Raw genomic sequence first — 56000 nt, forward strand, 5'->3', positions numbered from 1 at the left:
CATGAATCATTGAAAAATTGATTCGGGAATCCTATAAAACGAGACAAAATCAACAATCTGCCAAAGTAGTGCTAGGGCGCATCGTAGGGTTAGCCGAAGGCGTAACCCACTTCTTTAGTTTCCGGAGGCAAACAGTGGTGGATTACGCTAGCGGATCGGGCTTCGCGCAGCCGCGAGCTAATCCACCCTGCGAAGCCCCGCTCTCGTCATTCGTTCGAACGAGCTACCGCGTCTCCAGCATGGCGACGCGAATGCCGAGATAGATGAAGAGGCCGCCGAGCGCGCGGTTGACCCAGGCGATCACGCTCTCCGAGCGCCGCAGGCCGTGCGCCGCCTTTGCGGCGAACGCGGCCAGCACCAGGCACCACAGCGTCCCCGTGCCGATGAAGATCAGGCCGAGCGCCAGGAAGGCGAGCGGCTTGTGGGCTGAGTCGGCTGCGACGAATTGCGGCAGGAAGGCCAGAAAGAACAGCGCGACCTTGGGATTGAGCGCGTTGGTGAAGACGCCCTGGAGGAAAACCCGCCGCAGCGAGCTCCGCACCGGCTCGTCGACGGCGGACGCCAGCACCGGCCGCGACCACAGCATCTGAAGTCCGGTCACCACGAGATAGGCGGCGCCGACCAGCTTCAGGATCGCAAACGCGGTGGACGAGGCCATCAGCAGGGCCGAAAGGCCGATCGCAGCGCCCGCAACGTGGAAAAAACAGCCGCAACTGATGCCGAGCGCGGCCGCAGCGCCGCCCCGCCAGCCCATCTGCAGGCTGCGGCCGATCACATAGACCGTATCCGGCCCCGGTGTGACGTTGAGCAGCACGCCCGACAGGATGAAGAGCCAGATTTCGTGAATGCCCAGCATGTGTGAGGTGCCCCGCCGTCCGACCCTCGGTCTCAAGGGGGCTTAATCGGTTCACCCGCCTTCGTCCACCACCGCAACTGCGCAATTTACCTCGAATTTGCATTGCGGATCATACTTTCGCGCGGCTTCATCTGCTCTATAAAGGCAGGGTTCTTGAAATGCGGGATTCGAGGCGACTGCCACCGTGGCCGGTCCGCCCTCCGTTGGAGCTCCGGGGATATGGAAAGACGTCTGGCCGCCATCGTCTGCGCCGATGTCGCCGGCTATTCGCGCATGATGGGCAGCGACGAGGCCGGCACCCATGCCGCCTTCAAGGCCCATCGCAGCGCGATCCACCCCATCATCCTCAACCATGGCGGCCGCGTGATCAAGAACACCGGCGACGGCTTCCTGCTGGAGTTCCCCTCGATCGTGGGTGCCGCCGAGGCCGCGATCGCGATGCAGACATTGATGGCGGAGCGCAACCACCATCTGCCCGCCGACCGCGCCATGCAGTTCCGCCTCGGCATCCACATGGGCGACGTCATCGCCGACGAGGGCGAGGTGTTCGGTGACGACGTCAACATTGCCGTCCGCCTGGAATCGGTGGCGAGCCCCGGCGGCTTCGCGATCTCGGCCAAGGCCTACCGGGAGGCGGGCAAGCATCTCACCGTGCCGCTGACCGATGCCGGCAACCATCGCTTCAAGAACATCCGGGATGCCGTCGGGGTCTGGACCTGGAAGCCCGAGGGCGCGCCGGCGCTGGCTCCCGAGCTGCGGGAGGCGTCCACGCTTGCGCAGCAGTACCGCACCGCGATCGTCGGCGTGCTGCCCTTCGCCAATCTCAGCGACGCCCAGGACGAATATTTCTCCGACGGCCTCACCGAGGACCTGATCCACGCGCTGTCGCTGCAATCCTTCTACCGCGTACTGAGCCGCAACTCGACCTTCGCCTTCAAGGGCAAGAACACCAGCACCCGGCTGATCGCGCGCGAGATCGACGCCACCTATCTGATCCAGGGGTCGGTGCGGCGCGCCGGAGCCAAGATCCGCGTCACCGCCGAGCTGATCGCGCCGGAGACCGGCGAGCAGCTCTGGACCGGGCGCTACGACCGCGACATCGGCGACCTGTTCGCGATGCAGGACGAGATCACGACCAATTTGTCCGCCGCGATCGCCACCGAGATCGTCCGCGCGGAGGCCTCGGCGCCGGCGCGGCTCTCGACCGACGTGACCGCCTGGGACCGGTTCCTCAAGGGGCTGTCGCATTACTACCGGCAGACCAAGGAGGATCTCGCGGTCGCCGTCGACCTGTTCCGGGAGGCCATCAGGCTCGATCCCAAACTGTCGATCGCGCACGCCTATCTCGCCACGATCCAGATCCAGAGCATCCAGTTCGGCTGGGTCAAGGGCACGCGCGAGATGTGGGCCGAGGCGATGAACCTCGCCGAGATCAGCGTCCGGCTCGATCCGCGCTCCTCCTTTGCGTTCTCGATCCTGTCCTGGGCCCATGCCTTGGAGGGCCATTACGAGGCGGCGATGGACGCCGCCAAGCGCGCGGTCGCGCTCAATCCCTACGACAATGGTGCGCGCGGCGTGCTCGGCATCTGCCATTTCGTCATCGGCGAGCACCGCGAGGCGATCGAACTGTTCTCGATGGCCGCGCAGCGCGACAACAGCGACCCGCGCTACCAATGGTCCGCGCTGAACGCCTTCAGTCACTATCTGTTGCGCCAATACGACGCGACCCTGTCATGGGCCCGCGAGCAGCTCTACGTCAACCCGAACCACATGCAGGCACTGGCGATCCGCGCCGCGGCACTGGCGCAAATGGGACGGAGCGACGAGGCCAGCGAGGCTACCGGCGTGCTCATGAGCAACTACCCGACCCTGAATGTCGATCGTCACTTGCGCAATTTCCACTGGAAGCGGCCCGAGGACCTCGCCCATTACCGGGAGGGGCTTCTGAAGGCGGGCGTGCCGCTCGGCAAGCTGACCCTGGTCCAGAGCGACATCAAACGCGCCGCCGAGTCCTGAGGGCCAGCGGCAATTTCCCGTCCACCTTTATTGACACGACAGTGAATTCAGCCACACTTCGCTACACGCTGAAGTAGTATAATGTCTGTCGGTTTGTTAGGACTTTAACGCGCTTGATCGCCGCGTCTGTATTTCACGATTCGCTGTTTTCAGGATTTGGGCCATGAACGACCCCGCTTCGAAGCCTCCCTTCAATCCCTGCATCCAGGTCTCACCGAACAATCCCTGCCCCTTCCTGCGGGGCCTCGTCGGCGAAGGTTTCGTCGAGGGCGGGACCGTGCCGCTCCGAACTCTCTCACAGACCATCGCGAATGCGAGCGGCGAGACCGGGCTGAAGAAGATCTCGGCCCGCATTCAGGTCCGCGGCGTCGCGCTGATCGCCAACGGCGCCTGTCACATCCTGCAAAGCATCTTCTGGGGCGCGCAGCTCAATAGCTTGCGCGGCGGCCCGCTCGACAAGCTCGGTGCCGGCTCGCGCATCCTCGGCCTCGACGGTAGCGTCGACGAGGCCGAGTTGGCGCGACTCGCCAGTTTCGGCGGCACCTATACCGATCCCGATGGCGGCACCGAGACCGGGCTCAACGCCTCGCAAATCCAGACCTTCATGGACGACAATCTCAAGCGCGCCGGCAATCAAGCGCGCTGGTACTACTCGATCCTGATGAAGTTCGAATGGCCGATCCTGCTCAAGATCATGGGCAAGGGCCAGGGCGAGGACCGCTATCTCAGCGTGGCCGAGGTGAGGACATTGTTCAGCGAGAGGAAACTCCCTGACCGGATCACTCAGCGGGTCGTCAGCCAGCCGGTCACCCCGCCCTCGCTCATATTGCGCGCTGCAGGCGGACTCCTCGCCGCGCTCCTGGTCTTTGGCGTCGTGGCGCTACGCTTTCCCGATCAATTCCAGCCGATGCTGCCCGGCATCCTCGGGGACCTGGTGGCGCCGCCATTGCCCGAGCACGTCGAACCGCGGGCTGCGTACTGGCTCGAGCAAAACTGGGCGCTGGAGGACCGGCACTGGTTTCATCATGCCAGCCAGGGCACCGCGACCTTCCCGGTGCCCTATAACTGGTTCATGGCGCTTGAGCAGCCGCGGCTTCATTTCTTCGAAAAACCCGGGATGCTGCATGACAGCGACCATCTGCAGCGCTTCGGCTTCATCCCGAGCCCGCAGACGATCAACACCGACGACGCCACGCTGCGCCGGTTCGGCTATGCCAACGTCTACGACAAGACGAAGCCGGTGCCGGCGCGGCTTTGGAATCCGCCGGTCGACTGGGGTGCCCAGGCTGAAAACGTCGACGGCCTGCCCGTCGGCTTTGCACGCATGACCGGCGTGCCCGATCCCGCGACCGGCAAGACCGGCGAGGACCGGATCGGTCTGACCTGCGCCGCCTGCCACACCGGCCAGATCCGCTACAAAGGCATCGACATCCGCTTCGACGGCGGCCCGGCGATGACCGACCTCAGGAAGCTCGAGGTCACGACCGGCCTGTCGATTGCCTACACGCTCCTCGTGCCTGGCCGGTTCACGCGCTTCGCCGACCGTGTGCTCGGCCCCTCCGCCAGCGATTCGGATCGCGATGCGCTGAAGCAGAAGCTGCGTGCGATCGAAACATTCCTGGTCGATTGGGAGAAGACCTACAAGAAGACCATCGAGGGCAAGACGAGGTTCAACGAAAAGACGAAGCGGGAAGAGCAGCAGCAGGACACGGAGGAAGGATACGGCCGTCTCGACGCGCTCAACCGCATCGGCAACCAGGTCTTCTCCCAGGACATGGCGCTCAGTGGCCTCAGCGGCTTCGAGAAGAATCTGCATGCCAAGGACGCGCCGGTCAGCTTCCCGCCGATCTGGACCGTGCCCTGGCTCAAATTCGCGCAATATGACGCCTCGATCGAACAACCGCTGATCCGCAACGCCGGCGAAGCGCTGGGCGTGACCGCGCTGCTCAATCTGTCCGACAATACCCCCAAGGACACGCTGTTCCGCTCGTCGATGGACATCAAGAATCTGAACTGGATCGAGGATCTGCTGAAGGGGTCGGCGCCCTATCCGAAAAAGCAGCTCTCCGGACTGACCTCGCCGAAATGGCCGTCGGACATCTTCGGCGATGCGGCCTGGAAGATCGATGACGACCGCGTCAAGCGCGGCCGCAAGCTCTATGCGCAGATTTGCGCCGAATGCCATCTCGGCCCGGTCAACGATCCCAAGTTCGACACCGAATTTCCCGACCAGAGCATCTGGTCCTCGTCTCGGTGGGAGACCATCGGCGACGACAAATTCCTTAACGAGGTCCAGAAAAGCGTCAAAGGCATGGGGACCGACTCCGCCCAGGCCGGTGTGCTGGCGACGCGGACGGTTCAGGTCCCGGGCTTTCTCAAGCTCGATCCCACGCAAAATCTCAATGCCTGGTGGAGCTGCAATCTGCCGGATATTTCCTCGACCGACATGCCGTACTCGCTCGGCCTGATGGTGCTCGTCGACATCGTCAGCCGCAAGGCGATGGACGATGCGAAGATCGCCCCGAAGGTTCAGGAGGCCTGGTGGGGTAAGCGCAAGAACTGCCCCAATCCCGGCCCGCAACCGCCCGACAAGACCGAGCCGGGGCCCTGGTATCGCGCGCGCCCGCTCAACGGCGTCTGGGCCACCGCGCCTTACCTGCACAACGGATCGGTCCCCTCGCTCTACTGGATGCTGAGCCCCGCGGCCGAGCGCCCCAAATCGTTCTGCATGGGTGGCGATCGCGACTACGATCCGAAGCAGGTCGGCTTCGCGGTCATCGACGGCGAGAGCTGCAAGACCGGGCAGTCGCGCTTCTCGACGCGGGCATCTGATGGCACCGAGATGTTCGGCAACAGCAATGCCGGCCACTCGTTCGATGGCACGCCAGGCCCCGGCAAGGACGGCACCATCGGCCGCGTGCTCAAGGAGCAGGAGCGCTACGATCTGATCGAGTATCTGAAGACGCTGTAGTGCATCCCATGATCGTCATGGCCGGGCTTGCCCCGGCCATCCATGATCTTCATCGTGGCACCAAGAACGTGGATGCCCGGGACAAGCCCGGGCATGACGGAGATTGCGGAACGCTCAGCACTCCGGAAGTATCCGGACATTCACTCACTTGAACAGCGGCGTGCCCGGCACGAAGGCGTCGAAGGCGGCCCAGAACTGGGAGCGGTAACGGTCCTGCTCCTGCAGGATCTCGTGCTTCGAACCGGCGATCACGAGATGCGAGCCGGCACGCAAGTGATAGGCGAACTCCTCGATCGCCGCGGTCGACACCACGGTGTCGCTGGAGGCCGCCAGCATCAGGATCGGCTGGCGGATCTCGGAGGGGTAGTTTTTACCCTTGAAGGTGTTCATCGCGCGGAAGGCCGTGTCGGCCCAGGCGACCGTCGGTGACGCCAGCCCCAGCGTCGGATCCTCCTCCAGAATCGCGGCGTTGCGCGCATAACGCACGGGATCGCTGGTCAGGGGATTGTTGATGAAGGGTTCGAGACCGGTGATGCGGTCACCGCCGCCGGGGACATAGCGGCCGCCCATCCCCATCAAGCGCATCGTCTTCAGGAGCGCCCGCGCCGGCAACGAGGTGGCGCGGCCGGGCAGGTCGATCATTGGCGCCGACAGCACCATGCGGTCGAACCAGCGCTTGCCCGCATGCGCGAGGCGCAGCATCACGGTGCCGCCCATGGAGTGCGCGAGCGCGAAGAAGGGCGGCGGACAGTCCGGCAGCACTACCTGCTGCACGAAGGTCTCGACGTCGATCTCGAAATCGGAGAAGTCGCGCACGTAACCCTTGCGCGGATCGCGCAGGCGGCGCGAGGAATGGCCCTGCCCGCGCCAGTCGATCATCGCCACCGCGAAGCCGCGGTCGCGCAAATCGCGCACGGTCTCGAAATACTTCTCGATCTGCTCGCTGCGTCCGGTGAAGACGCAGACCGTACCCTTGCGGTTCGCCGGCGGCGCCCAGCGCGCAAAGCGAAGCTCGGCACCATCGGGCGTCTTGATGGTGCCGCTGACGACGTCTTCGGGGACGGGATTGGACGGAATCGAGACCAGCGTCATGGGCGGGAATGACTGAAAATCGAGGAGAGCGGGGGCGCCGAAAAGGCGCCGGTGCCGCCCTCTTGAACGCAGTTTCACTGAACCCATATCACCCCGGTGCAGGCCGCTACCAGTGTTTCGGAACCGGAACATCAGGCTGCACACAGACGAAAGCCCGGCCCGATCGGCGGGCGGGTTACCTCAACAGTCGCTCAATGGAGGACTTGACCATGCGTACCTACGATCTCACCCCCTTCTATCGGTCCACCGTCGGCTTCGACCGCCTCTTCAACCTGCTCGACCAGGCCGGTTCGGACGGCAGCCCCGGTTATCCCCCCTACAACATCGAGCGCACCGGCGAGAACGACTACCGCATCACCGTTGCGGTCTCGGGCTTTGCCAGGGATGAGCTCTCCATCGTCGCGAAGGAAAACACGCTGACGATCAAGGGCGAGAAAGTCGCCAATGAGAACTCGAAGTCCGAAGTGCTCTACCGCGGCATCGCCGCGCGTGCCTTCGAGCGCGCCTTCCAGCTTGCCGACTTCGTGCAGGTGAAGAACGCCTCGCTCGAGAACGGGCTGCTTCACGTCGACCTCGTCCGCGAGATTCCCGAGGCGAAGAAGCCGCGCCAGATCGCGATCAACACCGGTGCGCAGGGCGCGCAGGTGATCGAGAGCTCGGCCACGCAAGCCGCCGCGTAATCACGCACGCCACTTCCAGGTTGCGAAAACGCCCCGGTGCCCCGGGGCGTTTTTTATTTGGCTCTCCTCGTCCGGGCGAAGCCAAGAAATCCTACCGCGAGATCAATAATCGTGCGCGGAAGGAATACCGAACGACGGATCTGCCATACCCTCCCTGAGATGATGGTCTCGGCCTTCGCCGGGACGTCACCGATTGCTGAACTGCGTTGCTGGACTATTGCACTGCATCACAGAGCGGTGAATGGCGTAACGCCGCCGCCCTGCTCCTCGTCCTTTGGATATCGAACCAAAACAAGACGGAGAACGATCATGACTTTCTGGCGCAGCCTTTTCGTCGCCGCGAGCCTGCTGGCGGCCCCCCTCAGCCTCGCTCACGCACAGACCCCGCAGACGGTGAAGGCCAAGAACGTCGTGCTGGTGCACGGCGCCTGGGCCGACGGCTCGAGCTGGTCGGAGGTGATCCCGATCCTCCAGGCCGCCGGCCTGCACGTGACTGCCGTGCAGAATCCGCTGTCGTCGCTCGCGGACTCCGTCGAGGCCACCAAGCGCGCGCTGGCCGAGCAGGATGGACCGACCGTGCTGGTCGCGCATTCCTGGGGCGGCACCGTGATCAGCCAGGTCGGCACCGATCCGAAGGTCACCGGCCTCGTTTATATCGCCGCACGCGCGCCCGATGCGAACGAGGATTTCGTTGCACTGTCGAAGCAGTTTCCGACTGGCCCGGTGCGCGCCGGCATCGTCGAGCGCGACGGCTACACAAAGCTCTCGGAAGACGCCTTCCTGAAGTATTTCGCCAACGGCGTGAAGCCGGAGCAGGCCAGGGAGCTCTACGCGGTTCAATGGCCGACGGCAGCCTCGATCTTTGGCGGCCGCACCACCGAAGCCGCTTGGCATTCGAAGCCGAGCTGGTACGCGGTATCGAAGAATGACTACACCATCAATCCCAATCTCGAACGCTTCCTCGCCAAGCGCATGAACGCAACCACGGTCGAGCTCGACGCGGGCCATCTTTCGCTGGTGTCGCATCCGAAGGAAGTCGCGAATCTGATCCTGGAAGCGGCGGGGTATGGGCGGAGCTGAAAGCACTGTCGCTGCCATGCAAAAGCGCCCGAAGTTTTTCGGGCGCTTTTGTTTTGCTCTGCTCTCTCCCGATGTCGTCCCCGCGAAGGCGGGGCCCCATAGCCACAGGGAGCAGTTTTGGCGAAGACCGGTGGTCGGTACCCGCGCCTCCTCCCCGCCGATAGATCACGCGGTATGGGTCCCCGCCTTCGCGGGGACGACACCGAGGGTATGATGCGCGCTGTCGCGCCAAACGACGGCCACGCGCTAATCCAACCCCTGCGCCGCCGGCATGTCCTGCGTCGGCAGGATCGTCGGCGCGGGCTTGGCCTGCCCCACTGTTGGCGCAGCGGCAACTTGCGGTGCGGTCTCGGCCGGCTTGGGCTGTACGGCAGCGGTCTGCTGCGACGGCTGCGCAGGCTGAGCCTGTTGTGGCGCAGACTCGGCCGGCTTCGCCGCTGCGACCGGCGCCTCGCCGCGCGGCGGGGCGGCCTTGGGCAGCGGCACGGAGCGGCTGGCGACGTGCGGGATCGGGGCCGGCGGGCGCGGCGGGCCGCTGCGGACCATGGTGGGCGGCGGCAGCGCGCTCTGCGGGCGGTAAGGTGCAACCGCGGGTTCTTCATAGCTGGGCGCCATGCCGTAGGCATCGGCGGACGGCATGAAGCGCAAGATCCGTCCATCGCGGGCGTCGATCACCAGCCGGCCATCGTCGCCGCGGCGGTCGATCACCGCGATGGTGTAGACGCTGCCGCGCAGGCGCGGGATGCCGAGCGGCGAGAAGCCGTTTTCACGCAGCACCGCGTAGACCTCCGTCGACGGCAGCAGCGCCGGGGCCGCACCGCGTTCCTCGTAACCATAGCCATATCCGTAGCGCGGCGGCGGGGGCGGCGCGGCGTCCGGCTGCGCGTAGGGGCCGTCGAAATCCGACACCGCTATCACGGCTCCGCGCACTGGAACTTGCGCTTGAGCGGCAGTCGCAGTCAGCGCCAGCACGGCGGCGGCCAAACATCCTGTGAAAAACTTCATGGTCGAGACGCTCCTGTCAGGCCCCGAATGGCTCGCGCTCTTTCGCTTCTGGCGGCGTGACGCGACTTCCGAAGGGGCCATCCGAAGCTTCATTCGCGATTTCGGCGTCCACAGGGCCGGATCAGGGCGCGTTTGCTTCAAAACCGGGGCCGCGCAACTTTCGGAAAGCGATTGATTGACATATCGGGAATCGGGACTTTCCCACGCTTGTGTGATAGAGAAAAATTTGGCAAGGTGTGTGTTAGGACAGGAAGACTGTCTCAATTTTGTTGCGGTCCGGCATAGGGATTGCAACGAAAGTCGATGCTTTCGAGCATCAGGAAGGCAACAGGCAAAGCCGTTCTCGGGGACGAAGAGCGCCTTGGCCTGAATTTAAGAAAATGCGGCTCGCAGAGGACGAGCGGTGGCCCAGAACCGGGTGCCGCGGGACGCCCAAGGTGCGCCGAAGATGGCGGTGAGGCAGCTTGCCGCATGGAGAGGACGAGGACATGAACGGGTCGCAATTCGAGCGCGCAAGCATCGTGGCAGAAGAGCTGTCGGCGACGGTCGCCTCGAAAACGGCCGATCCGATTCAGGAACACAATTCGCGACCGCCGGCCGTAGGCCTCTACGATCCGAGCCTGGAAAAGGACTCCTGCGGCGTCGGCTTCATCGCCAACATCAAGGGCAAGAAGTCCCACGAGATCGTCTCGGACGCGCTGAGCATTCTCTGCAATCTCGAGCACCGCGGCGCCGTCGGCGCCGACCCGCGCGCCGGTGACGGCGCCGGCATCCTGGTGCAGATCCCGCACGCCTTCTTCGCCCGCAAGGCCGGGGAGCTCGGCTTCGCGCTGCCCAACCCGGGCGAATACGCCATCGGCGCGTTGTTCATGCCGCGCGACACCGCCTGGCGCAACGTCATCAAGAGCATCATCGCCGACCAGATCAAGGAAGAGGGCCTGACGCTGCTCGGCTGGCGCGACGTGCCGACCGACAATTCCTCGCTCGGCGTCACCGTGAAGCCGACCGAGCCCGCCTGCATGCAGGTGTTCATCGGCCGCAACGGCACCGCCAGGACCGAGGACGATTTCGAGCGCCGGCTCTACATCCTGCGCAAGTCGATCTCGCAGGCGATCTACCAGCGCCGCGACCGCGGGCTTGCGGGCTATTACCCGTGCTCGATGTCCTGCCGCACCGTGATCTACAAGGGCATGTTCCTCGCCGACCAGCTCGGCAAGTACTATCCCGATCTGCACGAGGCGGACTTCGAGAGCGCGCTGGCGCTGGTGCATCAGCGCTTCTCGACCAATACCTTCCCGGCGTGGTCGCTGGCGCATCCCTACCGCATGATCGCGCATAACGGCGAGATCAACACGCTGCGCGGCAACGTCAACTGGATGGCGGCGCGCCAGGCTTCGGTGAGCTCCGAGCTCTACGGCAAGGACATCAACCGGCTCTGGCCGATCTCGTACGAAGGCCAGTCCGACACCGCCTGCTTCGACAACGCGCTCGAATTTCTGGTGCAGGGCGGCTACTCGCTGCCGCATGCCGTCATGATGATGATTCCGGAGGCGTGGGCCGGCAATCCGCTGATGGATGAGAAGCGGCGCGCCTTCTACGAATACCATGCCGCGCTGATGGAGCCGTGGGACGGTCCCGCCGCGATCGCCTTCACCGACGGCCGCCAGATCGGCGCCACGCTCGACCGCAACGGTTTGCGGCCGGCGCGCTATCTCGTGACCAAGGACGACCGCATCGTGATGGCGTCCGAGATGGGCGTGCTGATGATCCCCGAGGACCAGATCATCACCAAGTGGCGCTTGCAGCCCGGCAAGATGCTGCTGGTCGACCTCGAACAGGGCCGCCTGATTCCGGACGACGAAATCAAGGCCGAGCTCGCCAAGAGCCATCCCTACGAGGAGTGGCTGGAGCGGACCCAGATCGTGCTGGAAGAGCTGCCGAAGGTTCCGACCACCGGCGTCCGCTCCAATTTGTCGCTGCTCGATCGCCAGCAGGCGTTCGGCTACAGCCAGGAAGACATCACCATCCTGATGACGCCGATGGCGGCCACGGGCGAGGAAGCTGCGGGCTCGATGGGCAACGATACGCCGATCTCGGCGCTGTCGGACAAGGCCAAGCCGCTGTTCACCTACTTCAAGCAGAATTTCGCGCAGGTCACCAACCCGCCAATCGACCCGATCCGCGAGGAGCTGGTGATGAGCCTCGTCTCCATCATCGGACCGCGGCCGAACCTGTTTGACCTGCAGGGCCTTGCCACTACCAAGCGTCTCGAAGCGCGCCAACCAATCCTGACCGACGCGGACCTGGAAAAGATCCGCTCGATCTCGGACGTGGCCGACACACACTTCAAGTCGCGCACGCTGGACACCACCTTCCACGCCGGTCTCGGCGCGGCCGGCATGGACCAGGTGCTCGACGAGCTCTGCGCACGCGCGGAAAGCGCGGTGCGCGAGGGCGTCAACATCATCATCCTGTCCGACCGCATGGTCGGCACCGACCGGGTTCCGATTCCGTCGCTGCTCGCCTGCGCCGCCGTGCATCACCACCTGATCCGCACTGGCCTCCGCACCTCGGTCGGCCTCGTCGTCGAATCCGGCGAGCCGCGCGAAGTGCATCACTTCGCCTGCCTTGCCGGCTACGGCGCCGAGGCGATCAATCCGTATCTGGCGTTCGAGACCATCATCGCGATGAAGGACCGCCTGCCCGGCTCGCTTGACGATTACGAGATCGTCAAGCGCTACATCAAGTCGATCGGCAAGGGCCTGCTCAAGGTGATGTCCAAGATGGGCATCTCGACCTACCAGTCCTATTGCGGCGCGCAGATCTTCGACGCGGTCGGCCTCAAGGCGGATTTCGTCGCAAAGTTCTTCGCCGGCACGCATACCCGCGTCGAGGGCGTCGGCCTTTCGGAGATCGCGGAAGAAGCCGTGCGCCGCCACGCCGACGCGTTCGGCGAGGCGCAGGTCTACAAGAGCGCGCTCGATGTCGGCGGCGAATATGCCTATCGCAGCCGCGGCGAGGACCATGCCTGGACCGCGGAGTCGGTCGGGCTGCTGCAGCACGCCGCACGCGGCAATTCGCTGGAGCGCTATCGCGCCTTCGCAAAGATACTCAACGAGCAGTCGGAGCGGCTGCTGACGCTGCGCGGCCTGTTCCGAATCAAGAATCCGGAGGAAGAGAAGCGCAAGCCGGTGCCGCTCGACCAGGTCGAGCCGGCCAAGGACATCGTCAAGCGTTTCGCCACCGGCGCGATGAGCTTCGGCTCGATCTCGCGCGAGGCCCATACCACCCTCGCGATCGCCATGAACCGGATCGGCGGCAAGTCGAACACCGGCGAAGGCGGCGAGGAAGCCGACCGCTTCAAGCCGATGCCGAACGGCGATTCCATGCGTTCGGCGATCAAGCAGGTCGCCTCGGGCCGTTTCGGCGTCACCACGGAGTATCTCGTCAACTCCGACATGATGCAGATCAAGATGGCGCAGGGTGCCAAGCCCGGCGAAGGCGGCCAGCTGCCCGGCCACAAGGTCGACGCCACCATCGCCAAGGTCCGGCACTCGACGCCGGGCGTCGGCCTGATCTCGCCGCCGCCGCACCACGACATCTACTCGATCGAGGATCTGGCGCAGCTCATCTACGATCTCAAGAACGTCAACCCGGACGGCGCGGTCTCGGTCAAGCTGGTCTCCGAGATCGGCGTCGGCACGGTGGCCGCGGGCGTCGCCAAGGCGCGTGCCGACCATGTCACCATCGCCGGCTTCGAGGGCGGCACCGGCGCTTCGCCGCTGACCTCGATCAAGCATGCCGGCAGCCCCTGGGAGATCGGCCTTGCCGAAACCCACCAGACGCTGGTGCGCGAGCGGCTGCGCAGCCGCATCGTGGTCCAGGTCGACGGCGGCTTCCGCACCGGACGTGACGTCGTGATCGGCGCGCTGCTCGGGGCCGACGAGTTCGGCTTCGCCACCGCGCCGCTGATCGCGGCCGGCTGCATCATGATGCGCAAGTGCCATCTCAACACCTGCCCGGTCGGCGTCGCGACGCAAGACCCCGTCCTGCGCAAGCGCTTCACCGGCCAGCCCGAGCACGTGATCAACTACTTCTTCTTCGTCGCGGAGGAAGTCCGCGAGATCATGGCTTCGCTCGGCTTCCGCAGCTTCAACGAAATGATCGGCCAGGTGCAGCTGCTCGACCAGACCAAGCTGGTCGCGCACTGGAAGGCCAAGGGGCTCGACTTCTCAAAGCTGTTCGTCAAGCAGAAGGAAGAGAAGGGCCAGAAGATCTATCACTCCGAGCGCCAGAACCATCATCTGGAGGCGGTGCTCGACCGCACGCTGATCGAGAAGGCGCAGCCTGCGCTCGACCGCGGCGCGCCGGTGAAGATCGAAGCCGCCATCAACAGCACCAACCGCTCCGCCGGTGCGATGCTGTCGGGCGCGGTCGCCAAGATCTACGGCCACGCCGGCCTGCCGCAGGACACCATCCAGGTCAGCCTCAAGGGCACCGCGGGCCAGGCGTTCGGCGCGTGGCTCGCCAATGGCGTCACCTTCGAACTCGAAGGCGAAGCCAACGACTATGTCGGCAAGGGGCTCTCCGGCGGCAAGATCATCGTCAAGCCGCCGAGGAACTCCGCCATCGTGCCGGAGGAGAGCATCATCGTCGGTAACACCGTGATGTACGGCGCGATCCAGGGCGAGTGCTACTTCCGCGGCATCGCCGGCGAACGCTTTGCCGTGCGTAACTCGGGTGCGGTCGCCGTGGTCGAAGGCGCGGGCGATCATTGCTGCGAATACATGACCGGCGGCATCGTGGTCGTGCTCGGCAAGACGGGGCGCAATTTTGCGGCCGGCATGTCGGGCGGCATTGCGTATGTGCTGGATGAAGCCGGCGACTTCGACAAGCTGTGCAACATGGCGATGGTCGAGCTCGAACCGGTGCTGTCGGAGGAGCTGATCAACGCCGGCACCTATCACCACTCCGGTGACCTCGAGGCGCACGGCCGGGTCGACGTGTTCAGGGACCTGCTCGACTCCGATGTCGAGCGCCTCCACGTCCTGATCACGCGCCATGCGAAGGCGACCGGCTCCAGGCGCGCCGCCGAGATCCTTGCCAACTGGAAGGACTGGCTGCCCAAATTCCGCAAGGTGATGCCGGTCGAGTACCGGCGCGCGCTGCGCGAAATGGCTGCCGCCAACGCGGACGCCGAGCCGAAAATCGCGATCGGGGCGTAAGGCATCACACCCCGTCATTGCGAGCGCAGTGAAGCAATCCAGACTTTCTACCTTGATGCAGACTGGATTGCTTCGTCGCTTCGCTCCTCGCAATGACGGTCGAGGAAACAACAGACGAATTAGCCGGCAGGGACTTCGGGTTTAATGGGCAAGATCACGGGTTTTCTCGAAATCGAACGGCACGACCGCAAGTACGCACCGGTCCCCGAGCGCGTGAAGCATTTTCACGAATTCGTCCTTCCCTTGAGCGAGAAGGAAACGCGCGACCAGGCCGCGCGCTGCATGAACTGCGGCATTCCCTATTGCCACGGCACCGGCTCGGTCGCGCCCGGCACGCCCGGCTGCCCGGTCAACAACCAGATCCCGGACTGGAACGACCTCGTCTATCAGGGCAATTGGGAAGAAGCCTCACGCAACCTGCACTCGACCAACAATTTCCCGGAGTTCACCGGCCGCATCTGCCCGGCGCCGTGCGAGGCGTCGTGCACGCTCAACATCGACGACAACCCCGTCACCATCAAGACCATCGAATGCGCGATCGTCGACCGTGCCTGGGACAATGGCTGGCTCAAGCCGGAAGTTGCCGCCGCCAAGACCGGCAAGAAGGTCGCGGTGATCGGCTCGGGGCCGGCCGGCATGGCCTGCGCGCAGCAGCTCGCGCGCGCCGGTCACGACGTGCATCTGTTCGAGAAGTTCGCCAAGGCCGGCGGCCTGCTGCGTTACGGCATTCCCGACTTCAAGATGGAGAAGAACATCATCGACCGCCGTGTCGCGCAGATGGAAGCCGAAGGCGTCACCTTCCACTACAACAGCCATGTCGGCGCTGACGGCAATGTCGATCCCCGCGAGATGCTCAACGAGTACGACGCCGTGGCGCTGACCGGCGGCGCGGAAGCCCCGCGCGACCTGCCGATCCCCGGCCGCGACCTCCAGGGCATCCACTACGCGATGGACTTCCTGCCGCAGCAGAACCGCCGCGTCTCCGAGGAGCCGCTCGGCGGCGTCCAGGAGATCCTGGCCGGCGGCAAGCACGTCGTCGTCATCGGCGGCGGCGACACCGGCTCCGACTGCATCGGCACCTCGCTGCGCCAGGGCGCGCTGTCGGTCACCCAGCTCGAGATCATGCCCGCCCCGCCCGAGCGCGAGAACAAGGGCCTGACCTGGCCGAACTGGCCGCTGAAGATGCGGACCTCCTCGAGTCAGGCCGAAGGCGCGATCCGCGAATACGCGGTGCTGACGCAGAAGTTTTCCGGCGAGAACGGACAGGTCAAGAAGCTGCACTGCGTGCGCGTCGACGACAAGTTCAAGCCGATTGCCGGCACCGAATTCGACCTCGACGCCGACCTCGTCCTGCTCGCGATGGGTTTCGTCCATCCCGTGCACGAGGGCCTGCTCAAGCTGCTCTCGGTCGAGCTCGACCCGCGCGGCAACGTCAAGGCCAACACGCTGGACTACCAGACCTCGCGCCCGAACGTGTTCACGGCCGGCGACATGCGCCGCGGCCAGTCGCTGGTGGTCTGGGCGATCCGCGAGGGCCGGCTGTGCGCGCGGTCGATCGATACGTTCCTGATGGGGAAGACGGATCTGCCGCGGTAGGGTCGGTCATTCCGGGGCGCGCCACTTGGCGCGAGCCCGGAATCCATCGGGCCTCACGGTTAGTAGATGAACGGATTCCGGGCTCGCGCTTCGCGCGCCCCGGAATGACGGCGGAAAGAGCGGTGCCTCTCGTCGCGGTCACACTGCATGCGCTCGGCCGCAGGCGCTGCTCAGTTCTGCAGCCTCACCCCGACCATCACGACCGTGCCCTGCGAGCTTGAGCCCGGCTGGTTCGAATCCAAGATGTCGTGGCGCAGCGTGCCCTTGACCCAGATGTTGCGGTTGAGCTTGTAGATCAGATTGCTCTCGAACGAGTAGGTCTTGTCGTTGCGGTTCTGGCCCTGGTAGTCGAGCGTGCCGTAGGTGAACTTGCCGACGGCGGTGAGCCAGCGGCGGAAGTCGTGGTCGACCTCGGCGGAGTAAGTGCGCACCAGCACGCCTGAGGAGCCGGGAACGGTGGTCTCGGCGATCTGCGTGTCGGTGAAGAATTTCACGGTGGTGAGGCCGCTCGCATTCCACACCAGCGAGCCCGAGGTGAGGAAGCCCGCGAGCTGGCTGAGGCGCGGGTCGGTATAGTTGCGCGCGGAATATCCGACCGAGATTTCGCCAGTCAGGATGCGCGAGAACTCGAAGGACGTACCGACCTTGCCGTAGCCGCCATTCGAATCGCGGAAGTAGCCGTTGCGGTCCGCGGCCAAGTCGTGGATTCGGGTGTCGCCCTGGATCTCGACGAACGGCTTCAGGCCGGGCTTGAGGTCGTAGGAGAAGCGCGCAACACCGCCATATTGGTTGAAGTCGCGGTCGGTATTGGCAAAGGTCGAGCCGTCGGTGAGTTTCGAATCCGTGTAGGCGGTGCGATCGACGGTGGCGCCGGCGGCGACCTGGAAGCGGTTGAAGGTCTGGTCGAAGCCGAGCGTGGTACCGTAAGTGGCGTAGACCGGATATTTCTGCAGGCCAGCCTGCACGTTCGGGCTGCCGGGATTGTCGGTGGCGAGCCGCAGGCGCAACTGCGAGGTCAGCTTGAGATCGCGGTCGACGTCGAGGCGGCCGTCAACATGGCCCGTGAAATCGGGGCGGTCGATCTCGACCGGCGACGGCGAGGCAAAGCCGTCGATCGTCGCCGGCATGTTGTTGGTGTAGCCCGAGAACGAGCCGCGCAGATCGGCGACCAGCGCGTGGCGCTCCCAGTCGGATGCTACGAGAAGATCGGGCGCAACGACATAGACCGGCGAGCCGACCGGCTTGTTGAGACGCGCGGGATTGGTGTCGTAGCCGGTAGAGAGCTCGAGCCCGCCCTTGATCAGGAAACTGCCGGCATAATCGCCGACGGCGCCGAACGCATCGTCATCGGCCTTGAGGCGGCGGCGCAGCGGCTGGCCCGGCACGGTTCCCGCCATCGCCGCCGGCACGGGCGCCTTGTTGGCGGAGGCGGACGGCGGCGGCGCGATCTTCGGCAGTCCGAGCGTGGACGGCGGCGGCGCTGTGGTCGGCGCGCGCGAGCCGGGACCGGCTGCGCGCTTCGGCTTGGGCTGACCCGGATAGAGCTTCGGCTGCTGCCGCTTGCGGTTCAGCGAGTCGTAGCCGGAGCTGCTCGCGCCGTTGGCGGCGGGCAGGCCGTAGGCCGGGACCTGGTTGGTGGGGTTCTGGCCGACGCGCGAGTTTGCCGGCGTCTGCTGGCGTTTGCGCGGATCGGCACCGGGATCAGGCAGCGCCGGCAATGCATCCAAGGGCGCCTGCGGCACGCCCGCCGTACGGCGCGTCGGCAAGGTGTCGGGCGCGGCAAAGCCGCCGCGGTTGGGATTGAACAGGTCCGGCGTAAGGCTCTGGGCCGACGCCGGAGCGCTTTGGAAGGCCGTCAGGGCAAGACACGGCAAAGCCGCGCGCAGGAAATGCGCGCGTTTGCTCCGGCTGGTGCCTGGAGACGACCCCACGATGGATTAACTCCAACGAAATCAAACACTTTCGCGATCATCCCCGCCGGCTGACGGGAACCATCGTTAATGGAGTTAAAACAATTATGGTTAATGACCGGTTGAGGGCGTCTGGGCCCTCGTCGCCTCGCCCGCCCGCGCGTGCTAAGCAGGCGCCAAGGGGCCACCGCCCCACCCTTCCCCTGGACGAAACCATGCCGAGCTCGAAACCGCTGATGACCCAATCATCCGGCCCTATCCCCACCAGCGTCGAATCCGCACTCCGCACGCTGGAGACCGAGAGCGGCGGCATCAATGCGCTCGCCGCCGCCCTGCGCGGCCCGCTCGGCGCGACCTTCGCGGGGGCGGTCGACCTGATCCGCAACGCCAAGGGCCGCGTCATCGTCACCGGCCTCGGCAAGTCCGGCCACATGGCGCGCAAGATCGCGGCGACGCTGGCCTCGACCGGCACGCCCGCCTTCTTCGTCCACACCGCGGAAGCTGCCCATGGCGACCTCGGCATGATCACCACCGACGACGTCATCATGGCGCTGTCCTGGTCCGGCGAGCAGCCGGAGATGAAGACGCTCGTGAACTACTCCGCGCGGTTCGCGATTCCGATGATCGCGGTGACGTCGAACGCGGCGTCCTCGCTCGGCCAGGCCGCCGACATCGTGATCGAGCTGCCGAAGGCGCGCGAGGCCTGCCCGCACAATCTGGCGCCGACCACCTCGACCATGATGCAGGTCGCGATCGGCGATGCCATCGCGATCGCGCTGCTGGAGGGACGTGGCTTCACCGCGCTGGAATTCGCGCATTTCCACCCCGGCGGCAAGTTAGGGGCGATGCTGAAATTCGTCCGCGACTACATGCGCACCGGCACGGAAATCCCGCTCAAGCCGCTGGGCACTGAGATGTCGGATGCGATCATGGAGATGTCGGCCAAGGGGCTGGGCTGCGTCTGCATCGTCGATGATTCCGGCGGGGTCGCGGGCATCATCACCGACGGGGATCTTCGCCGCCACATGCGGCCGGATCTGCTGACGGCTTCGGTCGACGACATCATGACGAGGCAGCCCAAGACCGTACCGCCCTCGATGCTCGCCACCGAGATGATCGAGGTGCTGAACACAAGCAAGATCACCACGCTGGTCGTGACCGAGGCGGACAAGGTGGTGGGCATCGTGCATCTGCACGATCTGTTGCGAGCGGGCGTGGCTTAAGGCGCGCTCGCAATGACGGCGGCTAGAGCGGCGCCGGAAACCGCGCCGCATTCTCCTCCAGCGGCAGTCTCAGCCCGTTCGCCAGATACGACACCGTGCGGTAGAAGCCGCACAGCAGCATGATCTCCAGGATCTGCGCCTCGTCGTAATGCGCCGACAGCGCGGCGAACTCCTCGTCATCAAGCGTCGCGCGGTGATGCAGCGCGTCGACCGCTGCGATCAGCGCCTGCTCCGCCGGTAACCAGCAGGCTGAGGTCGCATCGCCCGCAACGGTCGCACGAACCTCCTCCTCGGTCAGCGTTGCCGGACCAGCGAAGATCGCGACATGCACGCCCCACTCATATTCGCATTGGGTCAACGCGCAGGTGCGGTCGATGACGATCTCGCGCTGGCGCAACGACAGCGGGCCGGGATCGAGCAGGCCGCCGGCGCGAAACTTGTCCCAGGCGCGCGCATGGCCTGCCATCACCCGGAACAGCATCAGCGGCGGCGCACCGCGCATGATGCGGTCGAACTGTTGCTGGATCTGCGGAGGATAAGGCGGCGCGAGCGGGGCGATGCGCGATGTGGCCTGTGACATCGGCGGTCTCCGTTGCTACAATTATCGTAGCAACACGCTACATTATTTGTAGCAAAACGCAAGAGGAGCGCGATGGCACGACAGGCCATATCAGGGAACGTCCGCGGCTCGCGCACCGGGCGGCCGATCATGGCGCTGCTCGATTTGCTGGGCCGGCGCTGGGCCTTGCGGGTCTTGTGGGAATTGCGCGCCGCCCCCCTCACCTCGCGCGCACTGCGCACGGCCTGCGACGAGGCTTCGCCGACGGTGCTGCAAGCGCGGCTGAGCGAGCTGCGCGAGGCGGGGTTCGTGGAGCTGGGCGACGGTGGAGGTTATGGCCTGACGGCCCTCGGGCGGGAATTGTGCGAGACGTTCATGCCGCTGCACCGGTTTGCGGAGAGGTGGAAGAGGTGAGTCTTCTCTTACCCTCCCCCTCAGGGGAGGGTAAGCGCGGCTACGCCGCCGCCACCGTCAGATTCGCACCGTCCACCTGCACGACTTTCACCCGCGTCCCGGCCGGCGTATCCGGCCCTGCCACCCGCCAGACGGTGTCGCCGATACGCATGGTGCCGTTGCCGTCCACGATCGGCTTCTCCAGCGTGAACTCGCGGCCGAGCAGCGCATCCGCGCGCTTGTTGAGGAAGGGGCTGGCGCTGGCGTCCGGCTTCGGCCGGGCGAGACGGCGCCACACCGGCACGGCGGCGGCGGCGAACAGCGCGAACATCACGAGCTGGATCTGCCAGGACAGGGCAACGGTGAACGAGATCAAGCCGACGAGTAACGCGGCGAGCCCGAGCCAGAACAGGAAGATGCCAGGCGCCAGCACCTCCAGCGCCATCAGGATGAAGCCGAAGATCAGCCAGTTCCAGGTGCCGAGCGATACGAACATGTCGGTCATGACAAGACCTCTTCATATTGACGCATGCCCTTGTCGGAAAACCGGTGTCCACTTTGCACTAACGTGGCCCTTCGGGTCCGGGGCATGCGCTTTATCCCTGCCGCGGCGGCACCGCCGGCGGCGTGCTGCCGGTCGTCGGCACCGAGCTGCCGCGGCGGGCGGCAGCGGCAGACGCCGCGTTTTCGCCGAACGTCGCCTTGGCGATCTCGCCAATGCCGGCGAGCGAGCCCAGCATGCTCATCGCCTCGACCGGAAGTATGATCACCTTCTGGTTCGGCGAGTCCGCCAGTTGCCCGAACGCCTTGATATATTTGTCGGCGATGAAATAGTTCAGCGCGGCGACGTCGCCCTTGCTGATGGCTTCACTGACCATCTGCGTCGCCTTGGCCTCGGCCTCCGCGGACCGCTCGCGCGCCTCGGCGTCGCGGAACGCGGCTTCCTTGCGGCCCTCGGCCTGGAGGATCTGGCCCTGCTTGGCGCCCTCGGCGCGCAGGATTTCCGACTGACGCTGGCCTTCGGCCGCGAGAATGTCGGCGCGCTTGACGCGCTCGGCCTTCATTTGCCGGCCCATGGCCTCGACGAGGTCGGCGGGCGGCACGATGTCCTTGATTTCGATACGGTTGACCTTGAGGCCCCAGGGCGAGACCGCGGCATCGACCACGCGCAGCAGACGCTCGTTGATCTCGTCGCGATGCGACAGCACCTGGTCGAGATCCATCGCGCCCATCACCGAGCGGATGTTGGTCATGGTCAGGACGGTGATTGCCTGGGTCAGGTTGGAGACCTCATAGCTCGCCTTGGCGGCATCGAACACCTGGTAGAAGGCGACGCCGTCGACCGTCACGGTGGCGTTGTCCTTGGTGATCACCTCCTGCTCGGGAATGTCGATCACCTGCTCCATCATGTTGATCTTGCGCCCGACGCGATCGAAATAGGGCACGATCAGATTGAGCCCGGGGCTCAAGGTCTGGGTGTATTTTCCGAACCGCTCGATGGTCCAGTCATAGCCCTGCGGTACCGTCTTCACGCCGGCGACCAGTGTGACGATGACGAGCAACACCAGAACAATCGCAAACATGTCGAAACCGCTCATATTTCCTCCAAGCCGGGGAAAACCCTTCCCGGGCCGTCATTGGTCGGGATCACGACCCCCAAAGTTCAGCAATGGGTTCAGCGGTCGCTGCATAATTTCTGCATTGGCGCGATTCTACACAAGACGCAGGGAGAGGGAATGGTCGCGATTATGTATTTGCGAGGCGCTCTTGAAAGCCTGCGAGCGCAGACCTAGCGGCAGGCGTTAACGAATCCGGCATGCCAGATGTCGAAGCCAACTCCTATTCGATGACGTCATCCGCCGTTGCAAGCAGGCTTGGAGAAAGCGTGACGCCAAGTGCCCTCGCCGTCTTCAGGTTGATCGCGAGCTCGAACTTGGTGGGATTCTGGACCGGAAGGTCAGCCGTCTGCGCTCCCTTCAGGATCCGGTCGATATAGGAGGCGGCGCGGCGGAGCTGCTCGGCGCTGTCCGTGCTGTAGGACATCAGCCCACCCTCGTCGACGAAGGTGCGGCTCCAGAACACCGCCGGCGCGCGCGCGTCGCCGATCGCTGTCAGCAGATGCGCGCGATTGGCCATGGTGAAGAAGTCCGGTAGCACCAGCAGGCCGCCGTCTTTGCGCAAAGCCAGCGCGGCGATCGAGGCCGCGTCATGGACCGGCGCGGGCTCGACCGTCACGTGGAGGATCCGGGCGGCGTCCTCGATCGTGCGCAGCATCAGCGGCGCGAACGGCGCGGTGGCGGGATTGTAGACGACGAAGACGCGGGACACTTTTGGGGTGACCTGCGTCAGCATCTCCAGCCATTTACCGGCCAGCGGGCCGTCATAATCGGTGAAGCCGGTGATGTTGCCGCCGGGATGCGCGAGATTCTGGACAAAGCCCTGGCTCACGGGATCGGTCACCACGGCGAACACGATCGGGATCGTCGTGGTGCGCCGGCGCAGCTCTTCGACCGAGGGCGTGCCGACCGCGAGCAGGATGTCGGGCTTGAGCGCGATCAACTCGTCGGCGAGCCCGGCGATCGGCGCCCGGTCGCCGGCGCCGCTGCGCCAGTCGATCCGCAAATTGTCGTGCTCCTTCCAGCCATGGGCGGCAAGCGCCTCGGCGAGGCGGGTCTGCCCGATCACTGCATCGGCGGCGACCGCGAGCACGCCGAGCCGGCGCGTCGGTTGCTGCGCCAGCACCGGGGCCGGCAGCGCGGCGATCGTCCCAAGAAGCGCCAAGACTTCGCGGCGATTCATGGCAGACACCCTCAGATCCAGCCCTGAAGCTCACGCAGCACCAGAGTGCGGATCACGTCCATGCCTGGATCGCTGTCGTTGAGACAGGGGATCGCGGAAAACTGCTCGCCGCCATTGTGCTTGAATATCTCGGCGTTCTCCTGCGCGATCTCTTCCAGCGTCTCCAGGCAGTCGGCGGCAAAGCCCGGCGTCACCACCGCGATGCGGCGCACGCCTTCTTTCGCCAGACGCTCCATCGTCTTGTCGGTGTAGGGCTGGAGCCATTCGTCATCGCCGAAGCGCGACTGGAAGGTCAGCAGCAGCTTGGTCTCGTCCATGCCGAGCCTGCGGCGCAGCGCCTCGGTGGTGGCGACGCACTGGCCCTGATACGGGTCGCCTTTGTCGACATAGGATTTCGGCATGCCGTGGAAGGAAGCGACGATCAGCTCCGGCTTGAAGGACAGCGTCGCCAGATGCGTCTCGATCGAGATCGCGAGCGCCTCGATATAGCAATCGTCCTCGTAATAGGGCGGCGTCACCCGGAGCGTCGGCTGGTTACGCAGGCGGGAGAGCACGCGGAACACTTCGTCGCAGACGGTCGCCGAGGTTGGGGCGGAATATTGCGGATAGAGCGGAACAGCGAGGATGCGGTCGCAGCCTTTCGCGATCAGCGCGTCGATGCCCGATCTGATCGAGGGGTTGCCGTAGCGCATCGCCCAGTCCACCACGACATGGTCGCGGTCCGACAATGCCGCGGTGAGCTTGTCGGCTTGCGACCGCGTGATGGTCTTGAGCGGCGACTCGTTCGTCTCGTTGTTCCAGATCTTCCGGTAATCGAGCGCCTTGGTCCGGGGACGGCGGCGCAGGATGATGCCGTTCAGCACGAGCTTCCAGACCAGGCCCTGGTCCTCGATCACCCGGGCGTCCGACAGGAACTCCTTGAGATAGACCCGCACGCCGGGCGCATCGGCCGTATCGGGCGTGCCGAGATTGACCAGAAGCACACCGACCCGCGGCCGGCCCGATCGCACGGCCGGCTTTGCAGTCTCGAGGGGGGCAATTGTCATGGTCCGTTGCGTCGCGCGTTGCTCCGAACTTGTCAAGATGAGGGCGGTTTCGCTAGGGTCGCAGCCAAGCGGGAGGGGCTGATGACACTCGCGGAATGGTGCGTTCTCGGAGCGCTGCTGCTTTATCTGTCGACGATCGTCTCGATCAAATGGATCAGGTTTCGCACGTTCGACAATTCGCGGCCGCGCGACCCTGCCTTCTTCGAGGGCGCCCTTGCGCAGCGGGCGCTGGGCGCCCACCAGAACGGCATCGAGAGCTTTCCGTTCTTCGCCTTCGCCGTCCTGCTCGCCGAATTCCGGGATTCGCCGCAGCGCCTGGTCGACGAGCTCGCGGTGCTGTTCCTGATCGTGCGGATCGCCTATGTGCTGACCTATCTCGGCAACCGCCCGGCGTTGCGCTCGATCCTCTGGAGCATCGGCTTTGCCATCAACCTCGGGATCTTCTTCATGCCGGCCTTGAAGCAGTTTCTGCCGGTGTGAGTTTCTCGCTCCTGTGTCCCGGACGCGGTGCAGCGCTCTTGCGCTGCTCCGCAGAGCCGGGACCCAGAAGGCCACACGCTCCGCGGAGAGATGGGCCCCGGCTCTGCAGCGCATCGTCGAAGGGACGCTCCGCTGCGTCCGGGGCACGAGAGGCTTGCCTAGAAGCACGTCGTCCGTTCGGCGGCGATGTAGCCAAACAACAGGCCGGCGCCGAACAGCAGCACGAGGGCGGCGGCGCCGAATTCGATGCCGCGCATGAACAGCGCGCCGCCGCCGTCGCGGCCTGCGCTCAGGCGGGCGGCGACGTCCTTGGCGGAGACGGCGACGACCGCGATGGCCGCGACCGTGATCGCGGTGCCGAGCCCCATCAGCAAGGTCGCGGCGATGCCGGCCCAGAACAGGCCCTGGGCGAGCGCGAACACCAGCACCAGGATCGAGCCCGAGCAGGGGCGGATGCCGACGGTCAGGATCGCGGCGAACCCACGCCGCCAGCCGCCGGGGCCGGCGAGCTCGCTCGGCGTGGGGCCGTGGGAATGGCCGCAATGCTCGTCGTGGACGTGGTCGTGCGCGTGGTGGTGATCGGTGTGCGCGTGATCGTGGCCATGACGATCATGCGCATCATGATGATGGTGATGATCATGATCATGCGGCACGCCGGCGATCGCCGGCACCGCCTGCGTCGCCTGGAGTGCGCGGATGAAAGTGCGGCCCTTGACCCAGACCAAGCGCAGGCCGAACAGCGCGATCAGGCCGTAACTGGCGATCTCGATCGCGCCTTCCGCCTTGCACATTGTTTTCGCGGTCGCATTCAGCACCCAGGCCGAGATGCCGACGATCAGGATCGCCACCAGCGACTGCATCAGCGCCGAGGCAAACGACAGCACGATGCCGCGCCGCGCGGTCTCGCGGTTGGCGACGAGGTAGGAGGCGATCACCGCCTTGCCATGGCCGGGGCCGGCGGCATGGAAGATGCCGTAGGCAAACGAAATGAAGAGCAGCGTCCACACCGCCGAGCCGTCGGTCTTCGCGGCGCGAATGGTCGCCGACATCTGCCGATAGAATTCCGACTGTTTCGCCAGCAGCCAGCCGATGAGGCCGCCCGCCTCGCGCTCGGCCGCCTGCGCCGGGCGCGGTGCGCCGAACGGGTTTTGCGCGAGGGGATCGTGAAGTGCGGCGTCGGTCGCGGCTACGACAACCACGACAGCGGCGCAGGCGAGCAGCCCGCGCGCGAGCGGGGAGAGCTGCGGCCTCAAGGACAATCCACCGTGATCTTGTTGGCGAACATCATCCCGAAATTCGAGTTCTCGCCATTCATGAAGGTCTGCTCGTTGAGCTTCTGCGCGCTCGCGGTGCCGTCGCTGGGACGATCCAGCTTCATCTGGCAGCCACTGGGCGCGCCGACCAGCTTGACCGGGTTGTCCTTGGCCATCTGGAAATCGATGAAGAAGGAACGGTCGAACACTTCGAGCACCAGCTGCCTGGGCTTGACCGGGTTCTTCAGCGGCAGCGTGAAGTGCAGGGTCAGCACCGTATCCTTGTAGTCGAGGAAGTAGTCGACCGGCTCCTGGAAGCGCTCCTTCTTGCCGTCGGCTCGCGCGAAGGTGAAGTAGGCATATTCCTTCAGCGACTCGACATTGGTCTGCGCCAGCGGCCCGAGCTCCTCGCTTGTATAGGCGCCCTTGGTCTTGCCCTCGAGCCCCTGCACCGCATAGGCCGAGAACATGTCGTCAAACGTCCAGGCGTGGCGGACGCCAGTGATGCTGCCGTCGGCGGCATAGAGCAATTCGCTGGTCGCGGTGATCCAGACATGCGGATGCGCGCGCGCCGCGCTGCCTGCCAGCGTCAGGCCAGCGGCGAGCAGCAGTCCGAACAGGGCGTGCATGCCCATCAGGCCGCCTTCGGGGCGTCGAGCAGGCCGCGCCTGCGCAGCAGCGCGTCGGGCTCGGGCGGGCGACCGCGGAAGGCCTCGTAGGCGGCTTCCGGATCGACCGATCCGCCCGATGAGTAGATGTCGTCGTGCAGGCGCTTGGCCACCTCGGGATCGAAGATGTCGCCGGCCTCCTCGAAGGCGCCGAAGGCGTCGGCGTCCATCACCTCCGACCACATGTAGCTGTAATAGCCCGCGGCATAGTGATCGCCGGAGAAGATATGGCCGAACTGCGTGGGACGGTGACGGAGCGAGATCTCCTCGGGCATGCCGATCTTCTCCAGCTCGCGTTTCTCGAAGGCGCGGACATCCTGCGCAGCGGCGGCCGGCTGGGTGTGGAATTCGAGATCGACCAGCGCCGACGACACGAACTCGACCGTGGCAAAGCCCTGGTTGAACTTTCGAGCGGCAAGGAAGCGCTGGAGCAGATCGTCCGGCAGCGGCTCGCCGGTCTGGTAGTGGCGGGCGAACTGCTGCAGCACCTCGGGGCGCTCCTGCCAGTGCTCGTAGAGCTGGGACGGCAGCTCGACGAAATCGGTGAACACGGACGTGCCCGACAGCGACGGATAGGTCACGTTGGAGAGCATGCCGTGCAGGCCGTGGCCGAACTCGTGGAACAGGGTGCGGGCATCGTCGGGCGAGAGCAGCGAGGGCTCGCCGCCGGCGCCCTTGGCGAAGTTGCAGACATTGATGATCAAGGGCGCGATCTCGCCGTCGAGCTTCTGCTGGTCGCGCAGCGAGGTCATCCAGGCGCCGGAGCGCTTTGAGGGGCGGGCATAGTAGTCACCGTAGAACAGCGCCTTGTGCTTGCCGTCGGGCCCCTTCACCTCCCAGACCCGGACATCCGGGTGCCAGGCCGGCACGTCCTTGCGCTCCTCGAAGGTGATGCCGAACAGGCGTGTGGCGCAGTCGAAGGCGGCGGCGATCATGTGATCGAGCGTGAGGTACGGCTTGATCGCCGCGTCATCGAAATTGGCGCGCTGGAGACGGAGCTTCTCGGCGTAGAAGCGCCAGTCCCAGGGCGCCAGCTTGAAATTGCCGCCCTCGGTCGTGATCAGCGCCTGCATCTCGTCGCGGTCGGCGAGCGCCCGTGCCCGCGCCGGCTTCCAGACCCGCTCGAGCAGGCTGCGCACGGCGTCGGGCGTCTTGGCCATGGAATCCTCGAGCCGGTAGGCCGCGAAGGTCGGATAGCCCAGCAGCTTGGCGCTCTCTTCCCGCAGCTTCAGGATCTCGACGATGGCTCCGTTGTTGTCGTTGGCATTGCCATTGTCGCCGCGCGCGACGAAGGCCTTGTAGACCTTCTCGCGGAGGTCGCGCCGCGACGAACTCTTCAGGAACGGCTCGCTTGAGGAGCGCGACAGCGTCACGATCGCCTTGCCTTCCATGCCGCGCTCTTCCGCCGCAGCTTTGGCTGCCGCGACGAAGCTCTCCGGCAGGCCCTGACGGTCGGCCTCCCCTAACTCCATGAACCATTCCTGCTCGTCGCCGAGCAGATGATGGCTGAAGCTGGTGCCGAGCTGGGCGAGTTTTTCGTTGATCTCCGCCATCCGCGTCTTGGCCTCCTCGGAGAGGCCGGCGCCGGAACGATGGAAGCGGGTGTAGGTGCGCTCCAGCAGGCGAAGCTGCTCTGAGGAGAGACCCAAATTGGCGCGGTTCTCGTGCAGCTGGGCGATGCGACCAAACAGCACGGCGTTCATCATGATGGGATTCCAGTGCCGCGCCATCCGCAAGGAGACCTCCTTGTCGATCTCGAGGATGGCCGGGTTGGAATGCGCCGAGACGAGATCGTAGAACACCGCTGCGACCTTGCTCAGCAGCTTGCCCGAGCGCTCCAGTGCCGTGATGGTGTTGGCGAAGTCGGCGGCCGCCGGATCATTGGTGATCGCCGCGATCTCGGCGGAGTGATCGGCGAAGGCCTGCTCGAAGGCCGGAAGGAAGTGCTCCGGCTTGATCTCGTCGAAGGGCGGGGTCGCGAACGGCGTCACCCAGGCCTGCACCAGCGGGTTGGTCTCGGCATCCGTAGTTTGGCGGGGTTCTGACATCGCAAGTCCCGGTTTCTGAGCTGATTTGTTGCGGCCAGCTATAGCACGCGATGGGGCTTTTTTGGGCCATTTGGCCTTGCTCCCGCCCGCCTTTTCGGAGAGATTGCGGCCCTCGAAGCCTGGATCCCTGAGCTCATGAACGCGTCTTCCTCGTCCTCCCGCCGGATCGTCTGGCCCAGCGTCATCACCGTCATCAGCGCTGCGATCCTGATCGGCGCCGAAGTGTTCGGCGCAGCGTTTGCCGGCGGCTGGGCGCTCGCGATCCTGTTCGGGCTCGGCGACCAGGGCGCCCACATCCTTCAGGCCGTGCTGTTCGCACTCGGCGTGCTCGTGATGACCGCCTTCATCCGCGCAGCCCAGCGCGTCGAGCCCTTCACGAAGCGCGGCTGACGCTTCCTCGCGCGCGTCCGACGCGCGCACGACACTGAAAACTTAACGCGCGTTCATCTTCCGCGTCGCTGCCGCAACACTGCGCAAGCAGATGTTAGGCAATTCCGTCCGCAGCCTAAAAAAATTCTTGCGAAGCAGAGTCAAAAGCCTTATGTGCGCTCTTGCCCAATTTCGCACGTGCCTGTGGTCGTGTGTCAGTCGGTAGGTATCCGGACAAGAGGCCGGACAGCCGCCAAGGGGTGAAGAAGCCGAGGGGCTCTTCGGAAGTGTGGAAGTCGAAAGGCTCATGAAGCCTGAGACGAAAGCAAACCCGGAGCGTCCAGCATCTCTCTCAAAGAGATGCCTTGTCGAAGGTGACTTCACTTTTTGCAACCGTGACTGGCAGCCGGAGGCGAACCGGCGCACCCCGCTCTCAACGGGGGACGCGACTTAAAGCAACGACGGATCGGGCTTTTTTGGTCTCTACCGGCAGTCCAACGCCGGCGCGGGCTACTGAAAAGGCTTGTCCTTCATTGCCAGGTGTGCGGGCGGGAAATTCCCAACCAATCCACGGCAGCACAGTCTGATCTGAGTCTTTGGCTCGTCGCGCCTCCATCGCGTGATCTGGCCGGAGCGCTCTTATCCGACGTCATTTTTTGAACGGATCCCCGTCGCTGGGCCGTTTGGGAGAGTGCTATGACCGAACGTATTCAGGAATTCCTGCGCAACCGCCGCAGCGAGGGCCGGGACACCGAGCCTTGCCTCGTCGTCGACCTCGAGGTCGTGCGCGACAATTACCAGACCTTTGCCAAGGCGCTGCCCGACAGCCGCGTGTTCTACGCCGTCAAGGCGAACCCGGCGCCGGAAGTGCTGGCCCTGCTCGCCTCGATGGGCTCCTGCTTCGACACTGCGACGGTCGCCGAGATCGAGATGGCGCTGGCCGCCGGTGCGACGCCCGACCGCATCTCGTTCGGCAACACGATCAAGAAGGAGCGCGACATCGCGCGCGCCTTCGCGCTCGGCATTCGCCTGTTCGCGGTCGACTGCACCGCCGAGGTCGAGAAAATCGCCCGTGCCGCGCCCGGTGCGAAGGTGTTCTGCCGCATCCTCTATGACTGCGCCGGCGCCGAGTGGCCGCTGTCGCGCAAGTTCGGCTGCGACCCGGAAATGGCCGTCGATGTGCTCGACGTCGCCAAGCGCCTGGGCCTGGAGCCGTGCGGCATCTCGTTCCATGTCGGCTCGCAGCAGCGCAAGGTGAAGGCGTGGGACCGTGCGCTGGCGATGGCCTCGCAGGTGTTCCGCGACTGCGCCGAGCGCGGCATCAACCTGACCATGGTCAACATGGGCGGCGGCTTCCCGACCAAGTACCTCAAGGACGTGCCGCCGGTCGTCACCTACGGCCGGTCGATCTTCCGCGCGCTGCGCAAGCACTTCGGCAACCAGATCCCGGAGACCATCATCGAGCCGGGCCGCGGCATGGTGGGCAACGCCGGCATCATCGAATCCGAGGTCGTGCTGATCTCGAAGAAGAGCGACGAGGACGAGGTGCGCTGGGTTTACCTCGACATCGGCAAGTTCGGCGGTCTCGCCGAGACGATGGACGAGTCGATCCGTTACGCCATCCGCACCCCGCATGACGGCGCGGAGATGACGCCGTGCGTGCTCGCTGGCCCGACCTGCGACAGCGCCGACGTGCTGTACGAGAAGAGCCCGTATCCGCTCCCCGTCACGCTCGAGATCGGCGACAAGCTGCTGATCGAAGGCACCGGGGCCTATACGTCGACCTACTCGGCGGTGGCGTTCAACGGCATTCCGCCGCTGAAGACGTACCACATCTAAGCAGCCTCTCTTTCCGAGGCCTGACGAACCCGGGAGCCGGCTTGCCGGCTCCTCCCCTGACATTTCGATTTCTGACGACGTCTTGGACGGCGTGCTGCGCGCACGTCGGTTCAAGCGGGGACTGACGCGCCATGACTGCTTTTCGGAAGCCACAGATCGCCCTCACCTCGAAAGCCGCTCCGTTCGCGATCCGAGCCGAGCGTGCTGCCGACGTCGCGACGCGTGAAGCGCTGCTGGATGCCTGCTTTGGCGAGAACCGCCATGACCGCACCTGCCAGCGCCTGCGCGACGGACGTGCACCTGCCGCAGGCCTTGCCCTGTCGGCCGTGCGCGAGGGCAAGCTCATGGGAACCGTGCGGCTGTGGCACGTCAGCGCCGCAGGCAGGCCCGCTCTGGTCCTCGGACCGCTGGCGGTGGATCCTGCCTGCCGCGAGCTCGGGATCGGCGCCGCGCTGATGCAACAAGCGCTGGCTGCCGCCCGGGCGCGCGGACATGCTGCCGTGATCCTGCTCGGCGATGCTCCCTACTATGCCCGCTTCGGCTTCACGGGCGAGAAGACCGGCGCGCTGTCGCTGCCCGGTCCGTTCGAGCCCGACCGTCTGCTGGCGATCGAATTCCAGGCCGGCGCCCTGGATGGCGCCGAGGGGATGATCGTGCCGACCGGCGCGGCCTTGCCCAAACGGAGGGCGGTTCGCGCCCTCGAAGCGCACGCGGCCTAAGGGATTGCCATGATGGCGACGACCAAGCCGCATTCCGCGGCTATGCCCGCGCGTGCCCGTTCCTTTGGGGTTGCGCGGGCCTGAGAAACGCCCTTTAACCCGCCAAGCCCCCCTCCAGTCGAGGCCCACGACCATGTCCCGCCGCCTGATCTCCACCGGCTCTCCCCTTGAGAAGACCGTCGGCTACAGCCGCGCCGTGATCGACGGCGATTTCGCCTTTGTCGCGGGAACCACCGGCTATGACTACACCACGATGACGATGCCGGCCGACGTCACGAGCCAGTCACGCAACTGCTTCAAGACCATTGAAGCCGCCCTGAATGAGGGTGGATTCGAGATGGCCGACATCGTCCGTGCGACCTATTACATCACCGACGCCAGCTATATCGATGCCCATTTCGCCGTCTGCGGCGAGGTGCTCGGTGACATCAGGCCGGCCGCGACCTTGCTGGTCGTCAGCGCCCTCGCCAGGCCCGAGATGAAGGTCGAGATCGAAGTCACCGCCAAGCGCCGCAGCGCCTGATCCATCCCTCACCACCCATCTGCCCGCCCTATCCGGAGAACCACCCCCATGAGCCCCGCCTCGCAGATCTACGCGAAGATCACCGGTCCCATCGTCATGGTCGGCTTCGGCTCCATCGGCAAAGGCACATTGCCCTTGATCGAGCGGCATCTCGATTACGACAAGTCGCGCGTCACCGTGATCGATCCCAAGGATGACGGCCGCAAGGCACATTGCGAGAAGCACAATGTGCGCTTCATCCAGAAGGGCGTGACCAGGGAGAATTACCGCGAATTGCTGACCCCGCTGCTCACCGAAGGCGGCGGCCAGGGCTTTTGCGTCAATCTCTCGGTCGACACCGGCTCCACCGACATCATGGAGCTCTGCAACGAGCTCGGCGCGCTCTACATCGACACCGTCAACGAGCCCTGGCTCGGCTTCTATTTCGATGCGTCGAAGGGCCCGGAAGCGCGCTCCAATTACGCTCTTCGCGAAGCGACGCTGGCCGCCAAGCGGGCGCGCCCGGCGGGCTCGACCACGGCCGTCTCATGCTGCGGCGCCAATCCCGGCATGGTCTCGTTCTTCGTCAAGCAGGCGCTGCTCAATGTCGCCGCCGACCTGAAGCTCAATGCCCCCAAGCCGAAGACCAAGGCCGAATGGGCGGATTTGATGCGGCAGGCCGGCATCAAGGGCATCCACATCGCCGAACGCGACACGCAGCGCTCGAAGAAGCCGAAAGAGCCTGATGTCTTCGTCAACACCTGGTCGGTGGAAGGTTTCCTGTCGGAAGGCGTGCAGCCGTCCGAACTCGGTTGGGGCACGCACGAAAAATGGATGCCCGAGAATGCGCGCACCCACGAAGCCGGTTGCGGCGCCGCCATCTATCTGATGCAGCCCGGCGCCAACACCCGCGTGCGCACCTGGTGCCCGACCCGCGGCGCGCAGTATGGCTTCCTCGTCACCCACAACGAATCGATCTCGATCGCCGATTACTTCACGGTGCGCGACGCCTCGGGCACGGCGGTCTACCGGCCGACCTGCCACTACGCCTATCATCCGGCTGACGATGCCGTGCTGTCGCTGCATGAAATGTTCGGCCGCGCGGCGAAGATGCAGGAAAAGCACCACATCCTCGACGAGACCGAGATCGTCGACGGCATCGATGAACTCGGCGTGCTGCTGTTCGGCCATGACAACAACGCCTACTGGTACGGCTCGCAGCTCTCCATCGAGGAGACCCGTAAGCTCGCGCCCTATCAGAACGCCACCGGCCTGCAAGTGACCTCCGCCGTGCTCGGCGGCATGGTGTGGGCGCTCGAGAATCCCAACGAAGGCATCGTCGAAGCCGACGAGATGGATTTCGATCGCCTGCTGGAAATCCAGTTGCCGTATCTCGGCCCCGTAAAGGGTTTCTACACCGACTGGACGCCGCTGACGGATCGTCCGGGACTGTTTCCGGAGGATATCGATACCAGCGATCCCTGGCAGTTCCGGAATATTCTGGTGCGGTGACAATTCAGCCGTCATGCCCGGGCTTGTCCCGGGTATCCACGAACTTTCTTCGTGCAGCTCCAAGAACGTGGATGGCCGGGACAAGCCCGGGCATGACGCTGCAACAGCGATTTCCCTACTTCTCCTTGATCGGTGGCGCGATCTTCTCGGCAGGTGCCGGCGGCAATGCCGGTTTGGCCCCGCCGGCCGCACCTTGCGTCTGCGGGTCGGGGCGCGCGGGCTCGGGCGCCGGCGTGGTCGGGCGATCGCCGCCGGGCTTTGATTCCGCAGGCGTCTTGCTCTGATCATCGGACGGCGTGCCCTGGAGCGGCGGCGTCGCCTGTGCCAGTTGCAGCCGACTCTCGGCGCGAATCTGCGCGAGTGACAGGCCCGAGATCGCGACACCTGCAGCAAATAGCGAACAGGCGATCAAAAGGTCTCGTCGAAGTCCGCGCTTGTCGTTCCTGCCGGGCATATCGATCACCACCTTTGTCTGCGGGATCAACGAATTTGCCAAGCCGCAGTTCCAAGCCCGTCCGGGCGGAACCGGACGTTTGCGCGCCAAAACGCCGCGCTCAATCCGTGGTGCTGACTTCCCAAGTGGCGTGGCGCACGCCGGGCAGATGCTGCAGATCCGTCGCCACCGCGTTCAGCTCGTTCGGATCGACCGCGGTCGCGACCAGCTTTGCGACGATCTCGATCAAATCGTCACCGGTCTCGACCACGTCGATATCGGCCACCGGATATTTTGCGCCCTCGAGCTTCTCGACGAGCCGGTCGCGCATATCGGGCAAGGCGTCCGGCGCGACCGCAAGTTTGAAGTAGTAGGTCGCCTCCGAGGCCTTCTCGTTCAGCGGAATGCGGTTGATGGCATTGACCAAGGGGCGCAGCATCGTGTTGCCCGCGATGACGAACACGGTGAGCGCGGCGGCCTGCGCGACCATGTCGGCGCCGGCGCAGGAGCCTACCGCTGCTGAGGCCCACAGCGTCGCGGCGGTGTTGAGCCCGCGCACGTCCATGCCCTGCTTCATGATGACGCCGGCGCCGAGAAAGCCAATGCCGGAGACGACGTAGGAGATCACCCGCACCGCGCCGTCCGCGCCCGTCAGATGCATGGCGAGATCAACGAACGCGGCGGCGCCGACCGCGACCAGCACGTTGGTGCGCAGGCCCGCGGTGCGCTGGCGATATTGCCGCTCGGCGCCGATCAGCGTGCCCAGCACGAAGGCCGTGAACAGGCTGACCAGCGTGTCCGCGAAGTCGGCAATCTGGAAGGTCGTCAGAAACCGCATGTGTTCGCGCCGCCGTTTGGGAGATGCGGTAGGGTGGGCAAAGGCGCGCTCTTCGCGCGACGTGCCCACCACTTTCGTTTCGCGGAGAGATGGTGAGCACGGCGCAAGCGCGCCTTTGCCCACCCTACGGCCGGAACCATGACAGATTAAAGCTCCAGCAGGCCCCCGTCCCCATTTTCATCAGCGAACGCCAGCAGCGTGCCCTTGGCGTTCCAGGCGATCGCGGCCACCGGCGGGGTGCCGTTGCGGCGGACCAGGATCTCGGCGCCGTCTTCCAGGCGCACCATCAGCACGGTGCCGTCGCTGTAGCCGGCGGCGAGGATGTCGTTCTTCGGATGGCATGCGACCACGGACACGCGGGCCTGGAGCGGCGCCAGCATCGCGGGCTCCTTGCCCATCGGGCCGTCCTTGCTGCCGAACGGCCAGATGATGACGGTATCGGCGCCCGAAGTCGCGAGCCCCTTGCCGCCGGCGCTCCAGGACATCGAGCGGACGCGGCCGGGATAGCCGGTCATGCGCATGTGCCTGTTATCGGCGAGCCGCCAGCCGTGCAGCGCCGCCTCGTGCATCGTGGTGACCAGGAATTTGTTGTCCGGGCTGAAGGTGACGCCGAGATGCGAGCCGGCCCAGGGCAGGAATTCGGCCGATCCTTCCATGTTCGGAAACCACAGCGTCGCGCCGTTGTAATGCGCGATCGCGAGCCGCAGGCCCTTTGGTGCGAACGCGAGGCCGCCGACGGTCGAGGGCACCTCGAGCGACTTCTCCTCGGTCTTGCCGCTCTTGACGGTCGCCGTCTTGCCGGCCGACCAGGCATAGGCGCCATCGGGATGCAGCGCCACCGCATCGATCCAACGCCGCTTCGGATCGGTCGCGAGCAGCGTCACCTCGCCCTTGGCGTCGAGCGACACGACCTTGCCGTCGTCGCCGCCCATGACGAGGCGCTTGCCGTCGGAGGCGGTCGAGAGAATGCCGCCGGTGTGGACGGGGACGGCGGTGATCTCGCCCTGGTTATCTACGAACGCGACATTCTCCTCGGCGCCGACGAAGGCGGCGCGGGGGCCAAGGAAATGCACCGAAGTCACGCCCATGCCGAGCGCAACAGGCTTGACGCGGTCGGTGACGGAGACGATCGAGGCTGAATCGGGAGCCGGCGTAAACTCTTTCATCACGAGACGATGCAGCTCTCGAAGCCCGTGCGAATGAGCTCTTCAGGCAATTCGCGGCCGATGAACACGAGGCGGCTCTGGCGCGGCTCGCCGTCCTTCCACTTCCGCTGGTGGTTGCCCTCCAGCATCATATGGACGCCCTGGAACACGTAGCGGTCGTCATCGTCGTGGAAGGCGAGGATGCCCTTGGAGCGCAGGATCTTGCCGCCCTCGACCTGCACCAAATTCTGGAGCCAGGGCATGAACACGTTCGGATCGAGCGGCTTGTCGGTCTTGAGCGACAGCGATTGCATGTCCTCGTCGTGATAGTGCTTCAGGCCATGGCCGTGATCATGGTGATGACGGTCGTCGCCGTGATGGTGATGATCATGGTCGTGGTCATGATCGTCGGCATTCAGAAAATCCGGCTCGATGTCGAGGATGCGGTCGAGATCGAACGCACCGCGGTCGAGCACGTCGGCCAAAGCCACCGAGCAGCGTTCGGTGCGATGCAGTTTCGCATAGGGATTGATGGCGCGGATGCGGGCCTCGACCTCGGCAAGCTCTCCCTTGGTGACGAGGTCGGTCTTGTTCAGCACGATGACGTCGGCAAAGGCGATCTGGTTCTTGGCCTCGGGTGCGTCCTTGAGCCGGTCCGACAGCCATTTGGCGTCGGCGACGGTGACGACCGCATCGAGGCGCGCGTTCTTCTGCACGTCCTCATCGACGAAGAAGGTCTGGGCGACGGGCGCCGGATCAGCAAGGCCCGTGGTCTCGACGATGATGGCGTCGAACTTGCCCTTGCGCTTCATCAACCCGTCCATGATGCGCACGAGATCGCCCCGCACCGTGCAGCAGATGCAGCCGTTGTTCATCTCGAACACTTCCTCGTCGGCGCCGATGATGAGGTCATTGTCGATGCCGATCTCGCCGAATTCGTTGACGATGACCGCGTATTTCTTGCCGTGGTTTTCCGACAGGATGCGGTTGAGCAGCGTGGTCTTGCCGGCACCGAGATAGCCGGTCAGGACGGTCACGGGAATTTTGGGGGCGGTCGCTTCAGACATAATCACTCCGGACTTGGGGCGTTTCGCGCGACGCGAGGCGGGGTGGCCCCTGCCCTAATGGTCAAGCGCGCTGGTCAGGGCCTTTATATTGTGCCTGACCATATCAATGTAAGTGGGTGCAAGGCCCTTTTCACCCGTCAGACCGTCCGAAATCAAGGTCCCGCCGACCTTGGCCCCGGTCTCGGCCGCGATCCGCCGGATCAGCCGGTCGTCGCTGATATTTTCCAGGAAAACGGCCGGAATTTTCTGGGCCTTGATCTGGCCGATGATGGCCGCGATATCCCGCGCGCTGGGCTCGGTTTCGGTGGAGACCCCAAGGGGGGCCACGAACTGCACGCCATACTCGGCGGCGAAATAGCCGAAGGCGTTGTGGGTCGAGATCACCTTGCGCCGCTCCGGCGGGATTTTGCCGACGGCCTCGCGGACCTCGCGGTCGAGCGTTTCGAGCTTTTCCAGATAGGCCTTTGCCTGGGCGCGGAAGAACTCGGCGTCTTCCGGGGCCGCCGCGGCGAGCGCGGTTGCGATGTCGGTCACATAGATCTTGGCGTTGGGAACAGACTGCCAGGCGTGGGGATCGGCGGCAGCGCCGAGCTTGAGGGCCGCGATGCCGGCGCTCGCGGCCACCACCTGCGCCTTGGCGCCGGAGGACTGCACGAGGCGCGGCAACCATCCCTCGAGGCCGAGCCCGTTGACGATGACGAGCTTTGCGTCGGCGATGCGCTTCGCATCGCTCGGTGCGGGCGTGTAGACGTGCGCGTCGCTGTCGGCGCCGACCAGCGTCGTCAGGTCGATCCGGTCGCCGCCGACATTGCGGACGAAATCGGCGAGGATCGAGAAGCTTGCGACGACCTTCAGCCGTTCCGCGGCGTGAAGCGGCGAAGCGATCAGCAGGAGCACACAAAGCAGGATAGGTCGCATCGCCGTCACGCTTCCAGATGCCGGCCGGGAAACAGCTGCCTGATAACGCCGCCGACGCGGCCGAACAGCACGGAGACGATGTAGAACACCGTCGCCACCAGAATGATCGCGGGGCCCGACGGCACCCGGGTCTGGAACGACAGCACCAGGCCGGCATAGCCGGACACCGCAGCAGCGATCACGGCAATGCAGATCATGACCGTGAGATCGCGCGACCAGAACCGCGCGATACCGGCAGGCAGGATCATCAGACCCACCGCCAGGAGCGTGCCGAGCGCCTGAAATCCATTGACGAGATTGATGACGACCAGCGCAAGGAAGGCAAGATGCGCGGGTCCCCCGGCGCGGCTCACGGTTCGCAGGAACAACGGATCGACACTCTCGATCACCAGCGGGCGATAGATCACGGCGAGCACCAGCAGCGTCACGGTGGCGTTGAAGGCGACCACCAGCAGCGTCTGGTCGTCCATGGCGAGGATGTTGCCGAACAGCACGTGCAAGAGGTCGATATTGGTGCCCTTGATCGAGACGATGGTGACGCCCAGCGCCAGCGAGGCCAGGTAGAAGGTCGCGAGCGACGCATCCTCCTTCAGCCCGGTCGAGCGCGCGACCACACCGGCGAGGATCGCGACCGCAAAGCCGGCGATCAGGCCACCCGCCGTCATCGCAAACAGGTTGAGGCCGGAGAGCAGGAACCCCACGGCCGCACCGGGCAGGATCGCATGCGCCATGGCGTCGCCGACAAGGCTCATCCGCCGCAGCATCAGGAACACCCCGATCGGCGCGCCCGCCAGCGACAGCGCGATCGCAGCGGCGAGCGCGCGCCGCATGAACTCGAACTCGGTGAACGGACCGATCAGCGCGTCATAGACCATCTGATATCACGCGGCCCGGGAGCGGGCATCATCGGCGGCGCAGGCCGCGGCGCTGTCGTCGAAGGCCTCGCACATCCGCATCGCGACCAGCAGATTTTCCGGCGTCAGCACATCCGCCGTCGGTCCCCAGGCCACGGGGCCGCGCGCCAGCACCAGCGTCTCGGTGAAATGGTTGCGCACCATCTCCATGTCGTGCAAAGCGGCGAGCACGGTGCGGCCCTCGCCGTGCCAGTGCTTCACCAGCGCGAGCAGGTCAGTCGTGGTCTTGCTGTCGATGGCGTTGAAGGGCTCGTCGAGCACGATGAGCCTTGCGTCCTGAAGCAGCACGCGCGCGAACAGCACGCGCTGCATCTGGCCGCCGGAGAGCGTGCCGATGGGTCGGTTCTCGAAGCCGTTGAGACCAACGGAGGCGATCGCGCGCAGGATCTTGTCGCGGGCGGCCTTGCCGATGCCGCCGAACAGGCCGGCTTCGCGCCACAGCCCGGTGCCGACGAAGTCGAACACCGAAATCGGGAAGCTGCGGTCGATCTCCGCGCTCTGCGGCAGATAGGCGATATCGCGGGAATCGAGCCCGCCGAGGTGGATGCTGCCGTCGAGCGGCTTGAGGATGCCGACGATGCCGCGCAGCAGCGTCGACTTGCCGGCGCCGTTCGGGCCGATCACGGCGACCAGCGAGCCCGGCGCGACCTCGCCCTTGAGATGGTGCACGGCCGGATGCCGGTCATAGCCGAGCGTGACGTTGTGAAAGTGCAGCGCCGCCATGATCACCTCATCGCCAGGAAGACCACGCCCCAAAGCACGGCGCAGACCGCCAATGCGGCCGACAGGCGTGCCGCCAGGGTCATGCGCAGGATCGACCAGGGCGCGTCCTGGGCCGGATGCGGCGAGGCCGCATCGTGGACATGGGCGTGGGTATGGTCGTGCCCGTGCGAATGGTCGTGGGAATGGCCATGGGAATGGGCATGGTCGTGATGATGGGCGTGGGACGCGGCGGGAACCATGCCAAGGACGTTATATTATAACATTACGTCTGTCCACGCCGGGCTCAGGGCTTGCCGATCACCATCGCGATGGCGGCGGCCACGAACGGGAACGGCACCGACACCAGGCAGCGGAACCAGACGAAACGGGCGGGCATGAACGGGATTTCCCACAAGATCACCCGCTGAAAGGCGAACAGGGCCCAGGCGACGACATAGGCGACCACCTGCGGCACGCCTCCGCCGGACTTCAGCGCCACCGTGCCGATGGAAAAGCCGATCACCGGACCGCCGGGCGTGGCTGCGCCGGCGACCACGGCGGTGGCAACCCCCAGCCAGCCGCTGTCCGGGCCGAGCCAGCCGGTGATCACCTCCTGCGGGATGATGGCGGCGATGTAGCCGGAGCCGATCACGCCCAGCGCAATCCGCGGCACGATGTTGACGAAGTCCATCGAACCTTCGCGCAGCGAGGCCTTGAACACGGGAGGGCCGCGGCGAAAGGCGATCAACCCGACGCCGAAGACCGAGCCCCACAGCAGGATGTCGATGAGAAGCGCCGCGCTCAACTCTCGTCGTCCTTCGCGGCAGGCTGCGGATAAATCCGGACATAGACGAACCGGCCGAGCGCGCCGGCGAGCACCGGCAGCGGCAGCGAGATGAGGATCCGCCACAGCGTGAAGTCGGTGCCCATGATCGGGATTTCCCAGGCGACCGCGCGGCCGTAACCGATCAGGGTCCAGCTCACGACCATGGCGATGGTGGCACCGAAATCGGCGCCGACCGCAAGCAGCGCGCTCGCCACCGGATAAGCGGTGAAGGGACCGCCGGGCAGGATCGCGCCGAAAGCCGTGCCGATCAGAAGCCCCTTTAGGCCGGATTTCGGCCCGAGCGAGCGCGAGACTTTTTCGTGCGGCAGGATCTCGGAGATGAAGGCCCCGAGCAGGCAGCCGGCCAGCACGCGCGGCAGGATGCCGCCGAACAGCGAGAGATCGTGGGTCAGGATGTCGAGAACGCCGTCGGTGCCGTCACGCCGCCAGACCAGACCTGCGCTCACCGCCACCAGGACCGCGATGATGATCGTGGACCAGCCGATCGGCTTGCGCACACGCCCCGGCCGCGGCTCGGATTCCGCGTCCTCGGCAGGCGCCGGGTGTTTCGGGGAAGGTTCTGACAACGGGCGCGTTCGGCTCGAGGGTGATGCCCGTTCTGATTAAGGGTGCCGCTCAGGTGATGCAAACGGAACGATCACAGGCCCATGCGCGCATGGTGCAGGGCTGGTTCACTGATTTCCGCCCAGCAAAAAGGCGACCGCGAACGCGACCGCCTTCTCTATTCTGTCATTCCGGGGCGGCGAAGCCGAACCCGGAATCTCGAGATTCCGGGTCTGGTGCTAACGCACCATCCCGGAATGACGGCGTAAAATCTCAGGCCTTGTCGAACAGGGACTCGACGTATTCCCAGTTCACGAGGTTCTCGACGAACGCCTTGAGATAGTCGGGACGGCGGTTGCGATAGTCGATGTAGTAGGAGTGCTCCCAGACGTCGCAGCCGAGGATCGGGGTGGCGCCGTGCACCAGCGGATTCTCGCCGTTCGGGGTCTTGGAGATCTCGAGCTTGCCGTTCTTGACCTGGAGCCAGCACCAGCCGGAGCCGAACTGGCCGACGCCGGCCGCCTGGAAGTCGGTCTTGAACTTCTCGAAGCCGCCGAGGTCTTCGTTGATCTTCTTCTCGAGCTTGCCCGGCAGCTTGGTGCCGCCGCCATTGGGTTTCATCCAGCTCCAGAAGTGGATGTGGTTGTAGTGCTGGCCGGCATTGTTGAACACCGCGGGGTTCTTGCCGAACGAGCCCTTGACGATCTCTTCAAGGGACTTGCCTTCCCATTCGGTGCCCTTGAGCGCATTGTTGCCGTTGGTGACGTAGGCCTGATGATGCTTGTCGTGGTGGAATTCCAGCGTCTCCTTTGACATGAACTGGCCGAGGGCGTCATAGGCGTAAGGGAGGGGGGGCAGAGTGAAGGTCATGGGTTGTTGTCCGCAACTGATGGGGAACGAGGCTTAACGGTCACCTCTTATAGAAGGTTCCGCAGCCGTTAAATACCGCCAATTTGCGAAAACGGATGATGCGGCGGTATGGCCCGATTGCATAAAATCGTCGCAAGTGTGCAGGGCGTTTCAATCACCGCGAAATATCATTGCCGTTGAGGCGCTTATGGCAGAACGCGCACCACGACGCGGAGATGCGGAAGAGAGAGAACAATGAGCATCGAGATCGATATCCTGAACGGCGACGCCTCGTGGCCGATTGCGAAGCCGCTGCATCAGGCGGTCTGGGGGCCGCAACAGGTTGCGGACAAGCCCTGGGCTCACGTCAAATGGGCCAACGCCGACCTGCGCGTGCTGATCGAGACGCCCGAGGACGGCCTCGTCTGCCATGTCGGCATCTACTTCCGCACCGTCATCTGGAACGGACAGAAGGCGCATATCGGCGGTATCGGCGGGGTCTGCACGCGCGAGGACCAGCGCGGCCGAGGCTATGCCACCATGGCGATCGACGCGGCGGTTCACACCATGCGCGCCAACGAAGCCGTCCGCTTCGCGCTGCTGTTCTGCGAGCCGCATAATTTCGCCTTCTACCAGACCCGGAGCTGGCTGCCATTCAACGGTGAGGTCTATTGCGAGCAGCCGGAGGGGCGGATCCGCTTCGACTCTATGGCACCCTACGTCTTCAACATCGTCCGCGCGCCGACGCTGGGCACCATCGACCTATGCGGCCTGCCGTGGTGAGCCCTGCGTGAGCAGAGGGCGCGCAGAGGTGCCACGCCCTATAATATGTCATTCATCATTCAATATTCCGCTCGGTGAGACATGACGATCGACGCCCCCGTAGACGCCGTCCCGCCGCACGCACCGGCCTCCTCCATTGCCAGCCTGCTGACCGCGCCGATCCTGCCGACGCTGCTGCGGCTCGCGATTCCCAACATGATCGCGATGGTCGGCAGCACGCTGGTTGCGATTGCCGAGACCTCCTATATCGGCCGGCTCGGCACCGTCCCGCTCGCTGCGATCGCACTGGTGTTTCCGTTCGCGATGCTGACCCAGATGATGAGCGCGGGCGCGATGGGCGGCGGCGTGTCGTCCGCGATCAGCCGCGCGCTCGGCGGCGGGAATCGTGACCGCGCCGCGACGCTGGCCCTGCACGCGGCCATCATCGGCCTCTGCGGCGGACTTTTCTTCACGGTGGTGATGCTCGTCTTCGGCCACTCGTTCTTCATGCTGCTCGGCGGCCGCGAGCGCGTGCTGGAGGAGGCATCCGCCTATTCGCAGATGCTGTTCTCCGGCGCGGTCGCGATCTGGCTCGTCAACACGCTGGCGTCGGTGATCCGCGGCACCGGCGACATGCGCCTGCCCTCGATGGTTCTGATCGGTTCGAGCGTGCTCCAGATCGTGCTCGGCGGCACGCTGGGGCTCGGCCTGTTCGGCGTGACGCAATTCGGCATGCCGGGTGTCGCCGCCGGCCAGCTGATCGCGTTCACCTGCGCCGCGATCTTCTTTCTCTGGTATCTCTGGTCCGGCCGCAGCCGGCTGCCGCTGGATTTTCGCGCATTTCATTTCGAGCGCGCGATGTTCCTGGACATCCTCAAGGTCGGCGCGGTCGCCTGCCTGTCGCCGCTCCAGACCGTGCTCACCATCTTGATCTTCACCAAGATCCTCGCGACCTTCGGCACCGAGGTGCTGGCCGGCTACGGCATCGGCTCGCGCCTGGAATTTCTGCTGATCCCGATCACCTTCGCCTTCGGCATCGCCTCGGTGCCGATGGTCGGCCTGGCGATGGGCGCCGGACACTTGAAGCGCGCGCGGCGCGTGGCCTGGACCGCGGCTGCGGCCTCCGGGATTACCGTCGGCCTGATCGGCCTCGTCGTCGCGCTCGATCCAGCCTTGTGGGTATCGCTCTTCACGAAAGATCCGGGCGTTACCGCCGCCGCATACAGCTATTTCCACTGGGCAGGTCCGGTCTTCGCGTTCTTCGGCATCGGCGTGTCGCTGTACTTCTCCTCGCAAGGCGCGGCGCGCGTCGGCGGGCCGGTGCTGGCCTCAACGGCGCGGCTTCTGATCGTCGCGATCGGCGGCGTCGGCCTGATGATGGCGCAGGCGCCGGCCTGGACGCTGTTCGCGCTGGTCGGCGGCGCCATGGCCGTGTTCGGGCTGTCGACCGCGGCCTCCGTCGCCTTTGCGCGCTGGGGCAAATGAGCGCAGGCAAATAAGCGCGGGAATGTGATTCCATCGGGCGTTGCACCCGCCCGATTTGCTGCTATGGAGACGCCTCCATTCCGGGGCTCTCTCCATGACATCCAGACTAGCCGCTCTCATCGTCATTTTGGCTGCGCTGTTCGGCGCGACTTCCGCCCGCGCGCAGAGCGCCGACGGGACCTGGCTCACCCAGGCTGGCGATGCCCGCGTCAGGATCAGCAAATGCGGCGACGGCATCTGCGGCCACATCGTCTGGCTGCGCGAGCCTCACGATACCGCGACCGGGCAACCCGCCACCGACAGCAAGAATCCCAATCCCGCGCTCGCCAGGCGTCCCATGATCGGCCTGCCGCTGTTCAGCGGCATGCAGCCGTCAGGGCCCAACAAATGGTCGGGCCAGATCTACAATGCCGACGACGGCGGCACCTATGCGAGCAGCGTCACGGTGACTGGTGCTGACTCTCTCCGGGTCGAGGGCTGCGTCGGCGCGCTCTGCGGCGGCGAGACCTGGGCCCGCGCCGGACGCTAGTCCCTCACGCCATCATCGCCTTCAGCGCCGTCGCCGCCGAGGCATAGCCGCCTCGTGCGCCGTCGATGAAATGGACGTGGTCGCTGCGCAGCGCCGAGGGCGTGAAGCAGGTCATCATTGCGGCATCCTGCGGGTAGAGCCCGTATCGCACGATGCCATCGCGGGCCGCAGCCGCGAGACGATCGCTCAGCGCCCGTTCGAGCTGCGGGGTGCAGTCGAGAATCATGCGCAGGCCGTCGTCATATTTGCGAAAGTCGGAGTTCTCGACCACCTGGCGCTTGTAGACGTTGGGCACGAAGCCGCCGACCTTGAGGTCGAAACGCATGATCAGATAGACGAACAGCGTGTAGGCGAGCACGCTGGCGCGACGCGCAAGCAACGGACCGCCACGCCTGGTGCGGGCTTCGAATTCCAGCCCCTGCGGCGGCCATTTCAGGGGCGGTCCCTGCGGCGGCACCGGACGGCCCCCATCGGGGCTACGCTCGACGAGGTGAATGACGTCCTCGATGACTTTTCGGAAAGCCTGCGGATCGGCGCCGCGCGCCGGCATTGCCAGCACCGACAGGATCAGGCCGCGCGCGGCCGGCATCACTTCGAAGCGGCAGGACAGGCCGGAGAGATCCGGCTGCGTGCCGGCGGGCGCCTCGGCCACCGCAAACTCGCCGCGCTTCATGGCGGCGTCGGCCCAGGCGAGCCCGCCGCCGGAAAACATCGCGTAGGACAAATTGGCCGACGGACCGAAGCGCGCGACGCGCACGTCGAGACCTTGTGCGCGGATCGCGCCCACCGGCACCAGCGCGACGCGCATCGTCAGGTCGAGATCTTCCCGCACCCAGGTTGCAGTCGCAGCCAGCGCGTCGCGGGCGGACTCGAAATCGGAAGGCGCAACCGCAAAGCTCGCGCCGTCGCCGCCGAACACAAAGGGGAATTCGCGCCCCTCGAGCGCATTGGTCACCGCCGCGATCACGGCGGCACCGGCCATGTTGACCGCCTTGTAGCGCTGCGCCGCGATCGCCTTGGTGGAATCGACGATATCGGCAACGCCGACGCTCCAGTCGTCCGGCAATGGCGAATAGAGCGCAGGGTCCATCAGGCTGGTAAAGCCGCGAAAGACAGGAATGCTGCCGTAGAAGGATTCGGCGATCATTGCGGGAGCCGGTCGGGTTTCAGATGAGACGAGATACGCGGCGGGACCAATTTGGGTTCGCCGGCCGGCTTGCCCAATAAGGCAGCGCATCATTGGCTGAAATGGGCCCGACAACAAGATGCTGGTTCACACCGGCAGCAGACAATCAACTGTGACAGCTGGTGGCGGCGGCCCAGACTCGCGATCGCTTGGAATAGGCTATGTCTGCTAGTGCAGCTTCTCGTCCTGACGCTTGCGCAAGGCATCGAGCGATGCGTCATGGCAGCCGATCAGGCGTACGAATTGCTGCGGATACATTTCATGGCCGTGACCGCCGGAATTCTGATGCGTCATCGGCGGACAATGCACATCGTCAAGCTTCGCGCGAGGCTGCTCGGTCCGGCCCTGATTTGAAGCGGTCGCGCTTGACGTGGTCATGGACTGCTCCCTTTCAATTGGGGCAGATCGATTGACGTAACCCAATCGATTGCGGGGCATCTTACGACCAAATCCGGCTTGATGTCATTGCGCCGGATCAACTCAATTGTGGCGGTGGAGTTCCGTTCTAAGCCGTGTTGCCCGCGTCGATCGTGAACACGGTGCCGGTCACGTTGCGGCCGCCCTCGCCGAGCAGATATTCCACCATCCGCGCGACATCGTCCGTCTCGGGCAGGCGGCGTAGCGCGCTGCGGCCGGCGATGCGCTTGCGTGCCTCGTCGGAGAGATTGTGCGTGAGCTCGGTGTCGATGAAGCCCGGCGCGATCGCGTTCACGGTGATGCCGAGCTTGCCGACCTCGCGCGCGAGCGACCGGGTGAAGCCGGTGGCCGCGGCCTTGGTCGCGCCGTAGACGGAGAGGCCGTTGTAGCCGGTGGTCGCTATGATCGAGGAGATGTTGACGATACGGCCGGCGCCATCCGCCATCATCTGGCGAGCCACATATTTGGTGAGGATGATCGGCGACAGCACGTTGAGCTGCACCAGCGCCTCGATCTCCGAATTGTGCATGGTCGCGAGCAGGCCTTCGGTACCGAGGCCGGCGTTGTTGACGAGGCCGTAGGTCGGGCCGAATTCGTCGCGGACGAGTTTCGCGAATGCGGGAATCGCGTCGATCACGGCGAGGTCGCAGGCGCGGAAATGCAAGCGCCCTTCTGACTCGACAATGGCAGTCTTGAGCTCGTGGCTCTCGCGCCGCGCCGCTGCGATTACGTTGTAGCCGGCGTCGGCGAGCCGCTTGCCGATCGCCAGCCCAATACCGCGACTGCCGCCGGTGACGAGAACATTATGCATCGGTGCGCGCCAGTTTTCCGGCCGGGGTGACGTCGAGCGCCTCGACGAAGCGGATCACCGCCGGCACCTTGTGAGACGCGAGCTGCGCACGGCACTGATCCTGGATCTGCTCGCGGATCTCCTTCGCACGCGCCGGATCGGTGCCGTCGGCGAGGATCACGTCGGCGACGACAATGCCGCCGGTGATCGGGCTCTTGCGCGATTTGGCCCGCGACATCCGCACATCGCGGTGGCGATTGATCACCGCCTCGATCTCTTCAGGGTGAACTTTCAGGCCGCCGATATTGATGATGCCGCCGCGGCGGCCGACGAAATAATAGCGATCGCCGCGCAATTCGACGATATCGCCGGTGTCAACGAAGCCATCGTCGTCGGTCAGCGCGGCCGCATTGCGGCCGATATAAGCATGCGCGGTGCGGCTCGAGCGAATGCGCAGCGAGCCGTCGACGACCTTCATCTCGACGCCATTGCGATTGCCGAGATAATTCGCCGGAAAACCTTCGAGCCCGTCATTGACGGCGAAGCCGACGCCCGCCTCGGTCGAGGCATATGCGTGGCCGACGGAGGAATTGGGGAATGCGGCCTTCAACCCGTCGAGCACCGCCTGGTCAGCGATCTCGCCGGAGAGGCGGACGTAAGCCGGCGCGAATTGCGCGGCCGCGCCGCTCATCAAAAGCTTGCGCCAGTGCGAGGGTGTACCGGAGATGTGCGATACGCCACGCGCGTTCAGCCGCGCGACGTGGTCGCCGAGTGCTTCATGCGGATCAGACAGCACCATGGAGCCGCCGGAGAGGACCGCGCGGAGGAAGATCTGCAAGCCGCCATAGCGGCGAATGTCGTAGAACGTCGCCCACACCGGCGCAGGTCCGCGCGCGGGGCCTTCCGCGACGATGGCGCCGGTGAGTGCCTCCAGCGTATGGCCGACGATTTTCGGTACGCCCGACGTGCCCGAGGTGAGCATCAGCCATTCGGTCGCGCGCTCGGTCCTGGCGGGCGCTGTCGCTTGAAGTGGCAGTTGCGCGGTGATGACGAGCGATACGCCCGTCTTGCCCCAGGAATCGGACTCGTCGGTGACGACCGCATCGATGCCGGAGTCGGCGATCAGAGCTTCGAGATAGGCAGGGTTGAGATCGGGCGGACACAGCAGCATGCGACGGGCGATGCCGTCGAGCTCGATCATGGCAAGGCCCGACCGGAGCTGGTCGGACAGCTTCACCAGGACGGCGCGACCGGACAATTCGCGCAGGCGGCCGCCGAGGACCGTCTGCGAGAGGATGTCCGTCAGCGACACGACATGGTGCGCGTCCGACAGCGTGCGGCCGGTCAGCTCCGCGCCGAGATGGTCGCGGAGCGCAAAGATCTCACGCGGGGACATTTTCGTAGGCCCGCACGAAATCGCCCACGGTGGCAGGGAATGCTGCGTCCTCGGAAATGGTGAAGGGATCGACCCCGGTCTCGTCCTCGAGACGCGCGACAAGAATCGCGAAGGCGAGCGAGTCGAAGCCCGTCTCGTGCAGAGACAGATCGTCAGAGAGTGCGGGAAGCGCAACGTGCTGCTCCTTGGCGATCTGCTGGATCGCTTCAATGACCTTAGACCGTATCGACATGGCTGGCTCGCTCTTGTTATCGATCTCAGTGGTGCGGCGGCTCTTGATGACCGCCTCCCATGGCCCGTTGTTTACCGGACAGAAGTAAATGGCCTCTTGGACAATTCAGATAAAATTGGACCCATCTCCGGATTTTTGGTGCGGTTATAGCCTGATCGTACCATCGAGGATCTGCGCATAAGCCTCGGAAGTGAGCGCAACATAGCCGCCGGACGCCGGATCGAGCATGAACAGCGGGTCGGCGACCGCGCCCGGATCAAATCCCTCGCGCGCGAGCTCTCCCTTCTTCTGCTTGAAAGTCTCGGTCGCATCGAGCTCGCGCGAGATGCGGATGAAGACCGGGCGGGCATAGGCCGGCAGGCGCCGAGCGAGATGTGCGGGCAGCGCTTCCATGTCAAAGCCATCGTTCACGACGATCGCGCTCATGCCGGCGCGGCCGTCGGTGCCGGGGATGCTGACGCCGTAGGTGGTGGCATCGATCACGCCGATGAAATCGCGCACGGCGTCGTTGACCTCCGAGGTCGCGACGTTCTCACCCTTCCAGCGGAAGGTGTCGCCGATGCGATCGACGAAATGGAAGAAGCCCTTGTCGTCGAGCCGCATCAGGTCGCCGGTCCGGAACCAGGCATCGCCCTTGGCAAAGACATCGCGCAGGATCTTCTTCTCGGTCTCGCCGGCGTCCGTATAGCCTTCGAAGCGGCCGCCGCCCTCGTCCGCCGAGCCGATGCGGCCGACGGCTTCGCCGGCCTCACCGCGGGCGCAGGCAAGGCAAAAGCCTTCGTCATTGCGCAGCGGCGCGCCGCCATCGGGATCGAGCCTGACGAGGCTCGCCGGAAAGCGATGCGCGAGCAGCGGCGGGATGCGGCCGATCGCGCCCGGCTGGCCCTCGACGTTGAACAGCGAGAAATTGCCTTCGGTCGCGGCGTAGAATTCGAGGATGCGGGGAATGGCGAAGCGTGCCTGGAAGTCCTCCCAGATGTCGCCGCGCAAACCGTTGCCGCAGACCAGCCGCAGACGGTGCCGGTTCTCGTATTCCGACGGCGGCGCCTTGAGCAGGTAACGGCAGAGCTCGCCGATGTACTGGAACAGCGTGCAGTCATGCCGCACGATGTCCGGCCAGAAATTCGACGCCGAGAATTTTTCGGCGATCAAGACCGAGCCGCCGGCCGCGAGCATGCTGCACGGCGCGACGATGCCGCCCACCGAATGGAACAGCGGCAGGCAATCGTAGAGCCGGTCCTGCGGCGTGGCGCCGGTGAGGCCGGCGAACCAGAACCCCCAATTGAGGATCCGGCGGTGGCTGATGCTGGCCGCTTTCGGCAAGCCGGTGGTGCCGGATGTGTAGATCAACAGGGCACGGTCGTTGATGGTGACGTCGCCATGCTCGCCCGGCGAGAGAGGAGCATCGTCGAGCACTGCGAGCGCGACTTCGATGGCGCGTTCGCGGCGGGCATCGCCATGAGTCCAGACTTTTGCTTCCGTCTTGAGGTGCGGCGACGCGCCGTCCAGCGCCTTCATGAGCTCGTGCGCGACAATGACGTGCGACGGCTTGGCTACATCGAGGCAATGCGCGAGCGACTGTCCCACCAGCTTGGTGTTGATCAGTGCAACCACGCCACCGACGCGGCTGATGCCGAGCCAGGCCGCGACATAGTCGATGCCGTTCGGCATGATCAGCGCGACGGTGTCGCCCTTGGCCACACCGGCGGAGCGCGCCCAGCGGGCGTAACGGTTGATGCGCCTGGAGAGGCTTTGGTAGTCGAGGCTTGCATCATCCGTGACCAGCGCGGCGCGCGCGGGCTGGCGCAGCGCCCAGTCGTCGACCACGTCGGCGAACAGCCGCCCCGGCAGCGTCTCGATCCTTGCGGTGAGCTCGATCGCCTTCAGCCAGATTTTCGATGCCGACGGTGCGCGCGCGGCTTGCGGTTGCTCGATGACGCCGGTGGTCATGCCGTTCATTCTCTCGGGCTGTGCCTGCTGGTTCCGGCAGCTTAGCCCGAGCGCCCTGCCCAGGTGTTAAGAGACAAGGTAAAACCAAGTTAGGGCGCGATTAACCCTAGTCGCCGGCATCGCCAGGCTCGGCGCGATCCCGCTGCGCCCGGAGGGCGATCGTCCGTCGCTAGCCACTTCGCTTGTGACGCAAACGCTGCGGCGGTGCGTTGACCGGATAATACGGATTGAGATCGCAGACCGCGGCGCGGCCCGAAGCGGTGGCACGGCACTGCGGCACCGAGGTGAAGGAGCAGTCGTACCACTCCCCGCCGCCGCCATTCGCGCCGGAATAGACGTGCATGCAGACGGGATAGCGGGGATCGAAGGTCTGCGCATGCGACGGCGCGGCTGCGAGCAATGCACCGACGGTCACGATCAGGCCAAATGAAAAGCGCATAAAAATGTTCCTCGAAGCCGCACCGCGGAGCTAGTGGACCTTCTTGTAGCGCCGGCGCGGCGGCGGCGGCGGCTCGTCGAAGGCGTAATAGGGATTGACGTCGCAGCTTGCGGAGCGGCCCGAAGCCGTGGCGCGGCATTGCGGGATTGAGGTGAAGGAGCAATCGTAATAATCGCCGCCGCCCCCGCCGAAGCCGCCCGGCATGTAGACGTGCATGCACACCGGGTAACGCGGATCATAGGTCTGGGCACTGGCATCTGCCGCGACGAACAGCGTGGCAATTGCGGTGAGGGTCAGGATCGGCAAACGCATCGAAAAATCCTCGAATCGGTCATGTCGGCGGCCCAGAATGCCGGCCGCCTCGTATGGCATAACACCACGGCAGAGGCGACCGTTCCTGGGCGCAGATGACGGCAAGGTGAGTGCGGTGCGCTCGGCGCGCTACCCGCCCAGCCCCTGCAGCACCAGCCGGTTCAACCTGGCCGCAAACGCGGCCGGATCTTCCGGCAACTCGCCGTCCAGGATCTGCGCCTGTTCGAGCAGGAGCAGGCTGAGATCGTCGAGGGCCTTGGAGCCGGCCTGCGCCTTGGTGATCGCACCCACCATCGGGTGGCGCAGATTGATCTCGAGCACCGGCTTGGTGCGCATGCCGCGGTTCTGCTGCGACAGGATGCGCTCGAGCTCGCGGCTCGGGCCCTGGCTGTCGGCGACGAGGCAGGAGGCGGAGCTGGTCAGGCGGGTCGAGGCCTTGACGTCGCTGACGCGCTCGCCGAGCGCGGCCTTGATCACGGCGATGGTGGCTGCTTCATCGGCGACCGGCTCGTCCTTCTTCGCCTCGTCCGCCTCGTCGACGCGCGGGATCAGGTCGAGATTGAGATCGCCCTGGCTCAGCGATTTCAGCGGCTTGCCGTCGAACTCCGTCGGCATCGAGGTCCAGAAGGCATCGACCGGGTCGGACAGCAGCAGCACCTCGATGCCGCGCGCGGTCGCAGCTTCTAGCCGCGGATTGGACTTCAGCCGCTCGATGCTGTCGCCGACGAGGTAATAGATCTCGGTCTGGTTCGGCTTGAAATCGGCGATGACATCTTTCAGCGAGCGCTTCTCACCCGATGTGGTGGTGAAGCGCGACAGCGCCAGCAGCTTCTCGCGTCGCTCGAAATCCTCGTAGATGCCCTCTTTCAGCGCCGCGCCGAAAGCATCCCAGATCTTTGCAAAGTTCTCGGGATCCTTTTCGGCGAGGCTTTCGAGCTCGGACACGACGCGGGTCGCCACGGCCTTGCGGATCTGCGCGAGTTGCGGATTGTTCTGCAGCATCTCGCGCGAGATGTTGAGCGGAAGATCCTCGCTGTCGACCACGCCGCGGATGAAGCGCAGATAACCGGGCAACAGGTCTGCATCGTCGGTGATGAAGACGCGGCGGACGTAGAGTTTCACGCGGCCCTTGCGCGAGGGCTCGAACAGGTCGAACGGCTTGGTCGACGGCGCGAACAGCAGCACGGCGTAGGAGTAGCGGCCCTCGGCACGGTAATGCAGCGTCATCGCGGGATCGTCGAAGGCGGAGGCGATCTGCTGATAGGCCTTCTTGTAATCCTCCGCCGTCAGCTCGGATTTCGAGCGCTGCCACAGCGCGCTCGCCGAATTGATCTGGCGCGGCTCGCCCTCTTCCGGAACGAGCTCGATCGGGAACAAGATGTTGTCGGAATAGGCGCTGACGATGCGCTCGATCTCGTAGGTTTCGAGATATTTCCTGGCGTCGTCCTTCAGGTGCAGGACGATCTCGGTGCCGCGTGCCACGCGGGCCGCTTCCTCGTCGCTCGCGCGTGCGATCTCGAAGCCGGAGCCGCCGGACGACGTCCAGGTCCAGACGTCGCTCTCACCGGCGCGGCGGCTGACCACGACGATCTTCTCGGCGACCATGAAGGCGGAATAGAACCCGACGCCGAACTGACCGATCAGGCCGAGCCCGTCCTTGGCCTCCTTCAGCTTCGACACGAACGCCTTGGTGCCGGAGCGGGCGATGGTGCCGAGATGGTCGATCAGCTCCTGCCGCTCCATGCCGATACCGTTGTCGGCGATCGTCAGGGTCCCGGCCGTCTTGTTCGGGATGATCCGGATCTTGAGCGCGTCGCCCTCGCCGAGCAGGGCGGGATTGGCAATCGCCTCATAGCGCAACTTGTCGCACGCATCCGAGGCGTTGGAGACCAGCTCGCGCAGGAAGATGTCGGTCTCGGAATAGACGGAGTGCACCATGAGGTGCAGGAGCTCGGAAACCTCGGCCTGGAATGGCTGCGTATGCGCGGCCGTATCTGACGTCGTCATGCGTTTACCCGGTCAATCAAAAGGGGAAGAAACCCGGGATATAACGCGACGGGATAGGGGATCAAGTGCACACGGAAGAACCCCTCCGGCGGGAGGACGTTCTGTCCATGGTGAACAGGGCGGATCAGGTCACGCAGCGGCCGGGCTGGAGCAGTTTTGCGACCTCGGTCAGGGAGCTGACCGTCGGCTCACAGGCGAGCGTGGGCTTTTTGCGGCCCTGCTTCTGATCCTGCTTCTGGAGCAGCACCGGCGGCTTGGCGTTCCCGGTCTCGATCACCGCGGGGACGCGCAGCAGAACCGAGGTGTCGGTCAGATCGTTCAGCCGCATCGATACGGTGCGAGTGGGAACCGGGGCCTGCTTGATGTCGGCGGACCGGTCAGCCTTGGCGGAGCGATTGACGTTGTGGCTCAGATTTTGGTGACCTGCATTTTGGTGACCTGCATTTTGGCTTGGCATGTTGGCGACCGCCTGCCAGCGGTCGGCCAGATCCTGGCCGGAGGCCAGTTGCACGGCACCGACCTGGACGGCCCCAATGGTCGCGGCAATCGCGACGACGCCCAAAAATACCTTTTGAATCTGTGACATGGCTGTCGACCCCTCGCCCCATGGCGATCGCTGGAACAACGCGAGGAGCGGACCGGGAGTTCTCGGTAGTTAGGATCACTTAACCGTGTCCGATAGTCACTGCGGGTCGCACAAAAAAATTCGCAACCGCCTGGAACGACTCCGTGCCCCGCGAGTCGTCTCAACAGCCGGCTATTCCCCCCTGCCCCATAAGCCGGTGACGTAGGGCGCGACTGTGGTGATGCCAGTCGCGCCTTACTTTTGTCTGCGGTTCACTTTTGCGCCGAATGATTGGCCTGCCCCGCCAGCCAGTCCCGCCCCTCGCCGTAGAGCTTCTCGACCTCAGGCCCGGTCAGGCCCGGCATGTCGCGCTTGACCTTGTAGCCGATCAGCTCCTGCATGTAGGCGAGGTGGCGGTAGCCTTCCGGGAGCGCGGCAAGCGCTTTTTGGTCGAGTTGAAGCGTCGCGGCGGGATCGACCGGATCGATCCGGTCCTTCTCGTAGATCGGCTGGCGGCGGACGATGCCCCATTTGTCCTGCCGTTTCTCCAGAAAATCGTAGAAGCGCCCGGTGCAGACGACGTCGCAGAGCACGTCGTGTACCGGGGCACGCTGCGAGATCGTCATCTTGGTCTGGGCGATCGCCCGCTCACCGGAAAGGTCGATGCTGGTGCCGCCGAGGAAATGCAGAATCCGCACGCCCCCGGCAAAGCCCTCCTGGCTGACGCGCATGAAATCCCGTGCCGGTCCCTGAAACCAGGTCGCGGACATCCAGCCCTCGTCATGCCAGACCGTCGCAAAGCGCTCCCAGTCCCCGGCGTCGCGCCACACCGCCCAGTTCTCGACGAGATCGCGGATGGCGAGGCGGTCGAGGAGTCGCTGGTCCATGTGATATCTCCTGGCGGATTGAGGCCGCGATGACGAACGTCATCGGCCCGAGATATCAACGAGGCAATCCAACCATCGTCAAGCGCGCTTCGCTGCCCATCGAATTGCCCACAACAGTAAACGCGATGCGCGCACTTAGACTTGCAATCAACCTGACGGCGATTAGTATCCGCATCGATGCAGATGAAACTTCCCTTGCTCGCCGCGCTTCTCGGATTGCTGGCGGCCCTCCCCGCGTATCCGCAGACTACGGATCCAGACACCCAAGAGAGTTCTATCGACGCCTGGAAGAGGCAAGTTTCCAATCGGTTGGTCAGCAAGAGGATCTATCCGCGCAAGTCGCCTGCCGAAGGCGGTTCGGCGAAAGTCCTGCTTGTTCTCGATCGGACCGGGAATTTAATTTCGAGCGCGCTGGTCGAAAGCACGGGCTCCACCGAACTGGACGCCGCGGCCTTGGCTATGGTGGAAGCGGCTGCGCCTTTTCCCGAGCCGCCCGTCGAGATTCAGGAGGACAGTCTTCACCTCACGGCGCCTATCGTCTTCAGGGCGAAAACCACGCTACCGCGGTCAGGCAGCCTGTCGCAGACAGAGTCGGCCGCAGAGCAAGCCAAGGTCGATGCCAAGATGCGCAGCATCTGCCGGGGCTGCTGAAAAGAATAGGGCAAACAAAAACGGCGCGCCTTGCAGCGCGCCGTTCTGTTTTTCGATGCAGGTATTCCTTACGCCGCCGGCGCCTTCGGCGTGCGGTTGCGCGAGTTGCGCTGGAAGAACAGCGCCTGGCTCGCCACCGCCGACACCATCGCGGGCTGGAACGGTTTTGAGATCAGGAACGCCGGCTCGGGGCGCTCGCCGGTGAGGAAGCGCTCCGGATAGGCGGTGATGAACACCACCGGCACCTCGAAGGTGCGGAGCAGCTCGTTGACGGCATCCAGGCCCGACGAACCGT

At 65.0% G+C, this 56000-nt stretch carries 54 protein-coding genes (1 of these 54 running past the window's edge); 19 read left to right on the top strand and 35 right to left on the bottom strand.

Annotation, left to right across the window (positions count from 1 at the left end; genetic code table 11):
* Positions 1-223: 223 nt before the first annotated feature.
* Positions 224-856: a LysE family translocator gene (locus QSV46_RS16085; RefSeq protein WP_314952859.1), complete on the bottom strand. Its 633-nt coding sequence runs from the start codon at positions 854-856 to the stop codon at positions 224-226.
* 219 nt (positions 857-1075) lie between these two features.
* Between QSV46_RS16085 and QSV46_RS16090 the strand changes: the two genes are divergently transcribed.
* Entirely contained in the window at positions 1076-2872 is a 1797-nt protein-coding gene (locus QSV46_RS16090) for an adenylate/guanylate cyclase domain-containing protein (protein WP_314952861.1), read from the top strand.
* A 163-nt stretch (positions 2873-3035) separates the two neighbouring features.
* Positions 3036-5843, top strand: a complete 2808-nt coding sequence (locus QSV46_RS16095; RefSeq protein ID WP_314952863.1) for a di-heme-cytochrome C peroxidase — start codon at positions 3036-3038, stop codon at positions 5841-5843.
* 144 nt (positions 5844-5987) lie between these two features.
* Here the strand turns inward: QSV46_RS16095 and QSV46_RS16100 are convergent, their stop codons facing one another.
* Positions 5988-6935 carry an alpha/beta hydrolase gene (locus QSV46_RS16100; protein ID WP_314952865.1) on the bottom strand — a complete coding sequence of 316 codons (948 nt, stop codon included), beginning with the start codon at positions 6933-6935 and terminating at the stop codon, positions 5988-5990.
* A gap of 209 nt (positions 6936-7144) precedes the next feature.
* Here QSV46_RS16100 and QSV46_RS16105 point away from each other — a divergent pair, with 209 nt between their 5' ends.
* Both QSV46_RS16105 and QSV46_RS16110 read left to right on the top strand, forming a co-directional pair.
* Positions 7145-7615: an Hsp20 family protein gene (locus QSV46_RS16105; RefSeq protein ID WP_314952866.1), complete on the top strand. Its 471-nt coding sequence runs from the start codon at positions 7145-7147 to the stop codon at positions 7613-7615.
* A gap of 309 nt (positions 7616-7924) precedes the next feature.
* Positions 7925-8695, top strand: a complete 771-nt coding sequence (locus QSV46_RS16110; protein ID WP_314952869.1) for an alpha/beta hydrolase — start codon at positions 7925-7927, stop codon at positions 8693-8695.
* Positions 8696-8941: 246 nt separating this feature from the next.
* Here the strand turns inward: QSV46_RS16110 and QSV46_RS16115 are convergent, their stop codons facing one another.
* Positions 8942-9700, bottom strand: coding sequence for a hypothetical protein (locus tag QSV46_RS16115; RefSeq protein ID WP_314952871.1), 759 nt, complete (start codon positions 9698-9700; stop codon positions 8942-8944).
* Between QSV46_RS16115 and QSV46_RS16120 the strand changes: the two genes are divergently transcribed.
* The 3 genes from QSV46_RS16120 to QSV46_RS16130 all read left to right on the top strand — a co-directional run bounded on the left by QSV46_RS16120 (position 9699) and on the right by QSV46_RS16130 (position 16521).
* Positions 9699-9875 carry a hypothetical protein gene (locus tag QSV46_RS16120; protein ID WP_314952873.1) on the top strand — a complete coding sequence of 59 codons (177 nt, stop codon included), beginning with the start codon at positions 9699-9701 and terminating at the stop codon, positions 9873-9875. The two genes, QSV46_RS16115 and QSV46_RS16120, sit on opposite strands and share 2 nt — an antisense overlap.
* 313 nt (positions 9876-10188) lie before the next feature.
* On the top strand, positions 10189-14925 hold the full coding sequence (gltB, locus tag QSV46_RS16125; RefSeq protein WP_314952875.1) for a glutamate synthase large subunit: 4737 nt from the start codon (positions 10189-10191) through the stop codon (positions 14923-14925).
* 144 nt (positions 14926-15069) lie between these two features.
* Positions 15070-16521: a glutamate synthase subunit beta gene (locus QSV46_RS16130; RefSeq protein ID WP_314952876.1), complete on the top strand. Its 1452-nt coding sequence runs from the start codon at positions 15070-15072 to the stop codon at positions 16519-16521.
* Between the two features lie 170 nt (positions 16522-16691).
* On the opposite strand, the gene QSV46_RS16135 is transcribed toward QSV46_RS16130, so the two are convergent.
* Complete coding sequence (locus tag QSV46_RS16135; protein ID WP_314952878.1) at positions 16692-18452, bottom strand: outer membrane beta-barrel protein; 1761 nt, start codon at positions 18450-18452, stop codon at positions 16692-16694.
* A gap of 194 nt (positions 18453-18646) precedes the next feature.
* Here QSV46_RS16135 and QSV46_RS16140 point away from each other — a divergent pair, with 194 nt between their 5' ends.
* Positions 18647-19654, top strand: coding sequence for a KpsF/GutQ family sugar-phosphate isomerase (locus QSV46_RS16140; protein ID WP_314952880.1), 1008 nt, complete (start codon positions 18647-18649; stop codon positions 19652-19654).
* Between the two features lie 22 nt (positions 19655-19676).
* On the opposite strand, the gene QSV46_RS16145 is transcribed toward QSV46_RS16140, so the two are convergent.
* Positions 19677-20234, bottom strand: coding sequence for a carboxymuconolactone decarboxylase family protein (locus tag QSV46_RS16145; protein WP_314952882.1), 558 nt, complete (start codon positions 20232-20234; stop codon positions 19677-19679).
* Between the two features lie 72 nt (positions 20235-20306).
* Here QSV46_RS16145 and QSV46_RS16150 point away from each other — a divergent pair, with 72 nt between their 5' ends.
* Positions 20307-20627, top strand: coding sequence for a helix-turn-helix domain-containing protein (locus tag QSV46_RS16150; RefSeq protein ID WP_314952883.1), 321 nt, complete (start codon positions 20307-20309; stop codon positions 20625-20627).
* A gap of 40 nt (positions 20628-20667) precedes the next feature.
* Here the strand turns inward: QSV46_RS16150 and QSV46_RS16155 are convergent, their stop codons facing one another.
* The 4 genes from QSV46_RS16155 to hemH form a co-directional block, all read right to left on the bottom strand.
* Positions 20668-21111 (bottom strand): NfeD family protein, encoded by a 444-nt coding sequence (locus tag QSV46_RS16155; protein WP_314952885.1) that lies wholly within the window; start codon positions 21109-21111, stop codon positions 20668-20670.
* A 91-nt stretch (positions 21112-21202) separates the two neighbouring features.
* Positions 21203-22204 carry an SPFH domain-containing protein gene (locus QSV46_RS16160; protein ID WP_314952887.1) on the bottom strand — a complete coding sequence of 334 codons (1002 nt, stop codon included), beginning with the start codon at positions 22202-22204 and terminating at the stop codon, positions 21203-21205.
* Between the two features lie 241 nt (positions 22205-22445).
* Complete coding sequence (locus QSV46_RS16165; RefSeq protein WP_314952889.1) at positions 22446-23405, bottom strand: ABC transporter substrate-binding protein; 960 nt, start codon at positions 23403-23405, stop codon at positions 22446-22448.
* An 11-nt stretch (positions 23406-23416) separates the two neighbouring features.
* Positions 23417-24451: a ferrochelatase gene (gene hemH, locus QSV46_RS16170; protein ID WP_314952890.1), complete on the bottom strand. Its 1035-nt coding sequence runs from the start codon at positions 24449-24451 to the stop codon at positions 23417-23419.
* Between the two features lie 81 nt (positions 24452-24532).
* On the opposite strand from hemH, the gene QSV46_RS16175 reads away from it, so the two are divergent.
* Positions 24533-24931 (top strand): MAPEG family protein, encoded by a 399-nt coding sequence (locus QSV46_RS16175; RefSeq protein WP_314952891.1) that lies wholly within the window; start codon positions 24533-24535, stop codon positions 24929-24931.
* Positions 24932-25089: 158 nt separating this feature from the next.
* On the opposite strand, the gene QSV46_RS16180 is transcribed toward QSV46_RS16175, so the two are convergent.
* From QSV46_RS16180 to QSV46_RS16190, 3 genes are read right to left on the bottom strand one after another with little or no spacing between them, the layout of a single operon-like run.
* On the bottom strand, positions 25090-26184 hold the full coding sequence (locus QSV46_RS16180) for a nickel/cobalt transporter (RefSeq protein WP_314952893.1): 1095 nt from the start codon (positions 26182-26184) through the stop codon (positions 25090-25092).
* Positions 26181-26819 carry a DUF1007 family protein gene (locus QSV46_RS16185; protein ID WP_314952895.1) on the bottom strand — a complete coding sequence of 213 codons (639 nt, stop codon included), beginning with the start codon at positions 26817-26819 and terminating at the stop codon, positions 26181-26183. The genes QSV46_RS16180 and QSV46_RS16185 overlap by 4 nt, the downstream gene beginning before the upstream one ends.
* Positions 26819-28900 carry a M3 family metallopeptidase gene (locus QSV46_RS16190; RefSeq protein WP_314952898.1) on the bottom strand — a complete coding sequence of 694 codons (2082 nt, stop codon included), beginning with the start codon at positions 28898-28900 and terminating at the stop codon, positions 26819-26821. The genes QSV46_RS16185 and QSV46_RS16190 overlap by 1 nt, the downstream gene beginning before the upstream one ends.
* Before the next feature lie 135 nt (positions 28901-29035).
* Between QSV46_RS16190 and QSV46_RS16195 the strand changes: the two genes are divergently transcribed.
* The 5 genes from QSV46_RS16195 (at position 29036) to QSV46_RS16215 (ending at position 33841) form a co-directional block, all read left to right on the top strand.
* Entirely contained in the window at positions 29036-29290 is a 255-nt protein-coding gene (locus QSV46_RS16195) for a hypothetical protein (RefSeq protein ID WP_314952900.1), read from the top strand.
* 675 nt (positions 29291-29965) lie between these two features.
* On the top strand, positions 29966-31108 hold the full coding sequence (locus tag QSV46_RS16200; protein WP_314952902.1) for a type III PLP-dependent enzyme: 1143 nt from the start codon (positions 29966-29968) through the stop codon (positions 31106-31108).
* A gap of 131 nt (positions 31109-31239) precedes the next feature.
* Positions 31240-31827 (top strand): N-acetyltransferase, encoded by a 588-nt coding sequence (locus QSV46_RS16205; protein WP_314952904.1) that lies wholly within the window; start codon positions 31240-31242, stop codon positions 31825-31827.
* A 133-nt stretch (positions 31828-31960) separates the two neighbouring features.
* On the top strand, positions 31961-32350 hold the full coding sequence (locus QSV46_RS16210) for a RidA family protein (RefSeq protein WP_314952907.1): 390 nt from the start codon (positions 31961-31963) through the stop codon (positions 32348-32350).
* A 48-nt stretch (positions 32351-32398) separates the two neighbouring features.
* Complete coding sequence (locus QSV46_RS16215) at positions 32399-33841, top strand: homospermidine synthase (protein WP_314952909.1); 1443 nt, start codon at positions 32399-32401, stop codon at positions 33839-33841.
* A gap of 115 nt (positions 33842-33956) precedes the next feature.
* Here the strand turns inward: QSV46_RS16215 and QSV46_RS16220 are convergent, their stop codons facing one another.
* The 11 genes from QSV46_RS16220 to QSV46_RS16270 form a co-directional block, all read right to left on the bottom strand.
* Positions 33957-34295 carry a hypothetical protein gene (locus QSV46_RS16220; RefSeq protein WP_314953353.1) on the bottom strand — a complete coding sequence of 113 codons (339 nt, stop codon included), beginning with the start codon at positions 34293-34295 and terminating at the stop codon, positions 33957-33959.
* A gap of 100 nt (positions 34296-34395) precedes the next feature.
* Complete coding sequence (locus QSV46_RS16225; protein ID WP_314952911.1) at positions 34396-35112, bottom strand: MgtC/SapB family protein; 717 nt, start codon at positions 35110-35112, stop codon at positions 34396-34398.
* Between the two features lie 146 nt (positions 35113-35258).
* The gene (locus tag QSV46_RS16230; protein ID WP_314952913.1) at positions 35259-36278 is read right to left on the bottom strand and encodes a WD40 repeat domain-containing protein; all 1020 of its coding nucleotides are present in this window, start codon (positions 36276-36278) and stop codon (positions 35259-35261) included.
* On the bottom strand, positions 36278-37324 hold the full coding sequence (locus tag QSV46_RS16235; protein ID WP_314952915.1) for a GTP-binding protein: 1047 nt from the start codon (positions 37322-37324) through the stop codon (positions 36278-36280). The genes QSV46_RS16230 and QSV46_RS16235 overlap by 1 nt, the downstream gene beginning before the upstream one ends.
* A 54-nt stretch (positions 37325-37378) precedes the next feature.
* Positions 37379-38242 carry a metal ABC transporter solute-binding protein, Zn/Mn family gene (locus QSV46_RS16240; RefSeq protein ID WP_314952917.1) on the bottom strand — a complete coding sequence of 288 codons (864 nt, stop codon included), beginning with the start codon at positions 38240-38242 and terminating at the stop codon, positions 37379-37381.
* A gap of 5 nt (positions 38243-38247) precedes the next feature.
* The gene (locus tag QSV46_RS16245) at positions 38248-39117 is read right to left on the bottom strand and encodes a metal ABC transporter permease (RefSeq protein WP_314952919.1); all 870 of its coding nucleotides are present in this window, start codon (positions 39115-39117) and stop codon (positions 38248-38250) included.
* Positions 39118-39123: 6 nt separating this feature from the next.
* Positions 39124-39879 carry an ABC transporter ATP-binding protein gene (locus tag QSV46_RS16250; protein ID WP_314952921.1) on the bottom strand — a complete coding sequence of 252 codons (756 nt, stop codon included), beginning with the start codon at positions 39877-39879 and terminating at the stop codon, positions 39124-39126.
* A gap of 2 nt (positions 39880-39881) precedes the next feature.
* On the bottom strand, positions 39882-40118 hold the full coding sequence (locus QSV46_RS16255; protein WP_314952923.1) for a hypothetical protein: 237 nt from the start codon (positions 40116-40118) through the stop codon (positions 39882-39884).
* Between the two features lie 44 nt (positions 40119-40162).
* Positions 40163-40663 (bottom strand): hypothetical protein, encoded by a 501-nt coding sequence (locus QSV46_RS16260; RefSeq protein ID WP_314952925.1) that lies wholly within the window; start codon positions 40661-40663, stop codon positions 40163-40165.
* Positions 40660-41271 carry a permease gene (locus QSV46_RS16265; protein WP_314952927.1) on the bottom strand — a complete coding sequence of 204 codons (612 nt, stop codon included), beginning with the start codon at positions 41269-41271 and terminating at the stop codon, positions 40660-40662. The genes QSV46_RS16260 and QSV46_RS16265 overlap by 4 nt, the downstream gene beginning before the upstream one ends.
* Before the next feature lie 250 nt (positions 41272-41521).
* Positions 41522-42118 carry a superoxide dismutase gene (locus QSV46_RS16270; RefSeq protein ID WP_014491764.1) on the bottom strand — a complete coding sequence of 199 codons (597 nt, stop codon included), beginning with the start codon at positions 42116-42118 and terminating at the stop codon, positions 41522-41524.
* A 234-nt stretch (positions 42119-42352) separates the two neighbouring features.
* Between QSV46_RS16270 and QSV46_RS16275 the strand changes: the two genes are divergently transcribed.
* The 3 genes from QSV46_RS16275 to QSV46_RS16285 all read left to right on the top strand — a co-directional run bounded on the left by QSV46_RS16275 (position 42353) and on the right by QSV46_RS16285 (position 44873).
* Positions 42353-42880, top strand: coding sequence for a GNAT family N-acetyltransferase (locus tag QSV46_RS16275; RefSeq protein ID WP_314952929.1), 528 nt, complete (start codon positions 42353-42355; stop codon positions 42878-42880).
* 81 nt (positions 42881-42961) lie between these two features.
* A complete protein-coding gene (locus tag QSV46_RS16280; RefSeq protein ID WP_314952930.1) occupies positions 42962-44344 on the top strand; it encodes an MATE family efflux transporter in 1383 nt (460 codons plus the stop codon).
* Between the two features lie 94 nt (positions 44345-44438).
* Entirely contained in the window at positions 44439-44873 is a 435-nt protein-coding gene (locus QSV46_RS16285; RefSeq protein ID WP_314952931.1) for a DUF2147 domain-containing protein, read from the top strand.
* A gap of 4 nt (positions 44874-44877) precedes the next feature.
* Here the strand turns inward: QSV46_RS16285 and QSV46_RS16290 are convergent, their stop codons facing one another.
* From QSV46_RS16290 to QSV46_RS16340, 11 genes are all read right to left on the bottom strand, one after another.
* Entirely contained in the window at positions 44878-46020 is a 1143-nt protein-coding gene (locus QSV46_RS16290) for a DUF3095 domain-containing protein (protein ID WP_314952932.1), read from the bottom strand.
* A gap of 207 nt (positions 46021-46227) precedes the next feature.
* Positions 46228-46437, bottom strand: a complete 210-nt coding sequence (locus QSV46_RS16295; protein WP_314952933.1) for a hypothetical protein — start codon at positions 46435-46437, stop codon at positions 46228-46230.
* Positions 46438-46564: 127 nt separating this feature from the next.
* Entirely contained in the window at positions 46565-47287 is a 723-nt protein-coding gene (locus tag QSV46_RS16300; RefSeq protein ID WP_314952934.1) for an SDR family NAD(P)-dependent oxidoreductase, read from the bottom strand.
* Entirely contained in the window at positions 47280-48662 is a 1383-nt protein-coding gene (locus QSV46_RS16305) for a fatty acid--CoA ligase family protein (protein WP_314952935.1), read from the bottom strand. Before QSV46_RS16305 ends, QSV46_RS16300 begins: the two co-directional genes overlap by 8 nt.
* A complete protein-coding gene (locus QSV46_RS16310; protein ID WP_314952936.1) occupies positions 48649-48894 on the bottom strand; it encodes an acyl carrier protein in 246 nt (81 codons plus the stop codon). The genes QSV46_RS16305 and QSV46_RS16310 overlap by 14 nt, the downstream gene beginning before the upstream one ends.
* A 144-nt stretch (positions 48895-49038) precedes the next feature.
* Positions 49039-50853 (bottom strand): long-chain-acyl-CoA synthetase, encoded by a 1815-nt coding sequence (locus QSV46_RS16315; RefSeq protein ID WP_314952937.1) that lies wholly within the window; start codon positions 50851-50853, stop codon positions 49039-49041.
* A 160-nt stretch (positions 50854-51013) separates the two neighbouring features.
* Complete coding sequence (locus tag QSV46_RS16320) at positions 51014-51283, bottom strand: DUF3551 domain-containing protein (RefSeq protein WP_314952938.1); 270 nt, start codon at positions 51281-51283, stop codon at positions 51014-51016.
* A gap of 30 nt (positions 51284-51313) precedes the next feature.
* The gene (locus tag QSV46_RS16325) at positions 51314-51595 is read right to left on the bottom strand and encodes a DUF3551 domain-containing protein (RefSeq protein ID WP_314952939.1); all 282 of its coding nucleotides are present in this window, start codon (positions 51593-51595) and stop codon (positions 51314-51316) included.
* 129 nt (positions 51596-51724) lie between these two features.
* The gene (gene htpG, locus QSV46_RS16330; RefSeq protein ID WP_314952940.1) at positions 51725-53602 is read right to left on the bottom strand and encodes a molecular chaperone HtpG; all 1878 of its coding nucleotides are present in this window, start codon (positions 53600-53602) and stop codon (positions 51725-51727) included.
* 124 nt (positions 53603-53726) lie between these two features.
* A complete protein-coding gene (locus tag QSV46_RS16335; RefSeq protein WP_314952941.1) occupies positions 53727-54188 on the bottom strand; it encodes a hypothetical protein in 462 nt (153 codons plus the stop codon).
* Positions 54189-54439: 251 nt separating this feature from the next.
* Positions 54440-55054 (bottom strand): nuclear transport factor 2 family protein, encoded by a 615-nt coding sequence (locus QSV46_RS16340; protein ID WP_314952942.1) that lies wholly within the window; start codon positions 55052-55054, stop codon positions 54440-54442.
* 183 nt (positions 55055-55237) lie between these two features.
* Here QSV46_RS16340 and QSV46_RS16345 point away from each other — a divergent pair, with 183 nt between their 5' ends.
* Positions 55238-55705, top strand: coding sequence for an energy transducer TonB (locus tag QSV46_RS16345; RefSeq protein ID WP_314952943.1), 468 nt, complete (start codon positions 55238-55240; stop codon positions 55703-55705).
* A gap of 68 nt (positions 55706-55773) precedes the next feature.
* On the opposite strand, the gene QSV46_RS16350 is transcribed toward QSV46_RS16345, so the two are convergent.
* A protein-coding gene (locus tag QSV46_RS16350) for a response regulator (RefSeq protein WP_026201627.1) crosses the window boundary here: on the bottom strand, positions 55774-56000 show its 3' end. Its footprint extends 580 nt past the window's final position; 227 of the gene's 807 nt are visible here — the last part of the coding sequence; its start codon lies beyond the right edge, outside the window — the gene reads right to left on this strand; it ends in the stop codon at positions 55774-55776.

It is taken from the genome of Bradyrhizobium cosmicum, from assembly GCF_032290525.1.
GTDB classification, from domain to species: domain Bacteria; phylum Pseudomonadota; class Alphaproteobacteria; order Rhizobiales; family Xanthobacteraceae; genus Bradyrhizobium; species Bradyrhizobium cosmicum_A.

What these genes read in the sequence shown, in the direction of transcription:
- QSV46_RS16110 (WP_314952869.1), top strand. Translation starts at nt 7,925, where the DNA reads ATGACTTTCTGGCGCAGCCTTTTCGTCGCCGCGAGCCTGCTGGCGGCC.
- QSV46_RS16140 (WP_314952880.1), top strand. Translation starts at nt 18,647, where the DNA reads ATGCCGAGCTCGAAACCGCTGATGACCCAATCATCCGGCCCTATCCCC.
- QSV46_RS16335 (WP_314952941.1), bottom strand. Translation starts at nt 54,188, where the DNA reads ATGTCACAGATTCAAAAGGTATTTTTGGGCGTCGTCGCGATTGCCGCG.
- QSV46_RS16205 (WP_314952904.1), top strand. Translation starts at nt 31,240, where the DNA reads ATGACTGCTTTTCGGAAGCCACAGATCGCCCTCACCTCGAAAGCCGCT.
- QSV46_RS16160 (WP_314952887.1), bottom strand. Translation starts at nt 22,204, where the DNA reads ATGAGCGGTTTCGACATGTTTGCGATTGTTCTGGTGTTGCTCGTCATC.
- QSV46_RS16235 (WP_314952915.1), bottom strand. Translation starts at nt 37,324, where the DNA reads ATGTCTGAAGCGACCGCCCCCAAAATTCCCGTGACCGTCCTGACCGGC.
- gltB (WP_314952875.1), top strand. Translation starts at nt 10,189, where the DNA reads ATGAACGGGTCGCAATTCGAGCGCGCAAGCATCGTGGCAGAAGAGCTG.
- QSV46_RS16220 (WP_314953353.1), bottom strand. Translation starts at nt 34,295, where the DNA reads ATGCCCGGCAGGAACGACAAGCGCGGACTTCGACGAGACCTTTTGATC.
- QSV46_RS16145 (WP_314952882.1), bottom strand. Translation starts at nt 20,234, where the DNA reads ATGTCACAGGCCACATCGCGCATCGCCCCGCTCGCGCCGCCTTATCCT.
- QSV46_RS16345 (WP_314952943.1), top strand. Translation starts at nt 55,238, where the DNA reads ATGAAACTTCCCTTGCTCGCCGCGCTTCTCGGATTGCTGGCGGCCCTC.
- hemH (WP_314952890.1), bottom strand. Translation starts at nt 24,451, where the DNA reads ATGACAATTGCCCCCCTCGAGACTGCAAAGCCGGCCGTGCGATCGGGC.
- QSV46_RS16310 (WP_314952936.1), bottom strand. Translation starts at nt 48,894, where the DNA reads ATGTCGATACGGTCTAAGGTCATTGAAGCGATCCAGCAGATCGCCAAG.
- QSV46_RS16095 (WP_314952863.1), top strand. Translation starts at nt 3,036, where the DNA reads ATGAACGACCCCGCTTCGAAGCCTCCCTTCAATCCCTGCATCCAGGTC.
- QSV46_RS16175 (WP_314952891.1), top strand. Translation starts at nt 24,533, where the DNA reads ATGACACTCGCGGAATGGTGCGTTCTCGGAGCGCTGCTGCTTTATCTG.
- QSV46_RS16320 (WP_314952938.1), bottom strand. Translation starts at nt 51,283, where the DNA reads ATGCGCTTTTCATTTGGCCTGATCGTGACCGTCGGTGCATTGCTCGCA.
- QSV46_RS16255 (WP_314952923.1), bottom strand. Translation starts at nt 40,118, where the DNA reads ATGGTTCCCGCCGCGTCCCACGCCCATCATCACGACCATGCCCATTCC.
- QSV46_RS16090 (WP_314952861.1), top strand. Translation starts at nt 1,076, where the DNA reads ATGGAAAGACGTCTGGCCGCCATCGTCTGCGCCGATGTCGCCGGCTAT.
- QSV46_RS16165 (WP_314952889.1), bottom strand. Translation starts at nt 23,405, where the DNA reads ATGAATCGCCGCGAAGTCTTGGCGCTTCTTGGGACGATCGCCGCGCTG.
- QSV46_RS16155 (WP_314952885.1), bottom strand. Translation starts at nt 21,111, where the DNA reads ATGACCGACATGTTCGTATCGCTCGGCACCTGGAACTGGCTGATCTTC.
- QSV46_RS16115 (WP_314952871.1), bottom strand. Translation starts at nt 9,700, where the DNA reads ATGAAGTTTTTCACAGGATGTTTGGCCGCCGCCGTGCTGGCGCTGACT.
- QSV46_RS16200 (WP_314952902.1), top strand. Translation starts at nt 29,966, where the DNA reads ATGACCGAACGTATTCAGGAATTCCTGCGCAACCGCCGCAGCGAGGGC.
- QSV46_RS16085 (WP_314952859.1), bottom strand. Translation starts at nt 856, where the DNA reads ATGCTGGGCATTCACGAAATCTGGCTCTTCATCCTGTCGGGCGTGCTG.
- QSV46_RS16130 (WP_314952876.1), top strand. Translation starts at nt 15,070, where the DNA reads ATGGGCAAGATCACGGGTTTTCTCGAAATCGAACGGCACGACCGCAAG.
- QSV46_RS16215 (WP_314952909.1), top strand. Translation starts at nt 32,399, where the DNA reads ATGAGCCCCGCCTCGCAGATCTACGCGAAGATCACCGGTCCCATCGTC.
- QSV46_RS16225 (WP_314952911.1), bottom strand. Translation starts at nt 35,112, where the DNA reads ATGCGGTTTCTGACGACCTTCCAGATTGCCGACTTCGCGGACACGCTG.
- QSV46_RS16185 (WP_314952895.1), bottom strand. Translation starts at nt 26,819, where the DNA reads ATGGGCATGCACGCCCTGTTCGGACTGCTGCTCGCCGCTGGCCTGACG.
- QSV46_RS16305 (WP_314952935.1), bottom strand. Translation starts at nt 48,662, where the DNA reads ATGTCCCCGCGTGAGATCTTTGCGCTCCGCGACCATCTCGGCGCGGAG.
- QSV46_RS16340 (WP_314952942.1), bottom strand. Translation starts at nt 55,054, where the DNA reads ATGGACCAGCGACTCCTCGACCGCCTCGCCATCCGCGATCTCGTCGAG.
- QSV46_RS16285 (WP_314952931.1), top strand. Translation starts at nt 44,439, where the DNA reads ATGACATCCAGACTAGCCGCTCTCATCGTCATTTTGGCTGCGCTGTTC.
- QSV46_RS16300 (WP_314952934.1), bottom strand. Translation starts at nt 47,287, where the DNA reads ATGCATAATGTTCTCGTCACCGGCGGCAGTCGCGGTATTGGGCTGGCG.
- QSV46_RS16150 (WP_314952883.1), top strand. Translation starts at nt 20,307, where the DNA reads ATGGCACGACAGGCCATATCAGGGAACGTCCGCGGCTCGCGCACCGGG.
- QSV46_RS16275 (WP_314952929.1), top strand. Translation starts at nt 42,353, where the DNA reads ATGAGCATCGAGATCGATATCCTGAACGGCGACGCCTCGTGGCCGATT.
- QSV46_RS16240 (WP_314952917.1), bottom strand. Translation starts at nt 38,242, where the DNA reads ATGCGACCTATCCTGCTTTGTGTGCTCCTGCTGATCGCTTCGCCGCTT.
- QSV46_RS16210 (WP_314952907.1), top strand. Translation starts at nt 31,961, where the DNA reads ATGTCCCGCCGCCTGATCTCCACCGGCTCTCCCCTTGAGAAGACCGTC.
- QSV46_RS16100 (WP_314952865.1), bottom strand. Translation starts at nt 6,935, where the DNA reads ATGACGCTGGTCTCGATTCCGTCCAATCCCGTCCCCGAAGACGTCGTC.
- QSV46_RS16280 (WP_314952930.1), top strand. Translation starts at nt 42,962, where the DNA reads ATGACGATCGACGCCCCCGTAGACGCCGTCCCGCCGCACGCACCGGCC.
- QSV46_RS16195 (WP_314952900.1), top strand. Translation starts at nt 29,036, where the DNA reads ATGAACGCGTCTTCCTCGTCCTCCCGCCGGATCGTCTGGCCCAGCGTC.
- QSV46_RS16315 (WP_314952937.1), bottom strand. Translation starts at nt 50,853, where the DNA reads ATGAACGGCATGACCACCGGCGTCATCGAGCAACCGCAAGCCGCGCGC.
- QSV46_RS16105 (WP_314952866.1), top strand. Translation starts at nt 7,145, where the DNA reads ATGCGTACCTACGATCTCACCCCCTTCTATCGGTCCACCGTCGGCTTC.
- QSV46_RS16295 (WP_314952933.1), bottom strand. Translation starts at nt 46,437, where the DNA reads ATGACCACGTCAAGCGCGACCGCTTCAAATCAGGGCCGGACCGAGCAG.
- QSV46_RS16250 (WP_314952921.1), bottom strand. Translation starts at nt 39,879, where the DNA reads ATGGCGGCGCTGCACTTTCACAACGTCACGCTCGGCTATGACCGGCAT.
- QSV46_RS16190 (WP_314952898.1), bottom strand. Translation starts at nt 28,900, where the DNA reads ATGTCAGAACCCCGCCAAACTACGGATGCCGAGACCAACCCGCTGGTG.
- QSV46_RS16120 (WP_314952873.1), top strand. Translation starts at nt 9,699, where the DNA reads ATGGTCGAGACGCTCCTGTCAGGCCCCGAATGGCTCGCGCTCTTTCGC.
- QSV46_RS16245 (WP_314952919.1), bottom strand. Translation starts at nt 39,117, where the DNA reads ATGGTCTATGACGCGCTGATCGGTCCGTTCACCGAGTTCGAGTTCATG.
- QSV46_RS16325 (WP_314952939.1), bottom strand. Translation starts at nt 51,595, where the DNA reads ATGCGTTTGCCGATCCTGACCCTCACCGCAATTGCCACGCTGTTCGTC.
- QSV46_RS16270 (WP_014491764.1), bottom strand. Translation starts at nt 42,118, where the DNA reads ATGACCTTCACTCTGCCCCCCCTCCCTTACGCCTATGACGCCCTCGGC.
- QSV46_RS16290 (WP_314952932.1), bottom strand. Translation starts at nt 46,020, where the DNA reads ATGATCGCCGAATCCTTCTACGGCAGCATTCCTGTCTTTCGCGGCTTT.
- QSV46_RS16230 (WP_314952913.1), bottom strand. Translation starts at nt 36,278, where the DNA reads ATGAAAGAGTTTACGCCGGCTCCCGATTCAGCCTCGATCGTCTCCGTC.
- htpG (WP_314952940.1), bottom strand. Translation starts at nt 53,602, where the DNA reads ATGACGACGTCAGATACGGCCGCGCATACGCAGCCATTCCAGGCCGAG.